The sequence below is a fragment of the Kribbella sp. NPDC050124 genome (assembly GCF_044460355.1).
GTDB lineage: Bacteria > Actinomycetota > Actinomycetes > Propionibacteriales > Kribbellaceae > Kribbella.
In genome coordinates this window covers 1-57,671 of sequence record NZ_JBITJU010000030.1, presented here as the reverse complement: position 1 = coordinate 57,671, position 57,671 = coordinate 1, and the positions used below count along the sequence as shown (strand labels likewise).

50 protein-coding genes (1 of these 50 running past the window's edge) are annotated in these 57,671 nt (G+C 66.2%); 21 read left to right on the top strand and 29 right to left on the bottom strand.

Annotated elements, in window-relative coordinates; genetic code table 11:
• On the top strand, nt 1-365 hold the 3' portion of the coding sequence (locus tag ACIBL3_RS41265) for a GlxA family transcriptional regulator (RefSeq protein ID WP_396359446.1). The gene continues 112 nt to the left of window position 1, outside the view; 365 of the gene's 477 nt are visible here — the last part of the coding sequence; its start codon lies off the left edge, out of view; its stop codon occupies nt 363-365.
• 144 nt (nt 366-509) lie between these two features.
• Here ACIBL3_RS41265 and ACIBL3_RS41260 read toward each other — a convergent pair whose 3' ends face one another.
• From ACIBL3_RS41260 to ACIBL3_RS41235, 6 genes are all read right to left on the bottom strand, one after another.
• A complete protein-coding gene (locus ACIBL3_RS41260; RefSeq protein WP_396359445.1) occupies nt 510-1,124 on the bottom strand; it encodes an MBL fold metallo-hydrolase in 615 nt (204 codons plus the stop codon).
• Nucleotides 1,121-2,221: an S-(hydroxymethyl)mycothiol dehydrogenase gene (locus ACIBL3_RS41255; RefSeq protein ID WP_396359444.1), complete on the bottom strand. Its 1,101-nt coding sequence runs from the start codon at nt 2,219-2,221 to the stop codon at nt 1,121-1,123. Before ACIBL3_RS41255 ends, ACIBL3_RS41260 begins: the two co-directional genes overlap by 4 nt.
• Before the next feature lie 227 nt (nt 2,222-2,448).
• Nucleotides 2,449-3,348 (bottom strand): glycine betaine ABC transporter substrate-binding protein, encoded by a 900-nt coding sequence (locus ACIBL3_RS41250; protein WP_396359443.1) that lies wholly within the window; start codon nt 3,346-3,348, stop codon nt 2,449-2,451.
• Between the two features lie 89 nt (nt 3,349-3,437).
• Nucleotides 3,438-4,340, bottom strand: a complete 903-nt coding sequence (locus ACIBL3_RS41245) for an ABC transporter permease (protein ID WP_396359442.1) — start codon at nt 4,338-4,340, stop codon at nt 3,438-3,440.
• Nucleotides 4,333-5,508, bottom strand: a complete 1,176-nt coding sequence (locus ACIBL3_RS41240; RefSeq protein ID WP_396359441.1) for a glycine betaine/L-proline ABC transporter ATP-binding protein — start codon at nt 5,506-5,508, stop codon at nt 4,333-4,335. The genes ACIBL3_RS41245 and ACIBL3_RS41240 overlap by 8 nt, the downstream gene beginning before the upstream one ends.
• Before the next feature lie 140 nt (nt 5,509-5,648).
• Complete coding sequence (locus ACIBL3_RS41235; protein WP_396359440.1) at nt 5,649-7,700, bottom strand: FAD-dependent oxidoreductase; 2,052 nt, start codon at nt 7,698-7,700, stop codon at nt 5,649-5,651.
• A gap of 173 nt (nt 7,701-7,873) precedes the next feature.
• On the opposite strand from ACIBL3_RS41235, the gene ACIBL3_RS41230 reads away from it, so the two are divergent.
• On the top strand, nt 7,874-8,635 hold the full coding sequence (locus ACIBL3_RS41230; RefSeq protein WP_396359439.1) for a hypothetical protein: 762 nt from the start codon (nt 7,874-7,876) through the stop codon (nt 8,633-8,635).
• A 46-nt stretch (nt 8,636-8,681) separates the two neighbouring features.
• Here the strand turns inward: ACIBL3_RS41230 and ACIBL3_RS41225 are convergent, their stop codons facing one another.
• From ACIBL3_RS41225 to ACIBL3_RS41210, 4 genes are read right to left on the bottom strand one after another with little or no spacing between them, the layout of a single operon-like run.
• A complete protein-coding gene (locus ACIBL3_RS41225) occupies nt 8,682-9,740 on the bottom strand; it encodes a proline racemase family protein (RefSeq protein ID WP_396359438.1) in 1,059 nt (352 codons plus the stop codon).
• Between the two features lie 6 nt (nt 9,741-9,746).
• Nucleotides 9,747-10,157: a TIGR03618 family F420-dependent PPOX class oxidoreductase gene (locus tag ACIBL3_RS41220; RefSeq protein WP_396359437.1), complete on the bottom strand. Its 411-nt coding sequence runs from the start codon at nt 10,155-10,157 to the stop codon at nt 9,747-9,749.
• Nucleotides 10,154-11,665 (bottom strand): gamma-aminobutyraldehyde dehydrogenase, encoded by a 1,512-nt coding sequence (locus tag ACIBL3_RS41215; protein ID WP_396359436.1) that lies wholly within the window; start codon nt 11,663-11,665, stop codon nt 10,154-10,156. The genes ACIBL3_RS41220 and ACIBL3_RS41215 overlap by 4 nt, the downstream gene beginning before the upstream one ends.
• Before the next feature lie 60 nt (nt 11,666-11,725).
• Nucleotides 11,726-12,622 carry a dihydrodipicolinate synthase family protein gene (locus ACIBL3_RS41210; protein WP_396359435.1) on the bottom strand — a complete coding sequence of 299 codons (897 nt, stop codon included), beginning with the start codon at nt 12,620-12,622 and terminating at the stop codon, nt 11,726-11,728.
• Between the two features lie 217 nt (nt 12,623-12,839).
• Here ACIBL3_RS41210 and ACIBL3_RS41205 point away from each other — a divergent pair, with 217 nt between their 5' ends.
• Nucleotides 12,840-13,493 (top strand): GntR family transcriptional regulator, encoded by a 654-nt coding sequence (locus ACIBL3_RS41205; protein ID WP_396359434.1) that lies wholly within the window; start codon nt 12,840-12,842, stop codon nt 13,491-13,493.
• Nucleotides 13,494-13,500: 7 nt separating this feature from the next.
• Here the strand turns inward: ACIBL3_RS41205 and ACIBL3_RS41200 are convergent, their stop codons facing one another.
• Genes ACIBL3_RS41200 through ACIBL3_RS41180 form a run of 5 tightly spaced genes read right to left on the bottom strand, consistent with a single transcriptional unit; the run spans nt 13,501 to nt 19,324 of the window.
• Entirely contained in the window at nt 13,501-14,766 is a 1,266-nt protein-coding gene (locus tag ACIBL3_RS41200) for a lactate racemase domain-containing protein (RefSeq protein WP_396359433.1), read from the bottom strand.
• 11 nt (nt 14,767-14,777) lie between these two features.
• The gene (locus ACIBL3_RS41195; RefSeq protein WP_396359432.1) at nt 14,778-15,296 is read right to left on the bottom strand and encodes a CGNR zinc finger domain-containing protein; all 519 of its coding nucleotides are present in this window, start codon (nt 15,294-15,296) and stop codon (nt 14,778-14,780) included.
• Nucleotides 15,293-16,579, bottom strand: coding sequence for an enolase C-terminal domain-like protein (locus tag ACIBL3_RS41190; RefSeq protein ID WP_396359431.1), 1,287 nt, complete (start codon nt 16,577-16,579; stop codon nt 15,293-15,295). The genes ACIBL3_RS41195 and ACIBL3_RS41190 overlap by 4 nt, the downstream gene beginning before the upstream one ends.
• On the bottom strand, nt 16,576-18,036 hold the full coding sequence (locus ACIBL3_RS41185; RefSeq protein ID WP_396359430.1) for a glycerate kinase: 1,461 nt from the start codon (nt 18,034-18,036) through the stop codon (nt 16,576-16,578). Before ACIBL3_RS41185 ends, ACIBL3_RS41190 begins: the two co-directional genes overlap by 4 nt.
• Nucleotides 18,026-19,324: a tyramine oxidase subunit B gene (locus ACIBL3_RS41180; RefSeq protein WP_396359429.1), complete on the bottom strand. Its 1,299-nt coding sequence runs from the start codon at nt 19,322-19,324 to the stop codon at nt 18,026-18,028. Before ACIBL3_RS41180 ends, ACIBL3_RS41185 begins: the two co-directional genes overlap by 11 nt.
• Between ACIBL3_RS41180 and ACIBL3_RS41175 the strand changes: the two genes are divergently transcribed.
• Nucleotides 19,317-20,237, top strand: coding sequence for a LysR substrate-binding domain-containing protein (locus ACIBL3_RS41175; protein WP_396359428.1), 921 nt, complete (start codon nt 19,317-19,319; stop codon nt 20,235-20,237). The two genes, ACIBL3_RS41180 and ACIBL3_RS41175, sit on opposite strands and share 8 nt — an antisense overlap.
• Nucleotides 20,238-20,339: 102 nt before the next feature.
• Nucleotides 20,340-21,614, top strand: a complete 1,275-nt coding sequence (locus ACIBL3_RS41170) for an NAD(P)/FAD-dependent oxidoreductase (RefSeq protein WP_396359427.1) — start codon at nt 20,340-20,342, stop codon at nt 21,612-21,614.
• Nucleotides 21,615-21,675: 61 nt separating this feature from the next.
• Here ACIBL3_RS41170 and ACIBL3_RS41165 read toward each other — a convergent pair whose 3' ends face one another.
• The 3 genes from ACIBL3_RS41165 to ACIBL3_RS41155 all read right to left on the bottom strand — a co-directional run bounded on the left by ACIBL3_RS41165 (nt 21,676) and on the right by ACIBL3_RS41155 (nt 26,925).
• The gene (locus ACIBL3_RS41165) at nt 21,676-22,905 is read right to left on the bottom strand and encodes an alpha/beta hydrolase fold domain-containing protein (protein WP_396359426.1); all 1,230 of its coding nucleotides are present in this window, start codon (nt 22,903-22,905) and stop codon (nt 21,676-21,678) included.
• Between the two features lie 340 nt (nt 22,906-23,245).
• Nucleotides 23,246-23,449, bottom strand: coding sequence for a hypothetical protein (locus ACIBL3_RS41160; RefSeq protein ID WP_396359425.1), 204 nt, complete (start codon nt 23,447-23,449; stop codon nt 23,246-23,248).
• A 98-nt stretch (nt 23,450-23,547) separates the two neighbouring features.
• Nucleotides 23,548-26,925 carry a pyruvate carboxylase gene (locus ACIBL3_RS41155; RefSeq protein WP_396359424.1) on the bottom strand — a complete coding sequence of 1,126 codons (3,378 nt, stop codon included), beginning with the start codon at nt 26,923-26,925 and terminating at the stop codon, nt 23,548-23,550.
• Between the two features lie 168 nt (nt 26,926-27,093).
• Between ACIBL3_RS41155 and ACIBL3_RS41150 the strand changes: the two genes are divergently transcribed.
• Together ACIBL3_RS41150 and ACIBL3_RS41145 are read left to right on the top strand one after the other, a co-directional pair.
• Nucleotides 27,094-29,235, top strand: a complete 2,142-nt coding sequence (locus ACIBL3_RS41150) for a P-loop NTPase fold protein (RefSeq protein ID WP_396359423.1) — start codon at nt 27,094-27,096, stop codon at nt 29,233-29,235.
• A gap of 274 nt (nt 29,236-29,509) precedes the next feature.
• Complete coding sequence (locus tag ACIBL3_RS41145; RefSeq protein ID WP_396359422.1) at nt 29,510-29,629, top strand: hypothetical protein; 120 nt, start codon at nt 29,510-29,512, stop codon at nt 29,627-29,629.
• Here ACIBL3_RS41145 and ACIBL3_RS41140 read toward each other — a convergent pair.
• Nucleotides 29,592-30,311: a TetR/AcrR family transcriptional regulator gene (locus ACIBL3_RS41140; RefSeq protein WP_396359421.1), complete on the bottom strand. Its 720-nt coding sequence runs from the start codon at nt 30,309-30,311 to the stop codon at nt 29,592-29,594. The two genes, ACIBL3_RS41145 and ACIBL3_RS41140, sit on opposite strands and share 38 nt — an antisense overlap.
• Nucleotides 30,312-30,453: 142 nt before the next feature.
• On the opposite strand from ACIBL3_RS41140, the gene ACIBL3_RS41135 reads away from it, so the two are divergent.
• From ACIBL3_RS41135 to uidA, 4 genes are read left to right on the top strand one after another with little or no spacing between them, the layout of a single operon-like run.
• Entirely contained in the window at nt 30,454-31,740 is a 1,287-nt protein-coding gene (locus ACIBL3_RS41135; protein WP_396359420.1) for a sugar ABC transporter substrate-binding protein, read from the top strand.
• A 2-nt stretch (nt 31,741-31,742) separates the two neighbouring features.
• Nucleotides 31,743-32,621, top strand: a complete 879-nt coding sequence (locus ACIBL3_RS41130) for a carbohydrate ABC transporter permease (RefSeq protein WP_396359419.1) — start codon at nt 31,743-31,745, stop codon at nt 32,619-32,621.
• Between the two features lies 1 nt (nt 32,622).
• Complete coding sequence (locus tag ACIBL3_RS41125) at nt 32,623-33,498, top strand: carbohydrate ABC transporter permease (RefSeq protein ID WP_396359418.1); 876 nt, start codon at nt 32,623-32,625, stop codon at nt 33,496-33,498.
• 13 nt (nt 33,499-33,511) lie between these two features.
• Nucleotides 33,512-35,299 (top strand): beta-glucuronidase, encoded by a 1,788-nt coding sequence (uidA, locus tag ACIBL3_RS41120; protein WP_396359417.1) that lies wholly within the window; start codon nt 33,512-33,514, stop codon nt 35,297-35,299.
• A gap of 60 nt (nt 35,300-35,359) precedes the next feature.
• On the opposite strand, the gene ACIBL3_RS41115 is transcribed toward uidA, so the two are convergent.
• Genes ACIBL3_RS41115 through ACIBL3_RS41090 form a run of 6 tightly spaced genes read right to left on the bottom strand, consistent with a single transcriptional unit; the run spans nt 35,360 to nt 43,666 of the window.
• On the bottom strand, nt 35,360-36,907 hold the full coding sequence (locus ACIBL3_RS41115) for a DUF5597 domain-containing protein (protein ID WP_396359484.1): 1,548 nt from the start codon (nt 36,905-36,907) through the stop codon (nt 35,360-35,362).
• Between the two features lie 20 nt (nt 36,908-36,927).
• Nucleotides 36,928-39,594 (bottom strand): family 78 glycoside hydrolase catalytic domain, encoded by a 2,667-nt coding sequence (locus ACIBL3_RS41110; protein WP_396359416.1) that lies wholly within the window; start codon nt 39,592-39,594, stop codon nt 36,928-36,930.
• Nucleotides 39,563-40,597, bottom strand: coding sequence for a LacI family DNA-binding transcriptional regulator (locus tag ACIBL3_RS41105; RefSeq protein WP_396359415.1), 1,035 nt, complete (start codon nt 40,595-40,597; stop codon nt 39,563-39,565). Before ACIBL3_RS41105 ends, ACIBL3_RS41110 begins: the two co-directional genes overlap by 32 nt.
• Before the next feature lie 23 nt (nt 40,598-40,620).
• Nucleotides 40,621-41,442 carry a carbohydrate ABC transporter permease gene (locus ACIBL3_RS41100; protein ID WP_396359414.1) on the bottom strand — a complete coding sequence of 274 codons (822 nt, stop codon included), beginning with the start codon at nt 41,440-41,442 and terminating at the stop codon, nt 40,621-40,623.
• Entirely contained in the window at nt 41,439-42,368 is a 930-nt protein-coding gene (locus ACIBL3_RS41095; protein WP_396359413.1) for a carbohydrate ABC transporter permease, read from the bottom strand. The genes ACIBL3_RS41100 and ACIBL3_RS41095 overlap by 4 nt, the downstream gene beginning before the upstream one ends.
• Nucleotides 42,365-43,666 (bottom strand): extracellular solute-binding protein, encoded by a 1,302-nt coding sequence (locus ACIBL3_RS41090; protein WP_396359412.1) that lies wholly within the window; start codon nt 43,664-43,666, stop codon nt 42,365-42,367. The genes ACIBL3_RS41095 and ACIBL3_RS41090 overlap by 4 nt, the downstream gene beginning before the upstream one ends.
• A 341-nt stretch (nt 43,667-44,007) precedes the next feature.
• On the opposite strand from ACIBL3_RS41090, the gene ACIBL3_RS41085 reads away from it, so the two are divergent.
• From ACIBL3_RS41085 to ACIBL3_RS41050, 8 genes are all read left to right on the top strand, one after another.
• Nucleotides 44,008-45,276 (top strand): ROK family protein, encoded by a 1,269-nt coding sequence (locus ACIBL3_RS41085; protein WP_396359411.1) that lies wholly within the window; start codon nt 44,008-44,010, stop codon nt 45,274-45,276.
• Between the two features lie 90 nt (nt 45,277-45,366).
• Nucleotides 45,367-46,881 (top strand): ROK family protein, encoded by a 1,515-nt coding sequence (locus tag ACIBL3_RS41080; RefSeq protein ID WP_396359410.1) that lies wholly within the window; start codon nt 45,367-45,369, stop codon nt 46,879-46,881.
• Between the two features lie 545 nt (nt 46,882-47,426).
• Nucleotides 47,427-47,597, top strand: a complete 171-nt coding sequence (locus tag ACIBL3_RS41075; protein ID WP_396359409.1) for a hypothetical protein — start codon at nt 47,427-47,429, stop codon at nt 47,595-47,597.
• A gap of 146 nt (nt 47,598-47,743) precedes the next feature.
• A complete protein-coding gene (locus ACIBL3_RS41070; protein WP_396359408.1) occupies nt 47,744-48,022 on the top strand; it encodes an ATP-binding cassette domain-containing protein in 279 nt (92 codons plus the stop codon).
• A 19-nt stretch (nt 48,023-48,041) separates the two neighbouring features.
• A complete protein-coding gene (locus ACIBL3_RS41065; protein WP_396359407.1) occupies nt 48,042-48,563 on the top strand; it encodes a DUF4365 domain-containing protein in 522 nt (173 codons plus the stop codon).
• Entirely contained in the window at nt 48,560-49,636 is a 1,077-nt protein-coding gene (locus tag ACIBL3_RS41060; RefSeq protein ID WP_396359406.1) for a hypothetical protein, read from the top strand. The genes ACIBL3_RS41065 and ACIBL3_RS41060 overlap by 4 nt, the downstream gene beginning before the upstream one ends.
• A gap of 49 nt (nt 49,637-49,685) precedes the next feature.
• The gene (locus ACIBL3_RS41055) at nt 49,686-50,306 is read left to right on the top strand and encodes a hypothetical protein (protein ID WP_396359405.1); all 621 of its coding nucleotides are present in this window, start codon (nt 49,686-49,688) and stop codon (nt 50,304-50,306) included.
• Nucleotides 50,303-53,404 (top strand): ATP-binding protein, encoded by a 3,102-nt coding sequence (locus tag ACIBL3_RS41050; protein ID WP_396359404.1) that lies wholly within the window; start codon nt 50,303-50,305, stop codon nt 53,402-53,404. The genes ACIBL3_RS41055 and ACIBL3_RS41050 overlap by 4 nt, the downstream gene beginning before the upstream one ends.
• A gap of 123 nt (nt 53,405-53,527) precedes the next feature.
• On the opposite strand, the gene ACIBL3_RS41045 is transcribed toward ACIBL3_RS41050, so the two are convergent.
• Nucleotides 53,528-53,656: a hypothetical protein gene (locus tag ACIBL3_RS41045; RefSeq protein WP_396359403.1), complete on the bottom strand. Its 129-nt coding sequence runs from the start codon at nt 53,654-53,656 to the stop codon at nt 53,528-53,530.
• 217 nt (nt 53,657-53,873) lie between these two features.
• Here ACIBL3_RS41045 and ACIBL3_RS41040 point away from each other — a divergent pair, with 217 nt between their 5' ends.
• Together ACIBL3_RS41040 and ACIBL3_RS41035 are read left to right on the top strand one after the other, a co-directional pair.
• Nucleotides 53,874-54,152, top strand: a complete 279-nt coding sequence (locus ACIBL3_RS41040; RefSeq protein WP_396359402.1) for a hypothetical protein — start codon at nt 53,874-53,876, stop codon at nt 54,150-54,152.
• Between the two features lie 195 nt (nt 54,153-54,347).
• Nucleotides 54,348-54,545: a hypothetical protein gene (locus ACIBL3_RS41035; protein WP_396359401.1), complete on the top strand. Its 198-nt coding sequence runs from the start codon at nt 54,348-54,350 to the stop codon at nt 54,543-54,545.
• Nucleotides 54,546-54,836: 291 nt separating this feature from the next.
• Here ACIBL3_RS41035 and ACIBL3_RS41030 read toward each other — a convergent pair whose 3' ends face one another.
• The 3 genes from ACIBL3_RS41030 to ACIBL3_RS41020 are packed head-to-tail and all read right to left on the bottom strand — an operon-like array spanning nt 54,837 to nt 57,429.
• Nucleotides 54,837-55,124 carry a hypothetical protein gene (locus ACIBL3_RS41030; protein WP_396359400.1) on the bottom strand — a complete coding sequence of 96 codons (288 nt, stop codon included), beginning with the start codon at nt 55,122-55,124 and terminating at the stop codon, nt 54,837-54,839.
• A 55-nt stretch (nt 55,125-55,179) separates the two neighbouring features.
• A complete protein-coding gene (locus ACIBL3_RS41025) occupies nt 55,180-56,766 on the bottom strand; it encodes a hypothetical protein (protein ID WP_396359399.1) in 1,587 nt (528 codons plus the stop codon).
• A 12-nt stretch (nt 56,767-56,778) separates the two neighbouring features.
• Nucleotides 56,779-57,429: a hypothetical protein gene (locus ACIBL3_RS41020; RefSeq protein WP_396359398.1), complete on the bottom strand. Its 651-nt coding sequence runs from the start codon at nt 57,427-57,429 to the stop codon at nt 56,779-56,781.
• Nucleotides 57,430-57,671 lie beyond the last annotated feature (242 nt).

Below are 57,671 nucleotides of genomic sequence, written 5' to 3'. Positions count from 1 at the left end.
GCGGCCAGGCCCAGTACGTCGACCAGCCGGTCTCAGAGCCGGCCGCGACCTCCACTGCCGACGCCCGGGCCTGGGCCCTTGAGCACCTCGACCAGCCGCTCACGCTCAACGACCTCGCGGCCCGTCAGGCGATGAGCGTCCGCACGTTCACCCGCCGCTTTCGCGAGGAGGTTGGAGTCACCTCCGGTCAGTGGCTGATCCAACAGCGTGTCGACCGCGCCCGTCACCTGCTCGAGAACAGCGACCTCACCGTCGACGAAGTGGCCAGCTGCTGCGGCTTCGGCACTGCCGCCTCGATGCGCCAACACCTGCGTGCCGCCCTGGGCGTGTCGCCGTCCAGCTATCGCCGCACGTTCCGGTCGTGAATCGACCCATCCATGTGCCCCGTCGTCCCCGCGAACCGCGCAGCCCGCGGAACACAGGAAAGGCCCACGCGCATGGTCGGGGAGACCAGTCCTACATGAGCAGTACTTGGTGTCCAGACGATCGGCGCGGGTCGGGGTGCGGAGTCACGACGAGGACAGCGTCGCTCGTTCGATCCCGATGGAGGTGTCAGGGCCGTGGCCGGTATGCAGGAGAGTGCTGTTCGGGAGCGTGAGCAGTCTGGTGCGGATGGAGTTCAGGAGTAGCTCGGCGTCGCTGTAGGAGCGTCCAGTGGCGCCGGGGCCGCCCTGGAACAGGGTGTCGCCGGTGAATAAGCAGCCCAACTCCGGTGCGTGGAAGCAGACGGCGCCGGGTGCGTGGCCGGGCGTGTGCAGGGCGACCAGGGTGGTGCCGCCGACAGAGATCTCCTGGCCGTCGGTCAGGTCCGCGTCCCAGAGTTCGTCGGTGTGGGTGAGTTCCCACAGCGGGCGGTCGGCAGGATGCAGCAGGATCGGTGCCCGGACCTTCTCGCGCAGCGCGGGTGCCACTCGGACGTGGTCGTCGTGGGCGTGCGTACACAGGATCGCCCTCACACTTCTGTCCCCCACCACCGCCAAGATCGCGTCGACGTCGTGTGGGGCATCGATGACCACGCACTCGGTGTCGTCACCGACGACCCAGATGTTGTTCTCGACGTCGAAGGTCTCCCCGTCCAGGCTGAAGGTCCCCGCGACGACAGCGTGATTCACCCGCGTGGTCACAGGATCACCACCGAGCGAAGTACGTCGCCATGGTGCATCTTCTCGAACGCCGCCTCGACGTCGCCAAGCCCGATCTCCTCGGAGACGAACGCGTCCAGGTCCAGGCGTCCCCGGCGGTACAGGTCCACGAGGGTCGGGAAGTCCCGGTTCGGCAGGCAGTCGCCGTACCAGCTGGACTTCAGCGCTCCACCCCGGCCGAACACATCGATCAACGGCAGGTTCGGCATCGTCATGTCCGGGGTTGGGACGCCAACCAGGACGAGCACACCGGCCAGGTCGCGGGCGTAGAAGCCCTGTTTCCACGTCTCCGGACGACCCACCGCCTCGATGACCACGTCCGCGCCCTCTGCTCCGTCGTACGTTGCGGCGCAGATCCGCTTGATCTCGGCAACCGGATCGTTGACGGAAGAGTCGACCACGTGAGTGGCGCCGAGCCCGCGGGCCGCCTCGAGCTTCTTGGCGTCGATGTCGACCGCGATGATCGGGGCGGCACCGGCCAAAGCCGCACCGGCCACCGCGGCGACGCCGACACCGCCGCAGCCGATGACGGCCACCGACCTGCCGCGAGTCGCCCCGCCGGTGTTGATCGCCGCGCCGAGGCCGGCCATGACCCCACAACCAAGCAATCCAACCGCCGCCGGCCGCGCCGCAGGATCCACCTTCGTGCACTGACCGGCCGCGACGAGTGTCTTCTCTGCGAACGCACCGATCCCGAGGGCCGGCGAGAGCTCGGTTCCGTCGTCGAGGGTCATCTTCTGCGTCGCGTTGTGAGTGATGAAGCAATACTGCAGCTCGCCGCGCTTACAGGCCCGGCAGTCCCCACAAACTGCCCGCCAGTTCAGCACAACGAAATCGCCAGGAGCCACGCCGGTGACGTCGCCACCGACCGCTTCAACTATGCCTGCCGCCTCATGACCGAGCAGGAACGGGAACTCGTCGTTGATCCCGCCTTCCCGGTAGTGCAGATCGGTGTGGCAGACGCCGCAGGCCTGTACCTTGACGAGCGCCTCGGCGGGTCCAGGGTCGGGTACGTTGATCGTCTCGATGCTGACCGGCGCACCCTTCGTACGGGCGACGACGCCTCGAACCTGTTGCATCGCTTCCTCTTCCATCGTTGGCGGGAGATGCCTTCAGTTGGCGACAGCAGTCAATCCCCTGCCGGCGGGCCTCGAGCAGTGCCTGGTGGTGAATCAGCAGAGCGGCCAATGCGTTCGACTGAAATGCCCCGATTGCTGATCAAATTCGGAGAGCGACCGAGAGAGATGCCGCCGGCAGTGCGTTCTCAACCTTCGTTGGAACTCACTGCCGGCGCGACATGCTTTGCTCAGCTGGTCGCGGAGGTCCACTGGTCCACAACCGACTGATTGTCCTGGATCCAGGCCTTGACAGCATCCTGCTCGTGGCCCTGTCCAGCTTCGCTGATCTTGAGCTCCAGGCTCTGCAACTGATCGGCGGTCATCTTGAACTTGCGCAGTTGGGCCACGACCTTGGGATCGTCGGACTCGAACTTCTTGCTGCTGAGGAGGGAGAGGCTGCCTTCACCGCCGAAGACACCCTTCGGATCCTTCAGGATGATCACCGGGTACTTGCTGAGAGCCCAATGCGGCTGCCAGAGGGTGACCGCCACGGGCTTGTTGTCCTTCATTGCCTTGTCGAGAGTGGCGAGCATGGCAGGGGTGCTGCCATCGATGATCTTCAGCTTTTGCAGCCCGTACGCGGTCACGGCCTTCTTGTGCAGGTCGCTCATCAGGCCGGAGCCGGATTCGATCCCTACGATCTGATTCCCCACCTCGGATGCCTTGCCCGCCAGTTGGTCCATCGAGGTGATGCCGAGGGACTTCGGGACGGCGACCGCCTGAGAGACGCCCCCGTACCAGGAGCTCAGCTCCGTGAACTTGTCCTTGAACTGGTTCCAATAGTCGGATTGGTAGGTCTGTGACAAGGCGGGGGAGAAATCGATCTGGTTGTTGGCCACTCCCGCGTAAACCGGAGCAACGTCGAGGGTGTCGACAGTGACCTTGTAGCCCTGCTTCTCCAGCAGTTCCTTCCACAGGTAGCCGGAGGCAATCGACTCATCGAAGGCGACGACACCGATAGTGACCTGCTTGTCACCTCCGTCGCCGCCGTTGCCGCCACTTGCGCTTTGGGTATTACCACTGCAAGCGGCGAGTGAAAGAGCCAGAGCGGTGACAGCACCAGCCGCCGTTAGCATCTTGCGGATCATCTTGGTCTCCTTGTAGTGCGGGACAGGCTATGTGTGGCGAACTGGGCGGCATTGTTGATATTTCGCAAGCCTCTGACCTGGTGTGCCAGTCAGGCTGTCTTGCTCAGAACCGGGGCCGTTGCGATCTCAGGCTCGCTGACCGCAGCGGCCTCACGTGGTTTGTTCGGCTGTTTCCGGGCACGTGGGAACGCGCCGGTGACCCGATCGAGGTACATGGCCAGGAAGACCACTGCGATGCCGCCTTCGAATCCAGTCCCTATGTCGAGGCGGCTGATGCCCGTCACGACGGTGGAACCAAGGCCGCCAGCACCGACGAGTCCCGCGATCACCACCATGGACAGCGACATCATGATCACTTGGTTCACACCGGTCATGATGGAGGGGATGGCCAACGGGAGCTGGACCTGACGAAGCGCCTGCATTGGGCCTGCGCCGAACGCGGCCGATGCTTCCACCATCTCCGGATCGACCTGGCGGATGCCGAGCTCGGTCAGCCGCACGGCCGGCGGAATCGCGAAGATGAAGGTCGCGACCACCGCCGGTACGACACCGATTCCGAAGAAGAAGACCGCCGGGATCAGGTACACGAAGGCCGGCAAGGTCTGCATCGCGTCGAGCGCCGGCCGCAGAATCGAGCTGGCATGCCGATTCTTCGCCGCGAGGACACCTCCTGGGATGCCCACGGCAATGGCAAGCAGCGACGCGACGAGGACGATGGCCAGACTCTGCATCGACTCGTCCCACAGGCCCATGCTCTGAAGAAGCAGCATCCCGGCGAGGGAGAAGACGGCCAGGCCGACCCCTCGTTCCCACCATGCCAGGGCGACCGCAAGAGCTGTGATAACCAGGGGGTGTGGCGCTGTCAGCGCAGCCAGAACGATGTCGATCAACCACAGCATCACATGGGAGATCGCGTCGAATATCGGCGTGAAGTACTCGCGCAGCCAGTTGACCACGGATTCGGCCCAGCTGCCGACGGGGATGTCAGGCATGGCTCGTGCTCCCTTCATGTGCCAGAGCCTTGAGTAGCGCGGCACGCGGAATGACCCCGATCAGTCGTCGCGACTTGTCGACGACTCCCAGCGGGACGCTGCAGGTGCCGACCAGCGGCATCAGGTCCATGAGCCGCGTGCCTTCCTCGACCGTCTTGAACTCCGTGAGATCCAGTCCCTGCAAGGACGTGACGCCCGACTTGGTGGCGGTGGCGAGACGTTCGACGGAGATCGCACCCACCAACGTGCCATCGCCGGTCACGACGTACGCGCCGTGCGCCTCGGCGTTCGCGACCTTCTCCAGCGCGTCGGCGGGATGATGGTCGGGACCGACGGTGATGAGTGGTTCCTGCATCACGGTCTCGGCGGTGACCACCCGCGAGCGATCCACGTCCGACACGAAATCGGCGACGTAGTCGTCGGCAGGGCACGACAGGATCTCTGATCCGGTACCGACCTGGATGACCTTTCCGTCCCGCATCACCATGATCCGGTCACCGAGGCGCATCGCCTCGTTCAGGTCATGGGTGACGAACACGATCGTCTTGCGCAACTGCTCCTGCAGTTCGAGGAGCAGATCCTGCATGTCGCGGCGGATGAGTGGGTCCAAGGCGCTGTACGGCTCGTCCATGAGGAGGACCTCGGCATCGGTCGCGAGAGCCCGCGCGAGGCCGACGCGTTGCCGCATGCCGCCGGAAAGGGAGGAAGGAAGCACATGCGACCAGTCGCCGAGACCGACCCGTTCCAGAGCCGCGGTGGCGCGAGCCGTGCGCTCCTTGACGTCGACACCGCGGACCTGCAGCCCGTAGGCGGCGTTCTCGAGCACGGTGCGATGCGGAAAGATCGCGAAGTGCTGGAACACCATGTTGATGGTGCTGTTCCGGATCCGGCGCAGGTCACGTGGCGCAGCCGAAACGAGATCGGTGCCGTCGACCTCTACCGCGCCGGACGTCGGCTCGACCAGCCGATTCAGCATCCGCAGCACGGTCGACTTCCCCGATCCGGACAGGCCCATGATGACGAACAATTCGCCACGCTTGACGTCGAAGGACACTTGGTCCGCCGCCGGACGCCGCTCGTCCGCGGAGGCGGCCCTGCGCAGCCAGCGTTTGGCCTTCTTCTCACCAGGTGGGATGTAGATCTTGGTCAGCTCGCGCACCGAGATCATCGGAGGCTCCGACGCTCGGGCTTCAGCAGGTTCGGCGGCCCCAGTACCGTCGGACCTGCTGCTACGGGTGGTGCTGTCTTGTCCGGTGTTGCCGCGTTCCATGGGGACCTCGCAGGATTCCGGTGTTCAGGTTCCGGTGCTCAAATCGGCTGGCAAAGACGCTGGGCGTCGTAGATGGCTGCGTGAATGTTGCGACTGGTAACGGCGTCACCAATGCGGAAGAGCTGGAACTCTCCGTCGGGATTCGTCTGCACGGTCTGCGGCTGCAGAGTGATGAGTGCCTGCTGGTCGACTTCGCCGCGGTTCGACGAGTCCGGTAGGAGATCGAAGTACAGCTCGTCGACTGGGCTGGTGCCGGCCTCCACGATGACGTGGTCGACCACGCGCTCGGACTCGAGATCGGCGTACTCGCTCCACAATGTCGCGACCAGCCGGCCTGTCTCGCCGCGCCGTACCGAGCGGAGGTAGAGAGCCGGAGTAAGGCGCACATCGTGCTGGGCGAAGGCCCGCATGTACGGGTCGATGTTCATCGCCCCGACATCGGGACCGATGCTGCGTTCGGGCGTGACCACCTCGACGCGGGCGCCGAGAGTGGCGGCGTACTCGGCGGCATCGAGTGCGGCATGCGCTCCATTGCCGTCGAACACCAAGACATCACCGCTGAGGCGTACATCGCCGGCCATCACGTCCCAGGTGTCCTTGACGAGGTTCTCTCCCAGCCCCAGCAGTCCGCGACGTGGGAGGCCACCGGTCGCAACGATGACGAGGTCCGGCTCCTCGGCCAGCACGTCCGCACGCTCGGCAAAGACGCCCAGACGCAGATCCACCTTGTGATGATGCAGCTCTGCCAAACGCCAATCCACGATGCCCATCAGGTCTCGACGACGGACAGACTTGCTGGCCAGCAGGATCTGCCCCCCGGCCTGGTCGTTGGCTTCGAGGACCACCACCTCATGCCCGGCAGCACCCAGTACTCTCGCCGCCTCCAGCCCTGCGGGACCGGCCCCGACAACGACCGCGCGGCGATGACGCCCTACCGCGGGCGCGATCTCGTGCAACATCCGACGCTCACGACCGGTCGCTGCGTTGTGAATGCACTTCGCGCTGCCGTCTTCGTAGATGGCGTCCAAGCAATAACTGGCGCCAACGCAGGGCCGAATGCGATCTTCCTCGCCGGCAGCGATCTTGCGGACCAGATACGGATCGGCGAGTTGCGCCCGCGTCATGCCGACCAGGTCAAGCAACCCTTCGCGGATCGCGTACCGGGCGGTGGCGACATCGCCGATGCGACCGGCATGCATCACCGGAAGCCCGACCTCACGCTTCACGCGGGCGGCGAAGTCGAGGAACGGTGCCGACGGCTGGCCCATAGACGGGATGACCTTGGCCATCTCGTGGTCGGTGAAGATCGAACCCTTCACCACGCTGTAGAAGTCCAGACCCTCAGCTGCCAGCCGTCGCGCCGCTTCGAGACCTTCATCAGCCTGAAGACCACTTTCGCACGCCTCGTCCATGCTCATCTTCATCCCGACGATGAAGTCCGGGCCGACTGCCGCCCTGACCGCCCGGACGATCCGCCGGGGGAACTCCAGGCGGTTCTCCAGCGACCCGCCGAGCTCGTCGTCGCGATGGTTCGTGAACGGCGACAGGAAGCTGTCGACCAGATGCCCCGTTGCCATGTACAACTCGATGCCGTCGAGGCCCGCCTCCTGACAGCGCTGCGCCGCCGCTGCGAAGTCGCGCACGACCCGGTCGAGATCCCATCGCTCGGCCGCCTTGGGAATGGTGCGATGCGCGGGCTCACGGACCAGCGATGCCGAGATCGCCGGCAGCCAGTCGCCGGTGTAGTTCGTCGTACGGCGACCCAGATGGGTCAGCTGCATCATGGTTGCCGCGCCGTGGGCGTGGACCTCGTCGGCAAGACGCCGTAGCCACGGAGTGATCTCGTCCTTGTAGACCGTCAAGTTGCCGAAGACCGCCGCGCTGTCGCGTGAGACGACGGCCGATCCGCCGAACATCGTCAGGCCGACACCACCCTTGGCCTTCTCGGCGTGATACGCGATGTAGCGGTCGGTCGGCAGTCCGTCTTCGCCGTAGGCCGGCTCGTGCGAGGTGCTGACGACCCGATTCCGCAGCGTCAAGTGCTTCAGCGTGAAGGGCTGAAGCAGCGGGTCATGCGTCTGGAGGCTCAAGGAAATCTCCTACTGACCTGGACCTTCCGGGGTGCAGACTGTAAAACAATCTGCAGGCAGCTTGTGACGCGCCACGGGACTTGTCAAGGGTTCGGCAACTTCTGTGACCAGCGGTAGATCCGCACCGTGACAACGCTTCGCACGAGCACCGCGACCACCTGAGAGGACGGCGAATGCACACCAGCAGGAGCATGCGGCCCCACGAGTTCAAGGTCACTGCAGACGGGAAGCCGGGCACCCTCGACGACGTACTGCCGGGGTTGACGACCGCCGATCGGCTCGCGATCGTCACCCACACGCCCGGCGGGTCGTTGGCAGCCGCGCCGCTGCTCCTGGCAGCAGTTGGCAGGTACTACGAACTGCTGCGTACGGAGCGTGACGAGTTCTACCGATATCCCGGGTACTTCGTCGTTCACGTCGGCGAACTGCGGGCTTACCACGGCTGGCTCGACGTGTGGGCAGAGCACAAGGAGGTCGTGGTCGACGCGAACGCCGAGGCAGTGCTCGATGCGTTGCACGACCGTGGAATCACCCGCGTTCTCCTGGAAGACGTCGAGCCGGCCCGCGGTGAGCTGATGCGAGAGACAGCGAACTGGTTCATCGAAGACATCCAAGACGTCCTGAGTTTCACTCCAGGCCACAGCGAGGGCGCACTGACCGTTCGTCCCTCGGCCGCGGCATCACGCCTCGTACGACTGGCCGTACAGGCCTCACACGGGGTTATTCCTCCGGAGACGGGCGCAACTGTTCAGGCCGGCGCAGATCGGCCTCAGGCCTTCGAGCGACTGACACCTCTCGCAGGGCTGCAGCTCATGTGTGGCTACGGACCGACGCCGCACGTCATCGGACAAAGCGACGAGTACGTGGCCCGCCATGGGGCCACTCTCGAGACCATGGGGCGGCACCTGTTCGCCGTGGAGGCTCCTGGCCGGTGACCGCAGGTGTGCCCTCTCCCCCCGAGGCGAGAGGGCACACGTGTGTTTACAGCGCCCAGAGGTCGCCCAGGGTGTACCCTTGCGGGAATGGGTCGGAGTCGTCGAGCAGCAACCGTCCCGTCCCGCTGACCCAGGCCTGGCCGCTGATCACCGGACGGACGGCGTCCCTGGGATGGTCCGCGACCAGTTCGGTGAGATGGCCGGTGAAGCATGTGCCGAGGATACTCTCGTGCACGAACGACTCCCCCAGCCCGAGCTCACCACGCGCGTACTTGGCTGCCATCCGCCCGCAGGTGCCGGTCCCGCACGGGGACCGGTCGACGCTTCCTGTCCAGGTCGCCGGGTCAGCGAGATCGACCTCGGCATTGCAGCAGATCACGGCGTTCCGCCCGGACACCCCGGGGTTGGGGCTCGGGCCGTGCAACATGACCAGATCGATCGTGCAGATATTCGGATTGTCGGGGTGCTTGACCGGAATCTGCTGCCGGGCAGCCGCTCGAATGAGCGCGCCTACCCGAGTGATCGACTTGCCGGCGATCGGTTCCAGGCTGACACCGGCGTCGGCGGCGCGCGCCTGGACGAAGAACTGACCACCGAAGACCACGTCCACGCTCAGCGTGCCGAGCTCGGGCACCTCGAGAGGATGATCGAGTACCTCGACAAACGACGGAACGTTGCGAATCGCAACATCCGTTACCTTGCCGTCGGCAACCGTCGCAGTGGCCTCCACGAGGCCGACCGCAGTGTCGATGACGACAGTCTGCTGGTGTCCGGTGACCGGCAGCATTCCGGTCTCCAGCAAAGCGGTGACGGTACACATCGTGTTGCTTCCCGACATCGGGCGAAAGCCTGCCTGCTCGAGCACGATGATGCCGACGTCGGCACGCGGGTCGCACGGCGCCGTCACCAGGATCGCGCACATCGCCGGATATCCACGCGGTTCCCGTAGCACGAGCCGGCGGAGCCATTCCAGCTCGTGCTGGGCATACTCCAGCTTCTCTGCCATCGTCGATCCGCGCGCCAGAAGATGACTACCGATGAGAACGCGTCCGGGTTCACCCGCAGCATGGACGTCGATGGTCGCGATCGACTGTCGAGCCGTCATCTCCGCTCACTCTTCATAGTCGTGGATGCGAGTCGGGGTCACGATCACGATCACCCTCGGCCGCGACTGATGCTCGACCCATTCGTCTCCGGTGTAGTCGATGGACAACTCCTCGATCAACCGGCTGGCCTCGTGGGTCTCGAACCGGGCACGGCCACGGATCTCGCTGTAGCGATAACCGTTGCGCCGGTCGATGACGAGGACGCTCACCACGTCGTTCCGGAGGAGATTGCGGTGCTTGGCCCGACCTTCCACCGTGGAGAACTCAACCTCGCCATCGCGTTCCCGGGCCCACACCACCGACTGCTGCGGGGTGCCGTCCGCGTTCACCGTGGAGACAACGGCAAAGTTGGGCTCGACGAGCAGCTCGCGTGCCAGCGGAGTCAGTTTGCCCACACCATTCACCCCGGCCGTCATCGCGGCGCCTTGGCCGCGCCGTCGTCGGTGAAGATCGTCCGGTGCCAGTCTCGGCGCGACGCACCGGTGATGTCCACCATCACGTGCTTGACCGTCGTGTACTCGTCGAAGGCGTAGGTACTCATGTCCTTGCCGAAGCCCGACTGCTTGACACCGCCGTGCGGCATCTCGCTGGCCAGCGAGATGTGATCGTTGATCCAGACGGTCCCGGCCTGGAGTTCACGACTTGCCCGCAGCCCACGCTGCAGGTCCCGGGTCCAGGCCGACGCCGCCAGCCCGTAGCTGGTGTCGTTGGCCAGCCGGATTCCCTCGGTGTCGTCGTCGAACGGCAGCACCACGAGCACCGGCCCGAAGATCTCGTGCTGCACGATTTCGGAGCGCTGGTCGACGTTGGTGATCAGCGTCGGGGCGTAGTAGGCCCCGCGGCTGAGATCGGTACCGTCCCAGCCCACGGCCGGCTGGGTACCGCCGACCTCGATCTTCGCACCTTCCGCCTCGGCGCGACGGACGAATCCGTCCACCCGCTCGCGCTGCCGGAGCGAGATGAGGGATCCCAGATCCGTCCCCATCGACATCGTGTCACCGATCCGCACCGACGACATCACATCCGCCACGCCGTGAACGAAGTCGTCGAACAGCGGACGCTGGATATACGCGCGGGTCGCCGCCGTGCAGTCCTGGCCGCCGTTGATCAACGCGCCGGCGACGGCACCACGAATCGCTCCCTCGAGATCGGCGTCGTCGAAGACCACCATGGGTGCCTTGCCACCGAGCTCCAGGTGTACTCGCTTGGCCACCGGCGCCACCAGGCCCATGATTCGAGTGCCCACCGCCGTGGAGCCGGTGAAGGACACCATCGATACACCGGGATGCGTGACCAGAGCCTCGCCGACAGACGGGCCCGCCCCCGTAACGACGTTCACGACGCCTTCCGGGATACCGGCGTCGAGGCAAGCCTGGGCGAGGGCCACCGTGGTCAGCGGCGTGATCTCCGCCGGCTTGACCACAATGGTGTTACCGGCCGCGATAGCGGGCAGGATCTTCCACGCCGCCATCTGCAGGGGATAGTTCCACGGAGCGATCGACCCGATGACTCCGATCGGCTCACGCCGGATCTGCGAGGTGTGAGTCGGCACGTACTCGCCGGCCGCTTTGCCCTCCAGATTCCGGGCCGCCCCGGCGAAGAACTCGAAGTTGTCGATGGTGCCAGGCACGTCGAACTCGGTGGACAGCCTGATCGGCTTGCCGGTCTGCCTGGTCTCGGCGTCCGCGAGCTCCGCAGACCGTTCACGGAGCAAGGCGGCGGCCCGATGCAGGGCATCAGATCGATCTGCGGGCGTCGCTCGCGACCACTCCGGGAACGCCGCCGCCGCGGCGTTCACCGCTGCATCGACATCGCCGGCGGACGCCTCGGGGTAGGTCTCGAGCACGTCGCCCGTCGCCGGGTTCAGCACGGTAAGCTGCTCCGGCCCCGTTCCTGCTGCGGTCTTGCCGTTGATGAACTGCACAGCGATCGTCTCCTGCTGCTCGGTCGGATGGGAAAGAACAAGGCGGCGAAACCAGGGCGATCAGAGCAGCCCGGCCTCGTCCATCAGCTTCCGCAGAGCGGCCACGTCGCTCTCGCTCGCAGGCAGAAACGGCAACCTGGGCTCCCCAGCAGGAACACCGAGAAGGTTCACGGCAGCCTTGACGCGCTGCCCGTAGGACTCGGCTTCGAGGAAAGCAACGAGCGGAAAGATGCGCGACCAGATCGCCCGGCCGGTGTCGAGGTCGCCTTTCACGGCCATCGCGTCGTACAGCTCGACCGCGAGTTCAGGGAAGATGTTCGCCGCACCCCAGACCGACGCCTTGGCACCGGCCGCCAGGCCGAAGAAGGTCAGGCTGTCCCAGCCGTTGCAGACCTGAATCCGGTCTCCGTAGTTCTCGATCAGCTCCGTCAAGGCGGCGGCATCCCCGCTGGAGTCCTTCATCGCCGCAACACCAGGGATTAGGGCAAGCTCCCCGATCTGAGCCGGGGTGAGGCCCTGACCACTGACCGCGGGCATGTGGTACAGCATCACCGGGATGGAGATGTTGCCCGCGACATCAGAGTAGTAGCGGTGCAACTCCGCGAAGGACAGCGTGTCGTAGTACGGCGGAATGACCATCACCGCCGCGGCATCGTGCTGCTCCGCGTGCTGGCTCAGCTCGATCGCCTCGGCCGCAGTAGCCGCACCGGTATGCGGCACCACCGGGACTCGTCCGGCAGCTGCGGCCAGCACTGTGGAATGCAGCAGCTTCCTCTCGTCACGGGACAACGCGGTGAACTCCCCCGTCGAGCCACCCGGGATCAGCCCGCCGACGCCGGCAGCGATCAGGCGCTCGACCTGGCTCGTCAGCGCAGCGGTGTCAATGCTCACACCGCCTTCGGTGAACGGCGTGATCATCGCCGGCAGGATGCCGGTCAGTTCCAGTTTCGGCGCCATGCGAACGCTCCTCATCAGCTGGTCAGTACCCATCGCAGACTGCTGACTGTATGACAATCTGCATCTGCGAAGGTACGTCCGGCCAAAATCGCTGTCAAGGGGTCGCACACCTGCCCGGCGGCTCGGCCGAAGTTGAGTATGATCTGCACATTGCCAAACAATCAGCAGCGCGGAGGGATGACTAGGTATGGCGCGAGGACTGACACGTATCGCAAGCGTGACCCGTCGTGACGCCGTCCTCACAGAACTGCGGAACGCCGTTCTGACCGGTCAGCTGCGTCCTGGCGAGCGGCTCCCCGAAGTGCGACTCGCGCGCGATCTCGGGGTCAGCCGTCCCACCGTCCGCGAAGCCATCTATCAGCTGATCCACGAAGGCCTGCTGGTCCAGGAGGACCACAAGGGAGTCACCGTCGCCACGATCGACGAGGCGACCATCACGGACATCGCGATCGTCCGTACGGCGCTCGAGTCGCTGGCCGCCAAGAGCATCGCCGCCGACGAGGACGGAGCGGCCCGGGCGCGCCTTCGCGAGGCCTGGGAGGTCTACGACCAGGCAGCGCTCAGTGGGGACCCCGCACTCGAGAACGAAGCCCACTTGGAGCTCCATCGGACGATCTGGGCCGCGTCGGGCAACGTCATCCTGCAACGAATCTGGCCGATCGTGTCCGCGCCGATCAACCTGGCCCTGAGCACGGACGTGGTCGTGCGGCACGACCAGGAACGCAGTCGGCGCACCCACCGGGAACTCGTCGAGGCGATCCTGGACAATCGGCAGCGAGACGTCACGTCGGCAGTCCGCCGGCACATCCAGCGCAGCGCGGCGGAGCTCCTGGAACTGCTCCAAGCCAGGGACAGCGAGCAGACCAGCTGACGGTGCGCTATCCAGCCGTCGTACGCGAGCGTCGCAGAGACCCCAGCGCACCATCGGTGTAGCCGAGTGGGAATGGCTCGCCCAGCAAGGTCAGACCCTCAACGTCGTCGCATTCGGCGGCCAGTGCGGCGCTGACCTCGATGGTCGCAAGGTCCTTCGTGTTCGCGATGCGTACCAGACGCAAGGAGGCGGCATCGACGGGACCGATGGTGGCGATTGCCGCCTCCACCGCAGCCTGGTCGGTCGGCAGCACCATCGGGATCCGTGCATGCTCCGGCTCGGAACCGGCGAGGGCGTTGACGTACAGGGCCTGCCGATCGATCTTGCAGTACAGCCGATCGGTGATGAAGTCCGCGATCCCCACGCCGTCGGCGTTCCCGGCCGATGCGTCGGTCAGGTCGCAGACCACGATCCGTTTCACCCTCGGTTTGTCGGGGTCGGCGCCGAGCAACGGCATCGACAGCCGCCCGACGACCTTCGTGTCGAAGCCGGAACCCGAGATGTCCTTGCCCATCTCGTCGATCACCAGTACGTCGATGTCGTCGAAGGGCAGCTTGGGCAGCATCGCGCGAACGCGACGCAGCATCTCGGCCTCGGAGAAGCGCATGGTCGCCGACGGCATGACCTCGACCTCGGCTGTCTGGCCGAAGCCATCCTCTGCGATGCCGACGCCGAACAGCAGCGGACGTGACGCCGTGACACGGTCGACGATCGCCGAGATCGTCGCGCCGTACCCGTCTCGAAGAAAGTAGCGGTGGTACACCGTCGCTCCGAACTCCTTGCCGATCCCGATGGCAATCATCTTCATCAGGCCGGACTCGAACGGATGAGTGAACTCGGTGTGCGGCTTGACTCTGTTCACAACGACGAAGGCGTCCGCCTCGAAGGCGTGCCGGTCCATGGCCACGGGCATACCGTTGGGCAGCTCACCGAGCAGCTCGACCTCGAGCGATGAACGAACCGGGCAACCCATCGTCTCCTCGCTGATGCCGGCGTGGGCCAGCACTTTGGCCTGGCCGGCCGCCGTTGCCGACCCGTGACTGCCCATCGCGGGAAAGCAGAACGGCGACAGCCCCAGCTCCTTGAGACCAGCCACAACCGCGCCGACGATCGATGCGTAGTTGCCGATACCGCGACTGCTGCAGCCGACGGCGATCGATGCGCCGGCCCGGACGTCCAGCGTCCCCTTCAGCGCCGCGATCTGCGCCGTCACCGAGGCGAAGACATCCGGCAGCGGACGTGAGACAAGTCGTTGCTGCACTGTTCGCATCATCGGAGCACCGGTCAAGGGTGTTCCTCCCGGATCGAAGTGGCCGAACGTGCGGGCCTCGTACGACGACGCGCGCGATACGCAGCGACATGGACACGGTTGCCGCAAGTGCCATTGGCGCAGTAACGCTTCGAGCGATTCCTGGACAAGTCGACCAGGACCGCGGCACATCCAGGAGCCGCGCACCGCTTCAACCGGTCGAGGTCGTCACCGCGGATCAGATCGATCACGCCCATCGCGGCCTCGATCGCAAGGTACGCCGGCCACGCCTTGTCAGGGCTGGAGATGTGGAGATGCCAGCCGACTCCGTCATGCGTGACGAGCTGTGGCCGGGCGCGGGCCTCGGCCAGCAACTGCTCGGCGACGCCGGCCGCCACACCCGGGTCTGTGACCTGCCACAGGTCCCGCAGCGTGTTCCGCAGGCCGGCCAGTTCATCAGCGCCGGACGGTCTCGTGTTGACGACCGCCGCAGTGTGGATGAGCCCGATCCTGGTGTCCTGGGTACACGTCTTGCCCGGGTCTGCGGGGGTCATCGTGAAAACTTCGCAATGGCGGGGACATCGGCCAGCGTGCAGTCCGCGATCTGCTCCGACACCCGCAGGAGGTAGTTCAGCTTTTCGATCCGCTCCCCCGATCGCGGCGCGCCGTTCTTCTGAAAGGGCACCCCGAGCCCCACCGACAGGTCCATCACGACATCGTCGACGACGCCACCGGAGCGCCCGGAGGGTACTGCGTGCACTCCGTGGGCGCGGGCATAGGTGTAGCACTCCAGCGCCTCGGTAATTGTCCCCACCTGATTGGGCTTGAGAACGAAACCGTCGACCGCGCCGGTCACGACAGCGCGCGCCAGCCGATCCCGGTTGGTCACGATCAGGTCGTCTCCGAGGATCAGACTGTCCTTGATGGTGCTCACAGCAACCGGATAGCCCTCCCAGTCGTCCTCGTCCAGGAGATCTTCGACGAAGACGAGCGGGAAGGCCGATGTGAGCTCGCGGGCGTAGTCGATGAGCTCCGCCGAGCTGACCCGATTCCCGAGCAGGTGGTACGTCGCGCTGCGGTCGTCGTACATCTCACTGGATGCACAGTCCAGCGCAAATGCCATCGTGTCAGTCAGGCCGGCCCGCTCGACGGCCTCGGACATCAGTTCGAGAACGCGGCGAGGGTCGCCCGTCGGGGCGGCGAAACCGTACGACGAGGCAACCTGCGGCGCCCGGCCGAGGTACTCGGTCAGCACGCCATCGAGTACGCCGAACAGACGGACTGCGGACTCGATCGCCTGCTGGATCGAAGTCGCCCGAAACGGCATGACGATGAACTCGTTGAACGGCTGCACGACGTCGCCGTAACGGCCGCCGTTGATCACGTTGAAGCTCGGTACCGGCACCGTGGACACAGGCGCCAGGCCGGCCAGCTCGGTGACGTACCTGTACGTCGGTTCGCCGGCCGCGGCCGCCGCGGCACGCAACAACGCGATCGACGTCGAATAGATCGCGTTGCCACCGAGACGGCTCTTGTCCGGGGTGCCGTCCAATTCGATCAGCAGGCGGTCGAGCGCCGCCAGGTCATCGAGGGTCCGGCCGAGCAGCAGCGGTGCGATCTCGTCAGTCACCGAAGCGACGGCATGGTGCACGCTCAGCCCGTTGTACTCCAGTCGATCCCCGTCGCGCAGGACGAAGGCCTCATGCGCCCCGACCGAGCTGCCGGTCGGAGACGATCCTCGACTGACCTGTCCGCCGTCAGTGCGGATCTCAACCTCGACCAGAGGCCGAGCCTTGCAGTCCAGGAGCTGCCGTGCGGTGACCGACGCGATCTTCATCGGAGTGGGCCCACCTGTGCGGGCACATAGACGAGGTTGAGATCGCAGACATTGGTGCCAGTGTTGCCGGTGTCGATGACGTCACCGATCTCGAGCAACGCCTCGTGGGACGCGTGACTTCGCAGTGCGGTGTGGAGACTGACCCCGTTCGCCCGCGCCCTCGCCAGGCTGGTGGAATCCGTTACGGCACCGGCTGCGGGCGTTGTTCCGTCGGTGCCCTCGGTATCGATGGACAGCGCGGCCGCACCGGTCACCTTCGCGGCACCGATGGCGAAGGCCGCTGCCAACTCGTGCCCAGGGCCGCCGTGCCCTTCGATGCTTTGGGGGTTGACGATCTGCGTCGTGGTTTCCCCCGTGGCGACCAGGACGCAGGGTGGGGCGATCGGATTGTTGTTCACCTGGATCTCGCGCGCGACGGAGGCCAGGAACGTACCTGCATCGCGACTCTCTCCCTCCAGGAAGGAGGTCACGATCAGAGCTGGAAGTCCCAGGCCTTCAGCGACTTCCTTGGCGTAGATCGACGAATCGGCGAGGGTGTTGATGAGGTAATAGGTGTTCTCCGGAAATGCCTTTGGGGTTTCGCTTTCCGGACCGGCGTTCTTCAGGTAGCTGACGACGGAGGCCGGCAGCCGGTCGGCCAGGTCGTACTCGTCGATGACCCGGCGGGCATCAGCTAGCGTGGTCCTGTCCGGACCGATCGGCGTCGACGCATACGCGGGGAACGGCTCGCCGATGTCGTCCGTCGGCGCGTTTCCCACGGCGTCCGAGATCCCGAACCCGATCAGCTCGGCCCCGGATGCGGCGATACGTTGAGCAAGCCGGCCACCGTTGGTCTGCGAGATGTGGCGCCGGATGGCATTGATCTCGTAGATGCCCGCACCACTCTTCAACAGGACGTCGGTCGCCGCCATCTCGTCCCGCAGGTCGATCCCGTCGACAGGACAGTTCATCAGGGCCGACGACCCGCCGGAGATTACTGCGATGAACAGGTCGTCCGGACCTGCTTTGTCAGCCAGGTCGAGGATTGCCCGAGAGGCGTCGTACCCCGCCTGGTTGGGAATGGGGTGACCGCCGACGTGGATCTCGGTACGGCGAAAGCGGTCCGAGGCCTCAGCTACCTTCACGATCGCGATCCCGCGAGTGAGCCGGTCGCCCAGGATCTCGTCGACCGCCATTGCCATGTGATTGCATGCCTTGCCTGCGCCAACGAGGTAGACATTGCGTTTGGTCGAGAGATCCCACGACCTGCTTCCGACAGTCAGTACGTCGCCATCGAGCGACATGATGCTCTTGATGCGCTCGTAGGCATCCATTCGCTGTAGCACCGCGTCGGCGATCTTGAGGACAATCTGACGCGCCTCGGTGTCACCGATCCGCAAGAGACTGTCCGTGTTGCGGATCTTCGCCATGGTCGGCGCGGTCACCATTGGGACAGCCATTTCCTGATCAGTCGCCATGAGGGGAATCCCAGAGCAGAAGCGACTGGCCGAGCCCCGCAGCGTGGGCGCTGCGATAGAGCTCGTAGCCCCACGCGACGTCGAACACGGACATGCCGCAGGCGACGAATGCGATCCGCTCGTCGTCGCTGGTCCGGCCGGCCGCGCGCCCGCCGAGCACCGACCCCAGGTCGGCGAAGTCCTTCAGTGGAGGCAGCTGCCCGTCGTCGATCAGGCGATAGATCGGGCCGCCAATGACGGCGTTGTACGCCGCCTGCTTGTCCGGCGCGGCCTCGGCCTCCTCGACGTACGCCTCGTGGAGAGGGACGTGGTCGAGCACGATCCGCGTGTTGGCCCAGAACTCGTCGTCAGCAGCCAACGGTCCCGAGATCAGGACCGTCGCGCCTGGGGCCAACCAGGACTCCTGGATCGTCAAGGGCTTGATGCGCGAGGCAGCCACCGTGACCACCTCGGCGTCCTGCAGGGCCACCGGAAGATCCAGTTCGACCACTGCTTCCAGCCCGAGTTCCTGCCGTACCCACTCGGCGAACCGCTCTGCGGCGGCTTCGAAGAGGTCGTAGCAGTACACCCGCGTGAGGCCTGGCAACTGGGTGGCGATGGCGCGCAGGCAGGCCCGGTTGATGACGCCGGTGCCGAGAACGGCGATCGAACTCGCCGAGGTCCGAGCCAGGTGCCGCGCGGCAACGGCAGGCACTGCGCCGGTACGCGCCGAGCTGATGAGATTGGCCGACATCAGGCACAGCGGCTCGCCGGTGTCCTTGTCGTTCAGCATCAGCGTCAGCACCGAGCGCGGCAGTCCCTTGTCGGCGTTCGCATGGTTGGAGCCGTACCATTTGTTGCCGCAGACATCGAACCTGCCGCCGAGATACCCGGGCATGGCAACGAAGCGACGGTCCGGCCCGGCGACCGGCATGTTGGGGAACGGTGAGCGCTCCGGAAAGACCAGCCCGATGCCATGACTGTTGTGGTTGGTGCCACCCATCAGGTAGTCACCGTCGGCGAGGAGCCGGAAGACCTCTTCCGACACGTCGACGCACCGGGCCGCGTCGAGAACACCCGCGGCGATGCAATCGGGCTCGGAAAGGAACAGAAACTCGCTGCGCTTGCCCACAGGGACTCCTGACTCAACCGGCGGGATCGCACCGCCACACTTCGTGGACCACGGCTTCGAAGCGCCCGGCGGCCCGTCGGTGCATTCATGCTCACCCGGCGACAACCTTGCGGTAAAGCAACAGATTCGCTGGAATACTCTTCGGGAAATCCGAACAGTGGAGGAGCCGATGCTCAACCTTCACCGACTCCGGCTGCTGGTCGAACTGGAACGACGAGGCCGAATCAGCGACGTCGCGCAGGCGCTCTCCTACAGCGCGTCGAGCGTGTCCCAGCAACTCAAGCTGCTCGAATCCGAAGCCGGCGTACCTCTGCTCGAGCCGGTCGGACGCGGCGTTCGGCTGACCTCCGCAGGGCAAGGCCTCGCCCAGCACGCACGGCAGATCCTCGCCCAGGTCGACCGAGCCGAGGCCGATCTCGCGGCAAGCCGCTCCGAAGTCGCCGGCGACGTCCGGGTCGGCATCTTCCAGACGGCGACGATCACCCTGATCCCTGCCGTCCTCGAACTGCTCAGCGTCCGGCACCCCGCCCTGACGCTCTATGTGACCGAGATCCAGCCAGACGCAGGTACGGCGTCCCTGCTGGCCCGGGAGTTCGACCTTGTGCTCGGCGAGGAGTACCCGGGCATGGCCCATCCCCCACCGAATGAGATCACGCGCACCGAACTCTTTCGCGATCCGTTGCGCATCTACATTCCCGAGGCACGCGAGCGGTCAACTGAACGACGGCTCAGCAGTCTGGCCGACGCCGACTGGATCTTCGAGCCGACGGGGAAACCGGCCAGGGCCTGGGCGGAAGCTGTGTGCCGGACGGCGGGCTTCGAACCACGGGTCCGATTCGAGTCCGCCGACCTACTCGTGCACGTCCACCTGGTCGAGACCGGTCACGCGATCGCGCTGTTGCCCGACCTCGTCTGGGGGTCCCGGACCCCGACGGGCCGTCTCCTGCCACTACCCGGGCAACAGCGTAGACAGGTCTACTCAGCCGTACGCGCCGGCGCGGAGGCGCGACCGGCCCTGATTGCGATCCGGGACGCTTTCAGCGACATCGCCGACCAGCGGGGCCTGTCCCCTCTTGACCGCGGCGCGTGAAGACTCTTACCGTCGACAGCAATGCAGACTGTATGACGATCTGCGGCTCGCAGGTCCGAGACCTCGGCCAGTTGCCGCCTACTCGCACCTCGAGGAGTTCTGGTGAAAATCGTTGTTGTCGGTGCCGGCGTGGTCGGGCTCGCCTGCGGGTACGAACTGCTTCAAGACGGTCACGACGTGGTCGTACTCGACAGTTCGTCGGCCGGGCAAAAGGCCTCGCACGGAAACGCGGCCAAGATCGCGATCGCCGAATCCGGGCCGGTTCCCGCCCCCGGCATGGTGATCCAGGGCCTGAAGTGGATGCTGCGCGCAGACAGCCCGCTGTACGTCAAGCCATCTCTGTCGCCGCCGTTCCTCCGCTTCCTGCTGGCGATGGCGCGCAACTGCACCGAAGAACAGTTTCGAGCGGGCCTCACGGTCAACCTGGGCCTGGCGCAGCGGGCAAATGCCGTGTTCGACGAATGGCAGAGCGCCGGCCTGGACTTCGAGATGCACCAGCGCGGGGTGCTCCTCGCCTACGAGAACCCCACCCACTTCGAGAACCGCCTGGGTTATCAGGGTCTCTTCGACTCGTACGGATCACACGTCGAGGTACTCGACCAGCAAGGTGTGCACGAAGTAGAGCCGGCGCTGTCCGACCGGATCAACCACGGCCTGTTCTATCCACAGGACCGGCAGATCGAGCCGGATTCCCTCACGGCTGCCCTGGTCGCGCACATCACCAAACTCGGCGGGCTCGTCCGTGAGCACGCTCGCGTCGCTGCCTTCGAGCCGAGCTCGACAGGTGTGCGCGCCGTGCGCCTCGATGACGGATCCACCTACTCCTGCGACGGCCTGGTGCTGACCGCCGGCGTATGGACCGCGTCATTGGCTGAGCAATTGGGTGTGAGGCTTCCGATCCGGCCAGGTAAGGGATACAGCGTCGATTACACCCCGGCCCCGATCCAGCTGCGCACGTCGTTGACCCTCGAAGACGCACATGTCGCGGTCACTCCGCTGAACGGCATGATCCGCGTCGCCGGCACGATGGAATTCTCGGGGTACGACGAGTCGATCAACACGGCGCGAGTCCACGCAATCGAACGCGCCGCCGCACGGTACTTCCGCGACTGGAACTCGAACTCACCGCACCAGACCCCATGGGCAGGCTTACGCCCGATGACCCCCGATGGTTTGCCGATCATCGGCCCGCTGTCCCACGATGCCAACGTCTGGGTCGCGAGCGGCCACGCGATGCTCGGCCTGACCCTCGCACCCACCACCGGCCGCGCCATCCGTCACCTCATCCGCGGCGAGGCGTCCGATCCGGAGCTCAGCGCCGACCGCTTCCGCCCCCGCTCACGGAGGCATGCGGGCGTTCGCGCCGCTGCCGTATAGGACTGCGGCCGATACCGCGCGGCCCGTAGGCGCTGCTGCGCCCACGGGCCGGGGGGGCGGCTCACACCTGGACGGCCTTCGGTTGGCCAGCCAGGCGGGTGGCAAGGAATCCGCTGACTACCTCGCGCTGCTCCGCGCAGCGCGCAACCGCGAGCGAAAGCCAGAAGACCCCATGCGCAAGTCCGGGGCTGCGAACCAGCGTGGTGTCCACACCGGCCGCCTTCAGCCGCTCGGCGAACACTTCCGCCTCATCGCGCAGCGTGTCGAACTCGTTGGTGACAAGGAGCGTCGGTGGCAGACCTGCGAGACCGGACAGTTCGACCCGGTCCAGCGCCAGACGTGGGTCGGTCACGTCAGTCTCGCTCGCCGCGTATTGCTCACCGAGCCAGGCGACGTCGTCGAACTCGATGACGTAACCACGGGCGTAGTCCCGGCGGGACGGGGTGTCGATCGCAAGGCCGATCAGCGGGTAGATGAGGGCAAGGGCAGAAATCGGAATCGCGGCGGCCGAGGCGGCAAGCGCGGTCGCGGCAGCCAGGTTGCCGCCAGCCGAGTCACCGATGAGCGCAATCCGGTCCGGGTCGCCGCCGTGCTCGGCGATGTTCTCGCGAACCCATTGCAGGATGGCCAACGCGTCATCGTGGGCGGCTGGGAAGCGGTGCTCCGGTGCGCGCCGATAGGTGCCGGAGACAACGACAGCACCCGTGCGGCAGGCTAGGTCACGCGCTACCTCGTCGACGACCGCGAGGCTGCCGAGGACGAAGCCACCACCGTGCAGGTGCACCACGACGGGAAGGTTCGTGTCGAGGCTCGGCCGGTAGATACGCAGGCGCTGCTCAGGGTCCGGCCCGTAGGCGTGCTCCGAGTGGTGGGCGATCTCGGCGGCCGGTGTCTGCATTTCGACGAAGGATTCGACGACACCTCGGCCAGCGTCGACGCCGACCGCACGGAAGCCGGGGAAACCCTGCTCGGCCAGCGTCTGGGCAACGAACATCACTGCTGGGTCGAGAGCCGGGGAGGGAATCGACGCCTCGAGATCGGCCGACGTAGCGGCGAAATGGAAGCCGCGATAGTCGTTCTGCTGGACGTTGAGGTCGGCGGCGGCGTCGTCGGGGCGTAGCTCGGTGAGCCAGGTCATGGACGGCTGCTCGGCCAACTTCCCTCCCGCGCTTTCTATGACGGAATACCCGACCATCTTGTCACCTGTGGTGTCGATCACATGCCGGAATTCTAGGACGCGCATTTGTTGCGGTCTCTGCTTCGCCCTGCGCACTTGGCGCAGTTCACCCATCCTGAACTGGACGGCGCGCCCAAGTAGCTGCCGATGTTGCGCTGCCGCGCCGACCGGCTTGTCTTGCCGGCCAGCTCTGAATCGCCTCTTGGCTGCCAAAATGGGTTCTGGCCGTCATGTCCCACCTGGGGCAGCGCACGCTGAGCGCTATCGACCCGCCGCGGAGTGTCGGCGCTCAGAACGCGAGTGCCACGACCAGACCGTGCAGTCCCCCGCGCGAGCAGAAGTTCTCCGACGCCGTCTTCCAGTCCGTCCCCGAACGCATCACCTGACCGCTGCCCTCCCGGGATCAAACCGGACCTGGAAACCATCTGCTGACGGGGCTCAGGCTGAGGCTGCCTCAGTGCGCAGTCAGGTCGAGGAACCTGTCGGCGGCCGCTCGTAAGGCCCCCGCAGCCGCCTCATGGCCAGCGATGGATGCGGGGCGATGCGACCAGTACGGGACCGCCGCCGCGGCGTCTGCGGCCCGGTCGTCCTCGATCCGCGCGAGCTCCAGCAACTCTCTGCGGATCATCGCAGCAACGGCTCGCGGCACGGTATTCATGGCAACTCCAGGTCAGGCGAGGCCCACTCGTCCTCGATCGCCTCGAAACCAGGAGAACGCATCGAGCCGTCCCCCTCTGTCGCACTTTGAGACTCGCTTCAGCTGACGACGAGGATGAGGTCGTTTCCTTCGACCTGGGCGACGTCGTTGACGGCCAGGCGTTCGACGGTGCCCGCGACGGGTGTGGTGATGGATGCTTCCATCTTCATGGCTTCGATGGTTGCGATGGACTGTCCGGCTTCGACGGTGTCGCCCCGGGCGACCAGCACGGTGACGACGCCGGCGAACGGCGCTGGGACGTGTCCTGGGCGGGCCGGGTCGGCTTTCTCCGAGACCGGTGCGGTGGACGAGACGGCCTTGTCGCGCACGGATACCGGGCGGAGTTGCCCGTTCAGTGTGCACATGACGTTCCGGAAGCCGCGCTCGTCCGGATCACCGATGGCTTCGAGGGCGATGAAGACACGCTTGCCCGGTTCGAGATCGATCGCCCGTTCCTCGCCGGCCCGCAGGCCGTACAGATAGTCGTTCGTCGGCAGCACCGACAGGTCGCCGTAGTTCCGGGTGGTCTCGAGGAAGTCGCGGGTGGGGCCAGGGAACAGCAGGCGGTTCAGTGTGCCCCGTCGGTCGTTGGCCAGGCCATCGAGATCCTCCGGCGTCAGAGATGTCTCGCGCGGCTTGGCAGGACGACCGCTGATGGCCTTGCTCCGGAACGGTTCGGGCCAGCCGCCCGGCGGGGTCCCGAGCTCGCCTTGCAGGAATCCGATGACGGAGTCTGGTACGTCGTACTTCTGCGGCTGCTCGGCGAAGTCCTCGGGACTGGCGCCCACGGCAACAAGGTGCAGCGCCAGATCGCCGACGACCTTGCTGGACGGAGTGACCTTGACGATGTTGCCGAGGATGTCGTTGGCGGCGGCGTAGGTGTCCTCGATCTGTTCGAACCTCTCCCCCAGCCCGAGGGCGATGGCCTGCTGACGAAGGTTCGACAGTTGGCCGCCGGGGATCTCGTGCCGATAGACGCGCCCCGTCGGCGAGGCCAGACCCGATTCGAACGGCGCGTACAGCCGCCGTACCGCTTCCCAATACGGCTCGAGGGCCTGAACCGCGTCGAGGTCGAGCGCAGTCTCCCGTGCCGCGAACCGGGTCGCGGCGACCAGAGCAGTCAGCGACGGCTGACTCGTCGTACCGGACATCGGCGCGCTCGCTGCATCCACAGCATCGACGCCGGCGTCAATGGCTGCGAGGAGTGTGGCGAGTTGCCCACCGGCCGTGTCGTGAGTGTGCAGATGCACCGGGAGGTCGAAGCGCTCCCGGAGAGCTGACACCAGCGTGCGAGCTGCCGGGGCACGCAGCAGTCCGGCCATGTCCTTGATCGCCAGAACATGTGCGCCTGCGTCGACGATGCGCTCGGCCAAGCGGAGGTAGTAGTCCAGGGAGTACAGGCGCTCCCCCGGGTCGGACAGGTCGCCGGTGTAGCACACCGCCACCTCGGCAACCGCGGTGCCGGTCCCGCGTACGGCGGCGATCGCCGGACGCATCTGCTCGACGTCGTTGAGCGCGTCGAAGATGCGGAACACATCGATACCGGTCGCGGCGGCCTCGGCGACGAACGCGTCGGTGACCTCGACCGGGTACGGCGTGTATCCGACGGTGTTGCGGCCGCGTAGCAGCATCTGAATGCACAGGTTCGGCATGGCCGTACGCAACGCGGCCAGCCGTTCCCACGGATCCTCAGACAGGAACCGCAACGCCACGTCGTACGTCGCGCCGCCCCACGCCTCGACCGACCACAGCTGCGGCATCATGCGAGCGACGTGCCCGGCGACGGCCACCAGGTCCTTAGTGCGAACGCGGGTCGCGAGGAGTGACTGGTGAGCGTCGCGGAATGTCGTGTCGGTCACCGCGACAATGTTGTGCTCGCGCAGCGCCCGCGCGAAGCCTTCCGGCCCGAGCTTCTTGAGCAGGTCGCGGCTGCCTTCCGCGGGCGCGGAGTCCGGATCGATCTCAGGCAGCTTGGTCCCGGGCTCGATCTCGACCCGCCGCTCGCCGTACGGACGATTGACCGTCACGTCAGCGAGATACGTGAGTAGCTTCGTACCGCGGTCGGCGGAAGACACCGCGCTCAGCAGCTCGGGGTGCTGGTCGATGAACGAGGTGCTGACGCCACCACGCTGGAAGTCGGCGTCGGCCAGGATGGCCTGCAGGAACGGGATGTTCGTCGACACGCCACGGATGCGGAACTCAGCCACCGCTCGCTGTGCGCGATGCAATGCCGTCGGCAGATCGCGGCCGCGACAGGTGAGCTTGGTCAGCATCGAGTCGAAGTGCGGATTGATCTGTGCGCCGGTGTACGCCGTGCCGCCGTCCAGGCGTACCCCGGCCCCGCCAGGAGCGCGGTACGTCGTGATCCGCCCGGTGTCCGGGCGGAACCCGTTCACCGGATCCTCGGTGGTGATCCGGCACTGCAACGCCGCACCGTGCACGCGGATCGACTCCTGCGACAGGCCGAGGTCGGCCAGCGTGGCGCCGGCCGCGATGCGAAGCTGGGACTGCACCAGGTCGACGTCGGTGACCTCTTCGGTGACCGTGTGCTCGACCTGGATGCGCGGGTTCATCTCGATGAAGACGTGATTGCCCGCCGGATCGACGAGGAACTCCACCGTGCCCGCGTTGACATAGCCGATCGACCTGGCGAACTTCACGGCGTCGGAGCAGATCCGTTCGCGCAGCGACGGTTCGAGGTTCGGAGCCGGAGCCATCTCGACGACCTTCTGGTGGCGGCGCTGCACCGAGCAGTCCCGCTCGTAGAGATGGATCACGTTGCCGGCCTGGTCAGCGAGAATCTGTACCTCGATGTGCCGGGGATCCTGCACACCCTGTTCGAGGAACACCTCTCGATCACCGAACGCGGACTCGGCCTCCCGCATCGCGGCCTCGACTGCCGGACGGAGCTCCGCAGCGGCGTCGACCCGGCGGATCCCCCGGCCGCCACCACCGGCGACCGCCTTGACGAACACCGGAAAGCCGACGTCAGCCGACGCAGCGACGATCTCGTCGACGTCGCCGCTCGGCGCGCTGGAGCGCAGCGTCGGTACTCCCGCGGCCTGGGCCACCGCGACCGCCCGCGCCTTGTTGCTTGCCAACCGCAACACCTCGGCCGGCGGACCCACGAACGTCACGCCCGCCTGCTCGCACGCCTCGGCGAGCAACGGGTTCTCCGAGAGGAAGCCGTACCCGGGATAGACCGCGTCCGCACCGGCGGCCACCGCAGCAGCGACGATGCCGGCCGGATCCAGGTACGCCCGGACGGGATGTCCTTCCGCGCCGATCTGGTACGCCTCGTCAGCCTTCAAGCGGTGCTCGGAGTTGCGATCCTCGTACGGGAAGACGGCGGCCGTCCGCACACCGAGCTCAACCGCCGCACGAAACGCCCGAATCGCAATCTCGCCGCGATTCGCAACGAGCACCTTCTCGAACATGAGCCCACCCCTGCCACTGGTCTCCTACAACCGTGCGCTGAGCACATCACTCGAAGGCGGATCCCGTCACCCCCGGGTCTCACCATGCGTGCGGTGACAAAGGTCTCTCCCGCGCAGTCTGCGAATACCATCCAAGGCACGACTTCGACGAGACGTACGGGAGAACAGATGATCGACGGGGGCGACGACCCGATCGACGGGTCGGAGCAGGCGCCGGATCTGCTGGGGCGTGGTCACTTTGCTCAAACGGTGGTGGAGGCGCTGTCGGCTGTCCGGCGCCAACGACGTTCAAGTGTGTTGGGACTTGTCGGTCCATGGGGCTGCGGCAAGTCGAGTGTCATCAACCTTGTCCGGGAACAGCTACGTCGTGATGAGGCCGGGTGGCGGCTAGGGACGTTCACCCCTTGGCTTTACTCGGATCTCGAGACGCTGCAACTTGGATTCTTCGACGAGTTGCGCGACGCACTGCCGGACGACCATCAGTGGAATCTGACGCGGGAACGAATCGCGAAGCTGGCGCTCGCCGTCAGTCCAGCGGCCAACGTCCAAGGGGTCGACGCCAGTGGTCTGGTCCGGGCAGGTGCCGCGAAGTGGGGCGGTTTGAGCGCGGATGCGATCAAACGCAAGGCAGAGGCGGCTCTGGAGAAGTCCGGCGTACCGATCCTGATGGTTCTCGACGACATCGACCGCCTCACCCCAGCCGAACTGCTACTGGTCTTCAAACTGATCCGTGTGGCCGGCCGGCTGCCGAACGTCTACTACCTGATCGCGTACGACGAACAGACCGTCCTCGACCTACTGGCAAACACCGACCTCATCGACCACGACCGCAGCACCCGCCGAGCACGCGACTATCTTGAGAAGATCGTCCAGATCCGCCTCGACATCCCACCGCTACGCGCCCAGGACGGCTCGGAGCTGCTCAATCGGGAACTGGCTCGATTTCTCCTAAAACAGCACCTCGAGGGCAGAGTCGATCTGGTCGAGCGGTTCACCTCGGTCTACTACGAGTCGCTTGTCGATCGGCTGAACACGCCACGCTCGATTCGCCGCTACGTCTCGCAACTGGAGGCGCTGTATGGGCGGCTCGCACCCGAGGTAGATCTCGCAGACTTCATGCTGCTCACCTGGCTGCGCATCGCCGAACCTGCGGCGTACAAGCTGGTCCAGCGCCATCGCGCGGAACTGACTGGCACGATCCCAAACAGGCACGAGCTCGCCGACTACACTCCCAACGACGATGCGAGTAGTGCCGTGTCTCGCTGGAAGGGCCGTTTGGGCAAGGCCGGGCTTCCGGACCACGACCACCGCGCGGTGCTAAGCGTTCTCGGCCAGCTCTTTCCGCGGATCGGCCTCGCGCTCCGAGGCGCATCACACCCCATGGACGACTCGACTCTGGCGTTCGTACATCAGCGCAAGGGAGTCGCGCACGTCGACTTCTTCGACCGGTACTTCGCCATCGGCATCCCACCCGACGATCTCGCAGACGCCGAAGTCAGCACCGCTGTCGACGATCTCGCCGAGGGACTGGAGCTCAACGGAACCGTCAGAGCCGCCCTACAGCACGACACTGCACGAGTTCTCCGGAAGTTCGACACTGCCCGGTCGCGTGAAACCTTCCCCGCGATCCCACTGGTGTCGTTCCTGGTGGACCTCTACCCGGCACTACCTCAGCGATCCGACGCAATCCTGAGTGAACGGGAATCGATCCGCGCGTTCATAGACAGGACACTGCCGGAAGCGATGGCCAAGGCGACCGGGGATGAAGCCGATCGTCTCGTCGCGACCATGAGCGCCAGCGAGACAGGTCTGATGCTGCTCACGAGTGCGGCAACGGTCATGCCGGGGACAGCGGAGCCATGGTTCAAGGCACGCAGTTCCACGATCTTCGCAGCTGTCGCTTCACGGATTGCGGAAGCGACAGCACCGGGTGCGGTCAGCGATCTCCTCTGGCCGTCCTTCTGGGCTTGGCAGCTTGTCGACGAGCCAGCCGCCTCGGAGTCGGTCCGTTGCCAGGTCGGATCGGGACGATGGGCGCTGTACGACACCGCCGCCTGCCTCTTCGCGACTATCTGGCCGGCGGCAAATGCCAACGATCTGCCCGATCCGCGGCTGATTCGCATCGGTCAGATTCTCGGATTCGAGAATCTGAACGAATTCCTCGGCGCCCTCGGTGCCGCCAGCGACGGCGACGACGGAACAGCAGATCTGGATCTTCGCCGCTCCGAGCTCTTCGCCGCCGCCTTCCAAGCAGCCACGACAACGCTGGCACAGAGCCCCGACGAGGAGGCCCAAGCTGCCCACAAGTGATCGCGGCCGAGTGAGCTCCTCGACGGCAACTGGAAAGGGCCGATGACGCTGTTCGGCAAATCCGCCACGAGGACCGCTACCGGATCTCTTCTCCGCACCACGCCATCACGTACAACCGGGCCCTCCCCCGGCGGATCCAAACTCGAAGTCCTCGAGGGCTCGCTCGAACCAGGCGCCGCCACGTCGGACGTCCGCGGACGCACCCGTCCGAGGATGCGTAGTCGTCCTGGCCGGCCGGCTCACCGTCGGGGTCGGCGACCAGACCCACGTCCTCATGGTCGGCGACAACTGCGCCTTCGACTCCACCATCCCCCACCGCTACCGCAACGACGGCACAAACGGCACCCGTTTCCTCCTCAGCGTGACGCCACCGAGCTACTGGACGGACCGGTAGAGGTCCGCTTCGAAGCGGTAGGCGTCGTCTCGGTGGACTGTTGTACTGGACGAGATCGGCGTACCGGCTCCTGATGCGAGGCCAAGAGGTCATTGAGTGCGGCTGTCATCGATGCGACGAGGTCTCGGCGGGGGTCGATGAGCCACTGGAGTTGGAGGCCGTCCCAGAGGGCGACGAGGGATTCTGCGATGCCGTGTGGGTCGCGAGGGTTCGTGATGCGGCCTGCTTGCTGGTCTCGGTCGATCGCTGTAGTCAGCATGTCGATGGTCAGCTCGTACCGGCGTCGGAACCACTCGTGTGCCGGGTGGTCGGAGGCTGAGGATTCCGCTGCCATCAGGGCGAGCAATCTGAGCATCTCCGGCCGGTCGAGGTTGCGGCGTACGTATTGCAGAACAGCGTGAGCCACACCCTCGTCCTGACTGTCGTCCTGAAACGACTCGGCATGCGCGGAGTCGGCGTTCTCGAGGACCGCGACGAGGAGCTCGCTCTTGCTCGGGAAGTGATGGACGACCGCGGTCAGGCTCATGCCGAACTGCTTCGCGATCTCCCGCAGGGACCCGCCACGGTAGCCGCGCGCCGAGAACACCGAGGTCGCGGACTCGACGATCTCCACCCGCCGGCGCGCGCTCTTGGCGTACGGCCCGCGCCGGGCGCCCGGCCGCGTCGCTGTCTCGTCGCTCATGTCACCCACCCTAAGCGCTCGGGAATTCCTCCATGCGAAAGTATGGCACTTGTTCTGTTTTCGCGGTACGGTCCTGCTCAACCACCCACGACGTACGGACGAAGCGGCGACGCTTCGGCCCCGGGCGAGAGGACCGGCCTGGATGTTCACCTCACGCGTTGCGAAGACACTTGCCGGTGGCCTGGCCGCCGCGCTGTTGCTGGCCGGCTGCGGCCGCTCCAACACCCCGGCCGCGGAGGCGGCGGCCGGCAATCCGATCGACACCAAGCCCGCGAGCGGCACCATCACCGTCTGGGCGATGGGCACCGAGGGCGAGCTCCTGCCCAAGCTCGCCGCCCAGTTCAGCAAGGACAACCCCGACGCGAAGATCGTGGTGACCGCGGTTCCATGGCAGGACTACGCCAAGAAGGTCCAGACGGCGATCGCCTCCGGGGACACACCTGACGCCACGATGGTGGGAGCCGTCGACCTGGCCGGGTTCGCGTCCACAGGCGGGCTCGAGAAGGTGCCATCGGGGCTTGTCGACGCGGGCGTCTTCTACGACGGCGCGGCCGAGAGCACCAAGTTCGAGGGCGCGCAGTTCGGTGTGCCGTGGTACGTCGAGACGCGTTCCCTGTTCTATCGCAAGGATCTGGCGCAGGCGGCCGGTGTCTCCGCGCCGAAGACCTGGGACGAGTACGGCCCGTTCCTGACCGCACTCCAGCAGCACGGCGCCAAGTGGGGCCTGTCCCTGCCCACCGGCGCGGCGTCGACCTGGCAGGGCGTCGTGCCGTTCCTGTGGCAGGCCGGAGCCGAGCTCACCAGCGCGGACGGCAAGAAGTTCACCTTCGACACCCCCGAGGCCCGCAAGGGGCTTGCGTTCTACCAGAACTTCATCACCTCGAAGATGTCCAGCCCCGACGGCCCGGTCAGCCTGGGCGAAATCGAGCCGCAGTTCGTCGCCGGCTCGACCGCCGCCCTGATCTCGGGGCCGTGGGAAGAGGGCCTGCTGAAGTCGGCGGGTGGCGAAGCGTTCGTCAAGGACAAGGTGGGCATCGCCCCGCTGCCGGCCGGACCCAAGTCGAACGCGAGCTACATCGGTGGCGGGCAGTGGTCGGTGTTCAAGGACGCCAAGAACCGCGACGGCGCCTGGAAGTTCATCCGCTGGCTTGCCACTCCCGAAATCCAGAAGGCCTGGTACGGCATTTCCGGCGACCTGCCCGCAGTCCAGTCGGCGTGGAGCGAGGGGAAGCTCGCGACCGACCCGACGATGGCGGTCTTCCGTGAGCAACTGAAGACAGCACAGTCCGGGCCCAATACCACCACCTGGCGCCAGGTCACCGCGGTCCTTGATGCCGAGTTCGAGAAGGTCGCCAAGGGCGTCTCGTCACCCGAAGCCGCACTGCAGGAGATCCAGCGGCGGGCGTCCACCATCGGAACAGGACAGTAGTGATGACCGGACGGGTACGGCGTACCGCGATCGCGTGGGCCTTCTGCGGGCCCTTCATCGCACTGTTCGCCACCTTCGGCCTCTGGCCAGTCCTCTCGTCGCTGTCGATGAGCGTCACCGACATCACCGCGCGCGACATCCGGACGCCGTTCAGCGTCAACTTCGTCGGCCTCGCGCACTACACCGCGTTGTTCACCGACCCGACGTTCCTGCGCGCCGCCGCCAACACGCTGTACTTCGTTGCCGTCGGCATTCCATTGACGATGATCATCGCCTTGGCCATCGCCGTTGCCCTCAACTCCGGGATCCGGCGCGCGAAAGGCTTCTTCCGGGTCGGGTACTTCGCACCGGTGGTGACCAGCGTGGTGGCGATCGCGGTCGTGTGGAGGTACCTCTACGAGCCCGACGGCATGATCAACTCGATCCTCGGTGTCGTCGGGATCCACGGTCCGGACTGGTTGAACGACCCGAAGTCGGCGATGCCGGCGCTCATCATCATGGCAGTGTGGCGGCACTTCGGCATCCCGATGGTGATCTTCCTGGCCGGCCTGCAGTCGATCCCGGCCGACCTGCTCGAAGCGGCCCGGGTCGACGGCGCCACCCGATGGCAGTCCTTCCGCAGCATCACGCTGCCACTTCTCAGACCGACGACACTGGTGGTCGCCGTACTGCTGAGCATCGGCTACCTGCAGTTCTTCGAGGAACCGTTCGTGATGACCAGCGGTGGTCCGCTCGGCAGCACGACGTCGATCAGCTACTACGCGTACGAGCAGTTCGGCTTCGGCAACTACGGCATGGCGTCGGCCGCGTCGTACGTGCTGGTCGCGGCGATCGGCCTGCTCAGCTTCGTCCAGTTCCGCATCTTCCGAGCGAGGGCATGACATGACCGCCACGACCGCGAGCACGTTCGCGACCGCGACCGGCCTCAGGACGGCCCGGCGCGTCCGGCCGGCGCAGATCCTGCTGTACGGCGCCCTCGTGCTGGGCCTGGTCGCGACGTTGGCCCCGTTCGCCTGGATGTTCCTGGGATCGATCAAGCCGACCGGTGAGATCGTCGCGAACCCGAGCGTCTGGCTCCCCCGCTCCCCGACGCTCGGCAACTTCGGGCAACTGCTGTCCAAGCAGAACTTCGCCCTCTACTTCTTCAACAGCAGCGTGGTCGCGGTGGCCTGCGTGCTGGGGAACCTGCTCTTCAGCTCGATGGCGGGCTACGCCTTCGCGAAGCTGGAGTTCGCCGGGAAGCGGCTCCTGTTCGGCCTCGTCCTCACGATGCTGATCATCCCCGGCGTGACCACGTTCGTACCGTTGTTCGTCCTGGTCAGCAACCTGGGACTGAGCAACTCCTACCTCGGTCTGATCCTGCCGTTCATCGTGACACCGCTCGGCGTGTTCCTGATGCGGCAGTTCATCAACGACATCCCCGACTCGCTTGTCGAGGCAGCCCGCCTCGACGGTGCCGGTGACGCGCGCATCTTCCTGCGGGTGATCGTTCCGCTCTGCCGGCCGCCGCTCGCCACCTTGGCGATCCTGACCTTCCTTGCTCAATGGAACAACTTCCTCTGGCCGCTGGTGATCGCCCAGACCGAAGACCACTACACCCTGCCGGTCGCACTCGCGCTCTTCTCGGTCGGCGCCAACGGCACCAACTACGGCCTGCTACTCGCCGGCGCCGTCACCGTCGTCACCCCGATCGTGCTGCTCTTCCTCGCCCTGCAACGACAGTTCATCCAGGGCATCGCCAACACCGGCCTGAAATAAGGAGATCCAACGAATGCTGCGCCCCCAGGACGGACCTACCCGCGAACGACGCTCCCTCGCCGGTCTCTGGCAGTTCAGGCTCGACGCGGAAGGTATCGGCCGAACCGAACGCTGGTGGCGCTCACCGCTGACGAAGGCCGTGGACATCCCCGTACCGGCCAGCTACAACGACATCTACCCCGACGCGACAGTCCGCGACCACGTCGGCGACGCCTGGTACCAGACGAACGTGTGGGCGCCGACCCGATGGACGGAGCAGCGCGTCGTACTCCGCCTCGACGCAGCGACCCACCGCGCGACCGTCTGGGTCAACGACACCCAAGTCGCTGAACACGAAGGCGGCTACACACCCTTCGAGGCCGACATCACTCCCCACCTGCGCGCGGGAGCCGAGAACCGCATCACCGTTGTGGTCAGCAACGAACTGAGCTGGACGACGATCCCACCAGGAACGATCGAGGACCGCCCGAACGGCCGGCGGGTGCAGCGCTACCTGCACGACTTCTTCAACTACTCGGGCCTGCACCGACCGGTCTGGCTCTACACCACACCTCGGGTTCACATCACCGACATCGCGGTAACCACCACGTTCGACGACACCACGGGGATCGTCGACTACCGGATCGACACCAGCGACAAGCCGGGGCACGTCCACGTCGTACTCCGCGACGCCGCCGGCGACGAGGTGGCCACGGCCGACGGCGCGAGCGGCACGCTGCGCGTACCCGACGTACATCCCTGGGCACCGGGTGACGGCTACCTCTACGAACTCGACGCCACCCTGCTCGACACGTCCGGCGAAGTCGTCGACACCTACCGGCAGCCTGTCGGCATACGTACCGTCGAGGTACGCGACAGGCAGTTCCTCATCAACGGAAATCCCTTCTATTTCAAGGGATTCGGCAAGCACGAAGACGCCGCCATCCGCGGCAAAGGGCACGACGACGCGATCATGGTGCACGACTTCGCGCTGCTCGACTGGATCGGCGCGAACTCGTTCCGTACGACGCACTACCCGTTCGCCGAGGACGTGCTCGACTACGCCGATCGGCACGGCATCGTCGTCATCGGCGAGGCCGCGGCCGTCGGCCTCAACCTCAACATCGGCGGCGGAGTCTTCGCCTCGGGCCGGCGCATCCCTACTTTCGCCCCCGACAAAGTCAGCTCCGAGACCCAGCACACCCACCGGCAGGCGATCCGGGAACTGATTGCCCGCGACAAGAACCACCCGAGCGTCGTGCTGTGGTCCATCGCCAACGAACCAGACGACGTACCGCCCCAAGCCCGCGACTACTTCGCCCCACTCGCCGCCGAAACCCGCCGCCTCGACCCCACCCGCCCAGTGGCCTACGCCAACGCCCTCCTCGGCCCACCCGACGAGTGCGCCATGGCCGACCTGTTCGACGTCATCATGCTCAACCGCTACTACGGCTGGTACTTCGGCCCCGGCGACCTCGAATCGGCCGAAACCTCCCTGGAAGCCGAACTCCGCCAGTGGGCAGACCTCCACCACAAGCCCATCATCATCACCGAGTACGGCGCCGACACCTACCCCGGCCTCCGCAGCCTCGTCCCCAGCCCATGGACCGAGGAATTCCAGACCGCGATCCTCGACGTCTACCACCGCGTCTTCGACCGCGTCGACGCCGTCGTCGGCGAACACGTCTGGTCCTTCGCCGACTTCGCCACCGCCCCCGGCGTCTTCCGTGTCGACGGCAACAAGAAAGGCATCTTCACCCGGGACCGCCGACCCAAATCCGCCGCCTTCCACCTCCGCAACCGCTGGCGCAAGGGCGAGTGAACTCCGCCAGGCCGGCCTCCCAACCGGCCCGGGGCCGGCCTGGCCGCGACGATGTTCTGGTCAGAAGCGGTACAGGTCGAAGCGGATCATGCCGGACAGGTCCTGGAGTCTCGGGATGCGGAGTGGCTCGGGTTCGGAGCCGTAGGCCGGGAAGCGCCCGAGGCTTCCGGACGCCGTCTCGTCTCCGTTCAGGCGTCGGCCTGGAGTCACCTGCTGGCCGTTCCACAGGAGTTCCTGTGCGGAGCGGATGCCGACCTTGCCGTGTGCCGCCGCGAAGCTGACGGTAAAGCCTCGGCCGAGGATCAGGAGCTGTCCAGGTGCTTGCTCGATCACCATGCCGTACGCCGGAGCATGGTCCTCCTCGACAGTCAGAACGTAGTCGTCGAACTCGAGCTGAGCCGATGGGCCGGCATCGTCGAGAAGCCAGCCTCGGCGTCGCGCACCGGGCTGCTCGCGCAACAGTTGATGGGCCGCTCGGAGCATTGCGTTCGCGTCGGCGAGCCGGCCGTAGTCAGATGATTCCGGCGACAGCGAATCTGCTCCGAACGGCGACACGCCCGCAGCCCCGAACTCGCCGACCGCGAGGAACATCTGCGCCACGCCGTCCGCCGTACGGTGCATCTCCGGGATGAACAGCCCCGCGGATGCCTGCGCATAGCGCTCGCAGACAGCTCGGAAGTCCCCGAAGTAGAAATCCGGGCAGAGCAGGTCGATGCTGGGGGCGAGCTCTCTCCAGACAGGAGCGACTCGGATGACCGGGCCTCCGCTGGGGTAGTCCCCAGGAATCCGCCCGCCGGCCACCGCGGTCGGTCCCGGGCTCACGGTGCTCCCGTCGAGCCATGCGTTCGCCAGCAACGGCACCTCTAGTTCAGCTCGACCGGCGGCCGCCACGCGTTCGACGTACGTCGCGTATGCGCACGCCATGAGGAGTTCGTCCGCGTTCTCGCTGTCTCCGAACACCTCCACCCATGTTCCCGAGGGCCTCGAGCCCTGCGCGACCCAGTCGGAGTGGACTGGCATCTCAGGATGGCCTGACACCGTCGCGACAACGCTCACGGGGACCTGCGCGGCGAACACATTGTTCGCCAGCTGACTGTGATCCCTCGAGCCACCGAGCAGACCGACTTCGTTCTCGACCTGCACCATGAGCACGGTTTGCTGCGAATCAACGCGCGCCAGATACGCCATGAACTCGGCGAACGCTCGGCTGTCCGCGGCCAGGATCTCGTCTCCGAAGGGTGACAGGTGCTCGATCGGTCCCCCGTCGACCGCTACCCGCGGAAATCGCGCAATGTCCTCCTTGACCCATCTGGGCGCGTAACTCGACATCCCGTTCTTGTACGCACCGAACCACAGCGGCACCACGCGGAGCTTGTGCGCTCGCGCAGCGGAGAGGATGCTGTCGACCTGAGCGAAGTCGAACTTTCCTTCGTCGGGTTCGACGAGCTCCCAGGTGACCGGAACAAGAACCGTGTTCGCGCCGAGCTCCGCGACAGTGCGAAAGGACGCGTCGATTGCGGCGGCACTTCCGGAGCTCGAATTGTGCACCTCTGTCCCGACGATGAGGTAAGGCAAACCATCGACCAGAAGGTTCCCGTCCCGGAACACAGGACCGTCGATTGAGGTGGTCAACGTACAGCCTTTCGGTCTCGGACGGAGCGGATCATGCCGGAACGGCCCGGCGACAAGGGCACCGTCTCGCCGTCCCGGAAGATGACGTCGGCGGTCGAGCCCGGCGGTACGTCGACCTCGATCCGGAGCTCACCATCCGCCTGCTGCCACGAGATCTCGATCGTGCCTTGCGGGCTCTCGAAGGTCCCGCGGGCCCACCGGATCTCCGGATGCGGTATCGGGGAGACCACGAACGATTCCCAACCGATGGACCCATCAGCCTGACGCAGGCCGAGAACGTGTGTGTGCAGGAAATGCACGACGGCGCCCTTGCTGTAGTGGTTCAGGGAGTCGTGCGCTATGCCGTCCTCGTCGATTCCGTCCCAGTTCTCCCAGATCGTCGTCGCTCCACGGTCCTGCATCGCCAGCCACGACGGAGGAGTGCGCTGGAAGAGCAGTTCGTACGCAATGCCGGGGTATCCGTTGTCCGCAAGTACCGGCAGCAGCTCGCCCGTCGAGAGGAATCCGGTTCCGAGATGGTTGCCTGCAACCCTGATCAGCTCCACGAGCCGCTCCACAGCGGCCTCGCGCAACGCCTCAGGCACCAGGCCGAATGCCAGCGCACGCACATATCCGGCCTGAGTGTCGCCGGTGGTCCGACCGGACACGTCGAGGAACTCGGTGCGCCAAGCGTCCAGTACCTGATCCGCAAGCCGGGCGTAGCGGGCAGCTTCAGAGGATCGGCCAAGGATTTCGGCGATCCGTGCGAGAGTAGCGCTGGATCGATAGAGGTAGGCCGTTCCGACCTCGCCCTTGTCGGAGTCCTGCCAGCCCTCGGAACTGCCTGGCTCGCACCACTCTCCCCAGTGATAGGTGCCGTCCCAGATGAACTGTTCGTGCGGAAGCGGCACAGCCGAGCGCTCGATGCGCGAGGGGTGCCGGTGCATCTTGGCAGCGTCGCGCGCCCATTCCACCCAGCGCACCATCGCGTCCCAGTTCTCGGCCAGCACCTCGCGGTCGCCGTACGTCTCGTAGAGTTCCATCGGGACGGCGACGACCGCGTCTCCCCAGCCGGCCGATCCGGTGGATTTCGCCAGACGTTCCTCGGGACCCATCAGCTTGGTACGCCGTCCGTCCGGGGAGAAGTTCGCGATCCGCCCGTCGGACAGCTGGTCGTCCCGCACGGAGCGCAACCACTTCCGGCCGAATCCATGGACGTCGTACAGCCGCGCCGCGGTCGGTGCAAACACCTGGAAGTCGCCGGTCCAGCCGAGCCGTTCGCGAGTCGGGCAGTCCGTCGGTACGTCGACCGCGTTGCCACGGAAGCTCCACACCGCGGCGTCGTACAGCTGGTTGAGGTCGGCGTTCGAGCACTCGAACGTTCCAGTCCGTCTGAGGTCCGTCTGCACCACGTGCATCGTCACGTCGGCCGGATCGATCACCGCGCCGTCTCGCCGGATCCGCGCGTACTGGAACCCGTGGATCGTGTGACGGGGTTCGAAAACTGCGCCGTCGCCGGCCGACACAACCTCGTCGCGCTGAACAAACACGCTTGGCAGGTCCGGCAGGAACATGTCCAGATGAGTCGTGGTCAGGTCGCCGTCCGGCCCGACGAACTCGCCGAAGTCGATGACCGTGTGGGCGCCCGCGGGTCCGAGATCGGCAAGCGAGATCCATCCCGAGGCATTCTGCCCGAAGTCCGCCACCCAGGTGCCGGCTTCGACCTGTCCCAGCGCGACCGGTGCGCGCGACTCGATCCGTCGGACCGGCGGCGCGGGTGACCAATCGATGCCAGGCGCAACCACTTGGTCGACGACCACCGCACGTGGAGCGGCCGGCGACAGCCCGAAGTCGGTCGATTGTCCGTCCATCAGGTCGGCACGAGTGATCGTCGACATCGTGCTTGTCCACTTCTCGTCGCTGCGGACAACAGACCGCGAGCCGTCGCGGTGCCAGATGTGAAGCTCCAGTCGCGCTGCCGTCGCCGTACCCCATCCGGACGGCTGCCGAAAGCCGCCGGTCTTGCCGCGGTACCAGCCGTCCGACAACAAGATCACCAGTTCGTTGGTCCCCTGACCGAGCGAGTCGGTGACGTCCATCGCCTGCGCGTAGAGAGTGCGGTCGTACGACGTCGAGCCCGGCGTCAGCTCAGCAGTACCGGCACGACGTCCGTTCAGGAAGGCCTCATAAACGCCCAGAGCAGTCGCATAGAGACGAGCAGATTCCACCTCGGCGGACAGCTCGAAGCTGGCCGATAGCGAGTAGGCGGGTCGGTTGCCGTAGCCCTGGTCAGTCCCTTCGACCGGGCGGATCCATCGAGCCGCCCAATCCGCGTCGAAGAGTCCGGCCTCGAACTCGTCCTGGTCCGACCAGTCCGACCACTCCTGACCGCCGCGCACACGGACACGCCAGGTGACTCGCTGGCAGCTCTGGAGTGATGCCCACGGCCACGGGACGAAGAGGTGTTCGGTGGACGCTCGCGTGACGCGAGGCAGCGGAATGCCGTCGACAGTTGCCTCAACTTCGTACGCCAACTGGCCGGCGAACTCTCGCGGAACCCGCCACGAGAGCCTCGGCGACGGGCCCGACACAGTGAACTGATCACCCCCACTGTCGATCCGAAGTCGGTCCGGAGCTCGACTCATATGTTCCTCACTCAGTTGACAGACGTGCCGTGCTGGCACGGATGATCAAGTGGTGCGGCAGTATCGTCGTCGGGGCAGGCGTCCCGCCATTGACCTGCAGCATCAGTTGTGCGACGGCCTCCCGACCGTACTCGGCGTCATCGATCCTGATGGTGGTGAGTGGGGGCCGGAAGTAGTCCGATCCCGGCGCGTCGTCGTAGCCGGCGACGCTGACGTCGTCGGGCACCCGCCGACCTGACTCGGTGAGCGCGTACACAACCCCGAGTGCCATCTCGTCGTTGGCGGAGAAGATCGCAGTCACCGAAGGGTCCTGGGCCAGCCGCAGGCCGGCGTCGTAGCCGGACTTCGCAGTCCAGTCTCCCGAAAGCGGCTCCGGGACATCCGCGCCGGCCGACGTCAATGCACTCTCCCAGCCGGCCAAACGACGCCTGCTGGAGATCCAGTCGAGCGGACCGGCCACGTGATGAACCGTGGCATGCCCGAGCGACAGCAGGTGATCCACGACATCTCCCGCCGCCCGCGCCGCGTCCGCATGAACTGCCGGACCGTCGTAGTCGGGAACCTCACTGGTCGCCAGCATTGGCAGCGAGGTATCGAGCGCGCAGAGCGTCTCGGCCGCCGACACCCACGGGGCCATGAAGATCACGCCGTCACACCCGGCCTGGGCCAGTCGGTCGACCCCTTCCTGGACGGTGACCCGATCGAAGCTGCCGAACGTCGCGACGCTGACACCGAGGCCGAGTTCGGCTGCGGCTTGTTCGACGCCGATCATGATCGAGATCGCGCCCAGACCCATCTGCCGATCCGTCAGCTGATGGGTCAGCAGACCCACGCTGTGCCCTCGCCCGGTGGACAGCGCCCGCGCGATCGGGTCCGGTCGGTAGCCGAGGTCCTTGATCACGCGCCGGACCCGTGCCGCCGTACGCTTGTTCACGTTCTCGCCCCCGCGGGCGACCCGTGATGCCGTCTGCCGGGAGACTCCCGCGACACGGGCGACATCGGTGAGAGTAGCCCGCACCACGGACACAGGTTTCTCCGTCAACTCTCCTCACCTCCCTCCGGAGCCTACTTGACCGCTCCGCTGCTGATCCCTTGGACAACTTGCCGCTGCGCGAGGACGTAGAAGACGACCACGGGCACAACCGAGATCGCTGTCGCGGCCAGCAGAATGTTCTGTACGGGTGTCTCCGCCGACACGAAGTTCATCAGCCCGCGCTGGACGGGCATCAGCGTGTCGTCGTCGAACAGCACCAGCGCCAACAGATACTCGTTCCATACCGCGAGCCCTTGGATCACCGCGACCGCGATCAGCCCTGGGCGTGCCAGCGGCAGGATGACCCGCGCGAACGTGTTCAGCGCCGAGCTCCCGTCGATCGCCGCCGCCTCCTCCAGGTCCTTCGGTAGATTCGCGAAGAACCCGCGCATGATCAGCGACGAGATCGGGATCCCGGCGGAGATGAGAATCAGGACGTACCCGATCCGGCTGTTCGTCAGTCCGAGCGAGACCATCAACTTGTACTGCGCGATGAACGACGCCGGCGCCGGAATGATCATCACCGCCAGCAGCCCGAATGTGACCGCCGCCTTGCCCCGGAACTCGATCCGCGCCAGCACGTAGCCGGACATGCTGGACACGATCAGGATGCCGGCCACTGCCGAGACCGTGTAGAGCACGCTGTTCGGCAGATAGGTGCCGAGATCACCGTCCGTCCAGGCCGTCGCGTAGTTGGACCACTGCGGCTTCTTCGGAAGCAGATCCTTGCCGCGGTACAGCTCGCTGCTCGTCTGCAACGATCCGATCAGCAACCAGACCATCGGAAACAGCGCTCCGATGGCAGCGATCACCAGCAATCCGTACAGACCGGTGCGACCGGCCAGACCCTTCATCTTCTCCTCCGCGAGAGCCAGAGATGCAGCATCGCGAGCACGACCAGCGCACCCCCGAAGATCACCGACATCGCCGCCGCCGACCCAAACCGCTGGTTCGTGAACGCTTCCTGGTAGATCCGCAGCGTCGGCACCATCGTGTGGTTGCCCGGTCCACCGTTCGTCAGCACCTGCACAGTGCCGAACACCTGCAACGCACCGAGCAGCGTCAGCAGTGACACGATCGCAGTCACCGGGAGCAGCTCAGGCCAGGTGACGTACCAGAACTTCGCCCATCCCCGGGCACCGTCCAGGCTGGCCGCCTCGTACAGCTCGACCGGCACATCCTGAAGGCCGGCCAGGTAGAGGATGAAGCCGAAACCCCAGTGGTACCAGAGGAACACTGCCGCGACGGCAGGCAGGGCGGTACTGGGATCCTCCAGCCAGTTGTGCCCGGACACCCCGATGGCGCCGAGCATCCGGTTCAGGATCCCCGCGTTCGGCGCGAGCAGCCACGAGAACATCATGCCGATGACCACGACGGAGAACACGCCGGGCAGGTAGAACGCAGTGCGGAAGAAGGCCTTCCCTCGGCGGACCCGGTTCACTGCGATCGCCATCCCCAGCGAGACCGCGTTGCCGAGCACGAATCCCGCGATGCCGAAGATCAGTACATTGCGCATCGACGACCAGAACACCGTGTCGTGCAGCACGAACCGGTAGTTGCCCAGCCCCACGAACGGCGTCGCGGTGCTGACGCCGTCCCACTGCTGGAAGCTCAGCACGATCGCCTGCACGAACGGCACCAGGGTGAAGATCGCCAGCAGCAGGATCGCCGGCAGCAGGAAGCACCACGCCATCAGTTCCCGGCGCCGCGCCATCGGACCGCGCCGAGCGCGGGGTCGCACGTGCGCGACGGCGACCCCCTCGAGCGGACGAGTCGTCACTTGGTCCTCTTCTGAGCCGTCTCCATCTCGTCGAGCACCTGGTCGACGGTCTTCTCCTTCAGCACCAGACTCTGCACACCGCTCACCAGCACGGTGCGGGCATCAGTGTTGAGCGGCGTCGGAACGACCTCGATCGCGTTCGCAAGGGACGCGAACCCAGCGACCTGCGGCGGCAGGTCAGTGGCGGTCACCTTCGGGTTCGCCGGGATCAGCCCGACCTCGTCGACGAACACCTTCGCCTGCTCCGGCTCGGTCAGCCACTGGACGAACTTCAGCGCCGCGTCGACGTTCTTACCCTTCGGATTGATGCACGCGCCCTTGCCGACACCGCCGTACACCCGCGGTTTCTGCGTACCATCGGTTGCCTTCGGGATCCCCATCGAGACGTAGTCCGTGAAGTCCGGAGCAGTCGCCCGCGCGACGCCGATCGCCACGGAGGCGTCGAAGATCGCGGCCGTGTCCTGGACGTTGAAGAAGCCCTTCTCCACCGTCGGGTTGTCGTTGGTGCCACCCGGGAGCGTCTTGTTGACGATGACCCCCGCATCCCGGAGGTCCGCCAGCAACTGCAGTCCCTTGCGCCAGCCGTCCGATTTCCAGCTCGCCTTCCCCGCGAGCGTCGCGTCGATCTCGGCGTCGGTCAGCCAGTTCGACGCGTGGCTCAGCAGGAACCGGTCCGCCAGGGACGCGGCCATCAGGAATGCACCGTTGCCACTCTTGGCGGAAACCTTCTTCAATTGCTCGATCCACGCGGCCGTCGTCGCAGGCGGAGACTTCGGATCGACGCCGGCCGACTCGAACGTCTTCGTGTTCAGCAACACCCCCATCGTCTGGATCTCCCAGTGGGCCGAGTAGATGCCGGCGTCCAGGCCGGTCACCGACCCAGCCTTCACCGTGGTCAGGTCGAGCGCGATCGGCGAGAAGTTGCCCTTCCAGTCGCCGGTCAGCTTCGGCTGCAGGTTCATCGCCCAGCCGGCCTTGTAGTAGGGGATCATCTCCGGCAGCGTCAGCGTCGAGTAGATGTCCGGCATGTCCCCGGACTGCGACTTCGCCTGCAGCTTCGCCGGGAAGTTCGCCGGGCCGGGACTGTCGACGGTGACCCGGACCCCGGTCTGCTGCTGATAGGTCTCGACCAACTTGTCGAGGGCCTTGACCTGGCCGCGCGACTGGTTCATGAACGTCAGTGACGTCGAGCCGCCGCCGCTCTGGGCAGAGTCCTTGCCGCAGCCGGCCAGCAGTGGACCCGAGACCACAGCACCGGCCGAGACCGCAGCCAGACCGAGCAGACGACGACGCGTCACGCCATTTCCTACGCCAGGTGTAGGCATTTGCCTTCCTTCCTCACCGATCGGCATCGACACAGACCCGGCCGTGGTCCCCCGAACGCCACGAAACAGCCTGCGCAGCACCCTTCGACGACAGGCCATTCCGGCCGTCGGCGGCGCTGTTACCGGTAACATGTTGTTATCGGTAGCAGCACCTGTCAACAGCTCGGCATGACCGGATCCGGACGACAGACAGGCCGAGCAATCAGCCGTATCTCAGTAGGACGGTCCTGCTGCCGCATTCCTACGGACTTCGGTCGGCAGTGCCGGTTTTGAATGAAGCGCGCAGAACTGTCTGCCGGTAGGATCGGCAGTCAATGATGAAGCCTTCGGTCTCTGCGCGCGACGTACTCGTCCTGGCCCACATTCTCGAACTGGTCCGGTCCGGGGAGGCTGCCACCCGCGCCCAGCTCGAGGCGGCGACCGGATTCGGCCGGACAATCGTTAACGACCGGCTGCGCGAAGGGCTCAACCTCGGACTCCTGGCCGACGGCGACCAGGCCCCCTCGAGCGGGGGCCGACCGTCCCGGACGGTCCGATTCCGCGCCGAGGCCGGCCTCCTGCTCAGCGCGAGCCTCGGCGCGTTCGAGTGCCGAGCCGCGGTGTCGGACCTGGCAGGCGAACTGATCGCGACCAGCGAAACGCCCTTGGACGTCACGGACCCGCCGGAATCGGTACTGACCCGGGTCGACGAGCTCTTCACCGACCTGCTCGCTAAGGCCCCTGGAAAGCGGCCCTTGTGGGGCATCGGCATCGGAGTTCCGGGGCCCGTCGACTTCCGGACAGGCCGGGTCGTCGCGCCGCCGATCATGCCGGGATGGGACGGATTCGACATCCGGTCCTGGTTCCGGACCCGGTACGAAGCACCGATCTGGGTCGACAACGAGGTCAACCTGATGGCATACGGCGAATGGAGCCGTGGCGAACCGCAGGACCGCCACGACCTGCTCTACGTCAAGGTCAGCGCCGGGATCGGAAGTGGCCTGGTCACCGGCAGCAGGCTGCATCGCGGCGCGAGCGGCGCGGCGGGCGACATCGGTCATGCCCGGGTCACAGACGATCCTGCGGCTGTCTGCCGGTGCGGGAAGACCGGGTGCCTCGAAGCAGTGGCCGGTGGCTGGGCACTGGTTCGGAAACTGACCGACGCCGCTCAAGCCGGCCAGAGCACATTCCTGGCCAACCGACTGAACGAGCGCGGACGGCTGATGCCCGAGGACATCGGCGCGTCCGTCGAGGCCGGCGACACCGTCACCCTCGACGCAGTGCAGCAAGCAGCGAGGCACGTCGGCCGAGCAGTCGCCGGCATCGTCAACTTCGCCAACCCGTCCACTCTCGTCCTGGGTGGCGGCGTACTGCGGATGGGTGACGTCTTCTTCGATGTCTTCCGCGACCAGGTGCTCGACGGAACGATCGAACTGGCCGCACGCGGCCTGACGATCCGCCGCTCGTCCCTGGACTTCCTGGAGGGTGTGTACGGCGCGACCTCGCTGGCCATGTTCCGGCTCTTCCGGCGCGAGGCGATGGAACTGTGGCTCGGGAACGGCTCACCGATCGGTTCGGCACTTCGGCTGCAGCAAGCCTCCTGAGCGCCTCCAGCTCGGGCTTTTGCAGCTTTTCGACACTAGGCAGCTGCGACCGAGCGCCACTTTAGATGATTTCATGCAAAAATGGATGCCATGGCCAGGCAGTCCACCCTCCGGTTCGGCGCGCAGACCGACGAAGTGACGAGTCTGCTGCGGATCGTCAACCTGGTCCGGCTCGGAGAGGCGACGACCCGGCCCCAGCTCGTCCGGGCAACGAGTCTCGGCCGGGGCGTGGTGGCTCAGCGAGTCGACCAGGCGATGGAGATGGGCTACCTGGAGGACGGCGAGTTCGCCCATCCGGCCGGCGGCCGCGCCCCGCGCACGCTCCGCTTCCGGGCTGAGCGCGGCGTACTGGTCGAGTGTGCTCTCGGCGCAATGCACATCCACGTCGGAGTGAGCGCCCTCACCGGGGACGTGATCGCGCACGCACACCGGGAATGGGACATCTCCCGCGGCCCGGCCGCAACGCTCGCTACCGCCATGGCCATGATCGACGACATGCTGGCCGGAGCCGGCCACGTGCCGATCTGGGGCATCGGGATCGGCGTCCCCGGTCCGGTGAACTTCGCCACGGGACGCCCGGTGGCGCCACCGATCATGCCGGGCTGGAACGGTTTCGAGGTCCGCAAGGGGGTCGAGCAGCAGTACGGCGCTCCAGCCTGGGTGGACAACGACGTCAACCTGCTCGCCTTCACCGAGCGCGCGCGACGCCGGGACGAGAATCCGGACCTGATCTACTGCAAGGTCGGCTCCGGCATCGGTATCGGCCTGCTGTCGCAAGGTCGAATCCATCGCGGTGCGCAGGGAGCAGCAGGCGACATCGGCCACGAGCGAGTCCGCGACGCCGACATGGTCTGCCGGTGCGGCAAGGCCGGATGCCTGGAGGCAGTGGCCGGCGGCTGGGCACTGACCCGTGATGCCCAGGAGGCGATCGACGGCGGCGCAGACGGCCACCTGGCCGAGCGCGTCAACAGCGGCAGCTTGCTCACGCCCGAACTCGTGGCCACGGCAGCCCAGGACGGCGACACCTTGGCGATCTCGCTGGTCCGTACGTCGGCCCAGTACGTCGGCGAGGCACTCGCGTCACTGGTGAACATGTTCATCCCAGGGCTGATCGTCGTCGGCGGCGCCATCGCCGCGGGCGCGGGCGAGGTCTACCTAGCTGACATCCGGCAGCGGATCTACGAGCTCGCGCACCCGCTAGCGACCCTTGATCTGACGATCGTCCGCTCGCTCGACGACGTCCGCGAGCCGCTCCGCGGCTGCGCCGAGATGGTTCGCGAGCAACTGTTCGACGTGACGTTCCCGCGCCGGCTCGGCGACGGCCAACCATCGGCTGCAGCTCTAAGATCTACACGAACGGGCTTATGTGCATTTTCCACAAAAGCGGTCATGCTGCGTACACCATCTTCGGCGCCGCGAGGAGTGTTCAATGCCATCGACCGTCCAGGTCCTGATCGTGACCGGTATGACCGACATCCACCACGACTGGCGGAAGACCACGCCCCGCGCTCAAGCAGCTGCTGGAGAGCAGCGGTCGGTTCGAGGTCCGCGTCACCGAGGAGTTCCGCGGCGCCACAGCAGCGACGATCGCGCCGTACGACGTAACCTTCTACCGGGCGCACCGACCCCTGGCGTGACGTCGCGGAGGAACGGTTCGGCGAGGAGACCGAGCACGCGCTGTTCGACTTCGTCCGCCAGGGCAAGGGGCTGGTTGCCTACCATCCGACCCTCGCAGGTGACGTGGGATGGGATCAGGAGTACGAGCGCCTGCTCGGCGGGGTCATGCGCGAGGAGACCTCCCGGCGGGCGCCGAACAACGACTTCATGATCCACGGCCGAGCCGCACCCGATCACGTCCGGCCGGCCGGCAGAGTTCCCGCACTACAACGACGATCTCTATGTAGACCTCAAGTGGCCTGAGGGTGTGCGGAAGACGATCCTGCTGACCGGATGGGACAACCCGCTCCGCTACACCCAGATGCCGAGTCAGAGGCGCTGCATGCCAGGCATGGGCGAGGAACATCCGGTTGCTTGGGCGGTCGAACACGGCGCCGGCCAGTCGGTCTCCATCGGCATCGGGCACGGCGTCGAGGCCCGACACGCCGTCGCGGCCGCCGCGGTTGGCGGGACTCGAGCCATCCGAGCAGGCTATGGGCAGCGACCTGACCGCCTGGATCGGCGCGCTCGCCTCCGCCGCGACGGCTTGGGCAGCCGCGACGTGGAGCAGCGCGCAGCCTTGGCTCGCCAGCGTCCCGGTCGGTGCGGTCTTCGGGCTCACGGTCACAGATCAAGTGGCCCTGCTGCTTCCCAACCTGATGTGACGATCCTGGATGACTCACGTACCCACCACAGTCCTGCCTGCCGTGGTCGCGGAGCCGACGGTGCCTGTAGGCGACCAGAGCCTCTCGCCAGTTTGGAGGCGCGCGACGTTTCCGCCTGGTTCGGTACCGACAAGGTGCTCGAGCAGGTGTCGCTGACCACGGCGGCGGGACTGGTCACGGCGTTGATCGGGCCGTCCGGCTGCGGCAAGTCGACGTTCCTGCGGATCCCGAACCGGATGCACGAACTGGTTCCCGGCGCAAGCTCTCGGCCGAGGACCCTGCTGGCAGACCCGGACATCTACGACGTCGCCCGGCGGGTCGACCTCTCGGGCGCACAGAGTGAGTGGAACGTTTGCCTGCCAAGGCGAAACGCCCTCCAACTGACAACTGGCGGCGGGGCCTCTAGGGTCGTGCCGAGAGAGTAGGTAGCGCTGCGGGGGTCGAATGCTCGATGCACGGGTTCATCAGGGAAAGTTCGGTGAAGACTACGTCCGGGTGCTCGCGTCCGCGGCCGGCCTCCTGATCTCGCAAGACGACGTAGACCACGACGGCGTCGACTTCTGCATCAAACAGCCGGGCCCATCCCGGTTCGGCTGGTCGCCGCGGATCGACGTTCAGGTCAAGACCACGTCACGCCCTAGGCGACGCGCTGCGGCACTCGACTTCGACGGCCTGAATCAGGTGCAGTTCAACCAGTTGGCCGGCACAGACTTCGTCGTACCGCGGTATATGTTCCTGGTCATCGTCCCGGCCAACGCAGCCGAGTACGCCGCTCTGCAGACCACCGGGCTGCTGCTCCGGGACGTCGGCTACTACGTCTCGTTGCGCGACCGGCCGCGGATCGACGAACCGAGGAACGACCGGCGCATCCGGGTGGCGGTACCGACCTCGAACGTCTTGACCGTGACTGCGCTGAGGAAACTAATCGATCCCGCCCTGGGACGGAAAGGGCCCAGCGCCCGATGACCGAGATCCGAATCAGCGCGGTGAACGCGTACCTGGCCGACGCCGGCTGGTCGCCCACAGGCCAGACCTGGCACGAGGCCACCATCTGGTCCCAGGGCACCGAGGAAGTCCTGGTACCCCCACGAGACGGTATGGGCGACAGCACCTCGAGGGTGCGGGACCTGCTCCTCGCGCTGGAGAACGTCGAACGCCGGCCGGCAGATGACATCGCCAGGGACATCGCCTACCCGCTGCTGGACCGCGCGTCGTATCGAGCGCTGGAGGAGACCGCACTGGAAGGCTTCGTGGCGCTACCGACCGGGCTCGGTGCTCTGCAAGGTATCTACGACATGCTGCAAGCGGCGGCAGCAACCATGCACGACTCACCAAGGTTCCCTACCTTGACCGCCCAGCCAGTTTCCGAACTACTTGCCGGTGTTCACCTGGGCACGACGACCAGCCAGTCGTTCGTCGTGACGCTGCTCGTCCCAGCCGACGAGAGCCGTCGAGTGCTCGAGCAACTGTACGTCGCTACCGCCGCGGTCCACAGTGCGGTCCAGGCGGACGCGTTCGAAGACCCAACGGCTGCCGGACCCTCAGCTGAGTTCTGCGCGGCGCTCAGCTCGCTTGCAGGCTCCGAACTCCAGCAGCCCTTCGAGCTCGAGTTCCGCTGGGCTCGGGGACTCCCGTCCGACCTCCCGGACACAACCATCGGCTTTCCGCCCGGGGCAGGCGAGCGCATCCGCGAGGTATCGCGTAGATTCGGACCGCAGGCCGCCCTACCTGCGGCTGCCGCTGCCGCGGAGCACGCGGGGCCGACAATCATCACAGGTCGAGTCGAAAGCCTGCACGACAACGATGGCGGCACGGATCGCTGGCGGGTGAAGGTCCGCGGTCAGGTCCGGAGTGAGAACCAGGTGTTCTCGAGGCGTTCCATTTGGATCAGGTTGAGCAGCCAAGAACAGTATGACGTGGCCTGGGCGGCACATCGCAATCACCAGCAGGTCCAGATCACCGGTCTGTGGACCGCGAGCGAGCGCAGCGTCCGCCTCGTCGCCGATCCCGATGGCATCGTGCCCACCTCCGAGCCATGAGAACTGCCCACCCACCGACCCCTGCACCCGCCGACCGGAGGATCGAACCGTGCCGACTCATCAACTGAACCTGAAGGAACGAGCCGTGCTACTCACGCTGCTCGCCGAAGGACAAGAGCTCAGCAACGCGGAGTTGCACAGCGCGGCCGGCATCAGGCTCGACGGCGTCAGCCGCCACAAGCTCAACGATCTCAAGTTGGTGACGTCCGAGAAGCGCGGCCGGGCATATGTTCACCAACTCACCGAGGACGGCGCGGCGTGGTGCGACGAAGAACTGGAAGCCGAGCGCCCCCCTCGGGCCGGCGCATCCGGCGGCGCTCTGTACGCGATCCTCCGTTCGCTTCATCGTTACGCACGACGCAGCGGTCAGCGGCTGACGGAGATCTTCCAGCCGGCTGAAGAAGAGGATCTCGTAGGCCGGATCGCAGCGGCGTACGCCCGCCTCAGCAGCGAGCCCGGTGAATCCTGGGTCGGCCTGGCCGCCCTGCGGACGGAGATTGCGGAGGTACCGCGGGACGAGCTCGATGCCGCGCTCCGGGAGATGTCGCGGACACCTGGAGTTCATCTTCAGGAGGAGGCGAACCAGCAGAGCCTGACCGACACGGACCACGAGGCCGCGGTGCGATTCGGCGGCAGCAGCCGGCACATCCTGAAGATCGAGAACCCGTGAAGGCCGACGACCGCGCCGCTCTCGCAGCGGTCCAGTTCAACTGGGCTGTGACACCGGACGACATCTGGAGCCCGATCGCGCACCACGTGGCCGGACTGCACGCGAACGTAGTGCAGACCGTCATGGCATCCGTCGGTGCGGCGAGGCGCAGTTCTGGCGCGAGCCCGATCGGCATCGCACTGGAAGGTGAGAAGGGCGTCGGCAAGACGCATCTGCTCGGCTGGGTGCGGCAGCAGGTTCAGGACAGCGAAGGCTACTTCTTCCTGATCAAGCTGGTGAGTGGCGCTGCCTTCTGGCCGAGTGCGGTGCGCGGCATCATGGACGGATTCCGTGCCGCGCAGGGACGCCAGCTGATCTCGCTGCTGAACCGGCTGGCTGATCAGGCCGGGCTCGGTGACGAGCTGCGGGCGCGGTTGTGCGGACGGCAGCCGTTGACTCGGCGGGACCTCGATGACTTCGTCGCCGGCCTGAAGCAGATCGACGCCGAGGTGGCCTCGGACTGCCAGAACACCGCTCGGGCACTGGTGCTGTACCTCAGCCCGGACACAGACGTACAGGAGATCGGCTACAGCTACTTCGAACTGGACGGCGACGTCGAAGACGCCGACCGGCAGACCTGGGGCTTCCGGCGTGGGCGCCGGCTCCCGCAGCAAATCCTCGGCGATCTCTCCAGACTGCTGGCCCTGACCGGTCCGAGCGTCATCGCAGTCGACCAACTGGACAGCCTGATGGCCCAGATCTCGACGGCACGGGCCGATGCGAGCCACCAGCAGGAGAACCAGACGCGGCAGCTCAACGAGATCGCCGACGGCCTGATGGAGCTGCGCGAACTCACTCGCCGGACCTTGTCCGTCGTTGCCTGCATTCCGACGACTTGGAACCTGATCAAGTCTCAGGCGGTCGGCACGGCGGCCGACCGGTTCCGGGTCGTGTCGATGCAGAGCCTGATGCCTACCCCAGATATCGCCAAGGATCTGGTGGGCCGGAGGCTGGCCAGGCTCTACCACACCGCCGGCTTCGTGCCGCCGTACCCGACCTGGCCGGTGCTCGGTTCTGCGTTCGACAACCACGGAGCCCGCGACTACACGCCGCGGCGATTGCTCCAGCGGGTAGATACGCACATCCGCCGCTGTCTGGAGACAGACGAACTCGTCGAGCTGACGAGCCTGGTCGAGGACTTGGCGCCATTGCCTCAGGTTGGTCGGCACGTCGCGCCGCACGGGCTCAGCCGTCTCGACAGAACGTTCGACGAACTGCGCGCGAAGGCGGACATCGATGCCGCGCTGGACCCGATGACCGAAGATGCCGCGATGCCGGTGCTGCTGGCCGCCGCACTCAGCTCGTACGTAGTCGAGCTCGGTGAGCTGGCACAGGACTTCGAGCTCGACCCGTCACCTGGCAGCAAGCCGGCATTGCACGCCCGGCTGCGCCGCACCCTCGACGAGCAGACCGACGACGAGCTGCACTGGAGTTTCCGCGCGATCTCCAGTGAAAACGCGCGGGCGGCGTTGACCAGGTTACGGGCAGCCAGAACCGAGTCGGGACTCGAACCTTACAGTGAGAAACGCAAGCTCGTCATTCTGCGCAACACCCGATGGTCGACAGGACCGAAGACAACCGAGGAACGGGCTGCCTTCGAAGCGGCCGGCGGGTTGTCGCTGGTGATCACCGAGGACGATCTGCGCACCTACTCCGCTCTCGACGCGCTGCGAAGGCAACCGGATCCTGGCTTCCTACGCTGGCTTATCACCAGGCGGCCGGCGAGCAATTCGGAGCTGTTCCAGCAGGTATTCGGCGAACTCGAGCAACACAAGCAGCCCGACACCATGCCTCCCCTTCCTGCGGCTCGAGAGTCGAGCGTGGGCGAGCCAACCGTGCCGCTCGGAGCCGGTATGGAGAATACGCGTCCGTTCGAGGTGCCGCTGCGGCTACTGCGCAAGCACACCGTCGCGTTCGCTGGATCGGGCTCCGGCAAGACGGTGCTACTACGACGCCTCATCGAGGAGTGCGCGCTGCATGGAGTCTCCTCCATCGTGCTCGACCCGAACAACGACCTCGCCAGGCTGGGCGACGCCTGGCCGGAGCCACCCACTGGTTGGCATCCCGGCGACGCCGAGAAGGCCCGCGAGTATCTGAACCGCACCGAGGTGGTGATTTGGACCCCCCGGCGTGCCAAGGGCCGTCCGTTGGCCTTCCGTCCGCTGCCCGACTTCGCCGACGTACTCGACGATGCGGACGAACTCCGCGATGCGATCGACGCGGCCGTCGCGGGTCTGGTGCCCAGGGCGCAATTGGCCGGGAGGCGAGCCAAGAACGGTCAGGCCGTACTCCGGGAGGCGCTCGAGCATTTCGCCCGGGACGGAGGCAAGGAACTCAGCGACTTCATCGAAATGCTGTCGGACCTCCCGGCTGGGATCAGCCGCCTGCGCAGTGCGCACAAGCTCGCCGAGGAGATCGCCGAGTCACTCAACGCGGAGACAGTCAACGATCCCCTCTTCGGCGGCGCCGGCGAGGCCCTCGACCCAGGAGTGTTGCTGACCCCCGCGCCGGGATACCGCGCGCGGGTCTCGGTGATCAGCTTCGTCGGCCTTCTGGCCGATGAGCAACGACAGAGTTTCGTGAACCAGCTACAAATGGCCTTGTTCGCCTGGATCAAGCGGAACCCGGCCGGCGACCGTCCACTGGGTGGCCTCTTGGTAATGGACGAGGCCCAGACATTCGCGTCCTCCGGCGCACCAACTGCCTGCACCGAAAGCACCTTGGCCCTGGCCGCCCAAGCCCGCAAGTACGGCCTCGGCTTGGTCTTCGCCACCCAAGCCCCCAAGGCCCTGCACAACAGGATCCCCGGCAACGCGACCACCCAGTTCTACGGCCTCCTCAACGTCGTCACCCAGATCAACGCCGCGAAGGAACTTGCCAGGGCCAAAGGCGGCCGCGTAGACGACATAGCCCGCCTCAAGTCCGGCGAGTTCTACGCGGCCGGCGAAGGAACCCGCTTCCACAAGGTCCGCATGCCCATGTGCCTCAGTCACCACCCACCAAGCGCCCTCACAGTCGAGGAGGTAGTCGCCCGCGCCCAGCCAACCCGCAAGGACTGAGCCGAGTTCAGTTCAGAGCGTCCTGCACGTGCTCCGCCACGCTGTGGATGGGCCTCGGGCCGTGCTATCGCCAGCGCGGACGCACGCAAGTGCTTCCAGCCGGTGAAGGTTTGGCCCGGGCAGTCAGGGCACAGTTGTTGCTTGGGGCACCTTGCTCGCCTTCAGGTACCGGATCGTGAGGTGGCCGGCGATCACGCCGGCCACCGCGAGTGCGACCACGAGCCAGACCGGGGCACCGATGAGGTCATCCAACTGTGTCGCGCAGCCGCCGACCAGACCGAGGAAGACAATCGACGGGTCCTCCTACTCTCCAACCTCATCGGCGCTCTTCAGGGCGGGGCGGATGTCGTCGGTGGGAAGCAGGCGCTCGCAGATCTTGACGAAGCCGTCGAGATCAGTCATCGGGTGGTCGCGCTGGCGCCTGACCAAGCAGAACGCAGTATCGCGTTGAGTAACCTCACGAAACAGCTTGCTCGCTCGTGCGGCTTCCGAAGGCTCATCCGACCGAGCGCAAGCCGATATCACCGAGGCTGCGGACATCGCCGCCGGAGCAGCGCGAGCCGCTCCCGCCGGCACCGACGCGTGGGGTCAGAGCCTCGCGACCCACGCGACAGCCCTGAGCACGAAGTGGAACCTGGGCCACGACCGGTCCGACGCGAACGTCGCGATCGCACGGTGGCGCGAAGTGCTCGACTCTCCGACGGTCTCGACCCTGATCCGGATCGCCGCAGCCCGAGACGCCGCCTGACTGGCAGCCAGGGCCGGGCTTACCGACGTGCGGCTGCCGATGAGCATGGCGGCGGTCGACCTGTTGCCGCTGCTCGCCTGAACCGGACTCTCGTGGCGCACCCGCATACTTCGGCTCGCCCAATGGCCGGGGATCACCACGGACGCCGCGGCCGCGGGTCTTGGCGAGCTCGACGCCGAGACGGCGACACTCCTCGTGGAGCACGGCCGCGCGCTGCTCTGGACAGGGCTGCTCGACTTGCGCGGCGATCTCAGCGAGGTCACCGCCCGGTGGCCCAGGCACGCGGACCGCCTGGCCCGAATCCGGCGAGAGCTCGACGCGTCAGCCGAGCGCGGACGCGATGCCAGCGAGACGATCGGCCAGCTTGGGATCGAGCCGTCGGACGGTGTCTAGCCGTCCGGCCTCCAACGCTTGGGACCACAGCACGCCGCGGCCGACTCCACAAGCTTCAACGCACCGTCCGGATCCCCGGCGGCAAGCTCCGCCGCGGCCCCATCAGCACCCAGCAGGCTGAACCGCGACAACCGATCCTCTCGGCTTCGGCGACTGATCTGTCGTGTGACGAGGCGCCCGACAAGGCTGATCCTTGACTGTAGCCCTGAGTCGCCGCTTCCCAAATCAGCCACCCCGCCGCCGCCACAGCCTGACCCCGGGCGGCCTCGACCCGTACGGACGTTGGAGCGGTCACGAGGTCTCGTCGAACCGATCACGCAACGCATGGGCCAGGTTCGACCAGTACGCCGCAACCCGCGAGCCGTCCTCCTCGATCGCAAGCCGGCAGGCACCAACCGAGTCGTCGAGCATCCGCGGGTCACCGAATGCCGCGGCGGCAATCCGGAGTGCACTGCCGAGGGTTGTCGAGACATCCCCACGACCTTGGTGGCCATAGACCGTCCGCTCCATGTAGAGGCCGAGGCGGTGGATCGCGAGGGGCAGAAACACGCCGCGTCCCGTCTTGTCGAACGCATCCACGGCCGCCAACCCGACAGCCTCCAGCGTTCGGCTGGAATCCTATCGGCAGGCGGCCTCAGCTGCTTGCTGCAGCGTGGCGTCGTCGAGCTGCTCCGGATCCTCCAGCAACTGATTCATCAACGCGGGCTGAAAGGCTTCCGAAGCTTCTTTCACAGGACGTGATCCTCTTCAGGGCGTGTTCGGCCTGCCACATCGGTCGTCCGCAGGGACTCGAGCGCGTCCAGTTCAGCACGTACCTCGACCAGTCGCTCACCCAGTCGCGAGCTGACTGCCACCAGTTGCTCCACATCGCCCCGGTGCAGTGGATCGTCCCACAGGACCGAGCGGCCGTGCTCCGCACAGCGCAATGCCTTCCCAATCCGTTGTGCGGCCACCGATGCTCCAGCAGCGTCCGCCGCGAGACCAGAGAATACGGCGAGTCGTTGCTCGCGCTCCAGCCGGTGAAGCCCCGGCCAGACGAGCTCGCGAAGGCGATCAAGCGCAAGCCGGTAGGCCTCAGCCGCCCGGACAGGATCGCCGACTGACATGCCCCAGTCTCCGGCCACTCGTCCCGACGTGGTGCGCTGTTCGGGAGAGCCGAGCGTCGCGCTGCTGCCTGCAGTCGCGCGTTGACCGCCGCTCTGCTGTCCGACGCCGCGCCCGACCGTTCGAACCGCATCCAGTACGCCCGCCCGAGCCCCGACCAGCACAGGGTCGCGTCAGGGTCGTCCGCACCCAACACGCCGACTGCGGCAAGCGACGCGTCGACTGCCGCATCCAGCTTTGCGTCGACGACCGGCCGTCTGGCTGCGCGCGCTCGCTCCGCAAATGCCAGGTTGATCAGAGCGATTCGATGATTGTCATGGCCAGGCTCGGCGGTCTCGGCGGCCCGGTGCAGAAGAACGACAGCGAGTTGGAGCCCCTCGTCCGCGCCAGTCAACTCCGACAGCTCGAAACTCGCAAGCGCCGCATTGACCAGGAAGCCCGGCTGATCAATCACTAGACCATCTGGCGCCGACCCGGCCTCGTGAGCGAGCTCGACAGCCTCGCGCAGCAGGCCGATGTCGCGGCGGGCAGCGCCCAGAAGGCGAAGTGCGATGGCAAGATTCGAAGCGATCCGGCTCCGCTGCGGTTCGGCTGTTCCCGCCAGGCGCAGTGCACTACGGAAGATGATGATCGCTTCTTCGATATCCGGTTCGCGATCCAACAGCTCGTAGCGAATGCGGAGCAGGAGCGCAAGGTTGGACTCACGTTGCGCCTGTATGACGGTGGCCGCGCCCGCGTCCAACCCGCGCCGGGCGTGCCGCAACGCCTTCTCCAGATCGGCCCGCTTCCCGGCCGCCTCGAAGCGCAGGCGGAGCGCGTTCGCCAAGTTCGACTCCTGACGCGCCCGCTGCGGACCTTCCGATGCCTCGCCGATCGCGACCGTGACCAACTCGATCGCCTCGTTCATCGCCGCCAAGCTCCCCGTACGCTCGAAGGTGAGCTGCAGCGCGACGGAGAGGTCCGCCCGCGCAGCGGCGCGTGCCTGCGGCGTGCCGGCTGAGCGGTAGAGCCATCGGAAGGTGTCGACGGCCATGCCGAGCTCGCGCTGTCCGCCGGCCTCGCCTTCGCGTGTCCACCCGCGCGCGATCCTTCGCACCTCCAGCGACTCTGCATCCATGGTGAATCAGGATCAGGACTTTGGCGTCGCGCAGCTGTCGACAGTTCTGAGTCCACTCGCGTCGGCCAGCCGGATCTCCATGAGACCGCTGCTCGTCTTCAGGGTCAGCACGCCTTTGGCAAGGTTTTCGATATCCCCACAGCGTTCTCCGCCAGGAATCACCACGACAACTCTCTCGGCGTCCTTGGCCGGGCCGTACCAGGTCACGCCGACAGCGGCGACGAGGAGAAACGCGCACCCGACCGCCCCGACGATCCCTCGCCGCAACGCGCGTGCCGAGGACTCGGCCTCGAAGTACTCCGCATCACGTATCGGATCGTCGGACGGGTTTGCGAGTACCTTCGCCATCGAAGCGCCCGTTGGACGCCCGTGCGCTGCACGAAGCAACATGCCAGTCGCAAACGCACCGGCCAGAACCGCTGCGGCCAGGAGGCCTCCGACGATCACGCCATACGGCGAACTCAGCTCACCGATGTCCGTCCGGCCTTTCACCAGACCGAATCCGATCAAGCCCGCGAGGACGGCACCGAGTCCATTGCGCCACGCCAGCGCCATGGCCCGGACTTTCGGTAGATCATCTGTCGGCAACTGATGTTGCGCACGCGCCATCAGCCGATCTTTGGGTCCCGAAGTCTTGGCCGGTTTGACAACCAGATCGCTCATGCGGTCGAGACCTCGACACTCCAGTAGGCACCACATCCTTCTTCGTCCTTGGGGCTACCGCGATGGGTGACTGTGCAGGTGCACAGCATCGGCAGCGCTCTCGTCCCATCGACACCACTGGAGAGCTCAGGCGGCGGAGTCGATCGCGGAGCAATGATCAGAACCTGTGGATGGCCCTCGGCGGGGTGACATGAAGGAGCGCACCTTCCCGAGGAAGATCTGAAGCCCATGCAGTTCTGATC

Coding starts and splice junctions, on each gene's coding strand:
- ACIBL3_RS41255 (WP_396359444.1), bottom strand. CDS start 2,221: ATGCAACAGGTTCGAGGCGTCGTCGCCCGTACGAAGGGTGCGCCGGTC.
- ACIBL3_RS41250 (WP_396359443.1), bottom strand. CDS start 3,348: ATGATCCGCAAGATGCTAACGGCGGCTGGTGCTGTCACCGCTCTGGCT.
- ACIBL3_RS41245 (WP_396359442.1), bottom strand. CDS start 4,340: ATGCCTGACATCCCCGTCGGCAGCTGGGCCGAATCCGTGGTCAACTGG.
- ACIBL3_RS41240 (WP_396359441.1), bottom strand. CDS start 5,508: ATGATCTCGGTGCGCGAGCTGACCAAGATCTACATCCCACCTGGTGAG.
- ACIBL3_RS41230 (WP_396359439.1), top strand. CDS start 7,874: ATGCACACCAGCAGGAGCATGCGGCCCCACGAGTTCAAGGTCACTGCA.
- ACIBL3_RS41225 (WP_396359438.1), bottom strand. CDS start 9,740: ATGACGGCTCGACAGTCGATCGCGACCATCGACGTCCATGCTGCGGGT.
- ACIBL3_RS41220 (WP_396359437.1), bottom strand. CDS start 10,157: ATGACGGCCGGGGTGAATGGTGTGGGCAAACTGACTCCGCTGGCACGC.
- ACIBL3_RS41210 (WP_396359435.1), bottom strand. CDS start 12,622: ATGGCGCCGAAACTGGAACTGACCGGCATCCTGCCGGCGATGATCACG.
- ACIBL3_RS41200 (WP_396359433.1), bottom strand. CDS start 14,766: ATGATGCGAACAGTGCAGCAACGACTTGTCTCACGTCCGCTGCCGGAT.
- ACIBL3_RS41195 (WP_396359432.1), bottom strand. CDS start 15,296: ATGACCCCCGCAGACCCGGGCAAGACGTGTACCCAGGACACCAGGATC.
- ACIBL3_RS41190 (WP_396359431.1), bottom strand. CDS start 16,579: ATGAAGATCGCGTCGGTCACCGCACGGCAGCTCCTGGACTGCAAGGCT.
- ACIBL3_RS41185 (WP_396359430.1), bottom strand. CDS start 18,036: ATGGCGACTGATCAGGAAATGGCTGTCCCAATGGTGACCGCGCCGACC.
- ACIBL3_RS41175 (WP_396359428.1), top strand. CDS start 19,317: ATGCTCAACCTTCACCGACTCCGGCTGCTGGTCGAACTGGAACGACGA.
- ACIBL3_RS41165 (WP_396359426.1), bottom strand. CDS start 22,905: ATGGGTGAACTGCGCCAAGTGCGCAGGGCGAAGCAGAGACCGCAACAA.
- ACIBL3_RS41160 (WP_396359425.1), bottom strand. CDS start 23,449: ATGAATACCGTGCCGCGAGCCGTTGCTGCGATGATCCGCAGAGAGTTG.
- ACIBL3_RS41155 (WP_396359424.1), bottom strand. CDS start 26,925: ATGTTCGAGAAGGTGCTCGTTGCGAATCGCGGCGAGATTGCGATTCGG.
- ACIBL3_RS41150 (WP_396359423.1), top strand. CDS start 27,094: ATGATCGACGGGGGCGACGACCCGATCGACGGGTCGGAGCAGGCGCCG.
- ACIBL3_RS41145 (WP_396359422.1), top strand. CDS start 29,510: ATGGTCGGCGACAACTGCGCCTTCGACTCCACCATCCCCCACCGCTAC.
- ACIBL3_RS41140 (WP_396359421.1), bottom strand. CDS start 30,311: ATGAGCGACGAGACAGCGACGCGGCCGGGCGCCCGGCGCGGGCCGTAC.
- ACIBL3_RS41135 (WP_396359420.1), top strand. CDS start 30,454: ATGTTCACCTCACGCGTTGCGAAGACACTTGCCGGTGGCCTGGCCGCC.
- ACIBL3_RS41130 (WP_396359419.1), top strand. CDS start 31,743: ATGACCGGACGGGTACGGCGTACCGCGATCGCGTGGGCCTTCTGCGGG.
- ACIBL3_RS41125 (WP_396359418.1), top strand. CDS start 32,623: ATGACCGCCACGACCGCGAGCACGTTCGCGACCGCGACCGGCCTCAGG.
- uidA (WP_396359417.1), top strand. CDS start 33,512: ATGCTGCGCCCCCAGGACGGACCTACCCGCGAACGACGCTCCCTCGCC.
- ACIBL3_RS41100 (WP_396359414.1), bottom strand. CDS start 41,442: ATGAAGGGTCTGGCCGGTCGCACCGGTCTGTACGGATTGCTGGTGATC.
- ACIBL3_RS41085 (WP_396359411.1), top strand. CDS start 44,008: ATGATGAAGCCTTCGGTCTCTGCGCGCGACGTACTCGTCCTGGCCCAC.
- ACIBL3_RS41080 (WP_396359410.1), top strand. CDS start 45,367: ATGGCCAGGCAGTCCACCCTCCGGTTCGGCGCGCAGACCGACGAAGTG.
- ACIBL3_RS41075 (WP_396359409.1), top strand. CDS start 47,427: ATGGGCAGCGACCTGACCGCCTGGATCGGCGCGCTCGCCTCCGCCGCG.
- ACIBL3_RS41065 (WP_396359407.1), top strand. CDS start 48,042: ATGCTCGATGCACGGGTTCATCAGGGAAAGTTCGGTGAAGACTACGTC.
- ACIBL3_RS41060 (WP_396359406.1), top strand. CDS start 48,560: ATGACCGAGATCCGAATCAGCGCGGTGAACGCGTACCTGGCCGACGCC.
- ACIBL3_RS41025 (WP_396359399.1), bottom strand. CDS start 56,766: ATGGATGCAGAGTCGCTGGAGGTGCGAAGGATCGCGCGCGGGTGGACA.
- ACIBL3_RS41020 (WP_396359398.1), bottom strand. CDS start 57,429: ATGAGCGATCTGGTTGTCAAACCGGCCAAGACTTCGGGACCCAAAGAT.